Raw genomic sequence first — 43,882 nt, forward strand, 5'->3', positions numbered from 1 at the left:
GCAGTGGCATCGGCCAAGGGAGAGAAGGCATGAGCAAGTCCTTGAAACAGCCGAACCGTCTTCGTGAAGGCGGGCGTATCGATCGAGCCCGCACGTTGAGCTTTACCTTCAACGGCAAGCGCTACCAGGGCCATGCCGGTGACACCCTGGCCTCGGCACTGCTGGCCAACGGCGTGGATATCGTCAACCGCAGCTTCAAGTATTCGCGCCCCCGCGGCATCGTTGCCGCCGGCCCCGAGGAGCCCAATGCCCTGATCCAGCTGGGCAGCACCGAGGCAGCCCAGGTGCCCAATGTGCGGGCCACCCAGCAGGCGTTGTTCGATGGGCTTACGGCACAGAGCACCAACGGCTGGCCCAACGTCCAGCGCGATGTCATGGGTCTGGTGGGCAAGCTGGGCGGGAGCTTCATGCCGCCGGGCTTCTACTACAAGACCTTCATGGCCCCGGCTTCCATGTGGATGACCTATGAAAAATACATCCGCAAGGGCGCGGGCCTGGGCCGGAGCCCCATGGTGCCGGACCCCGATGTCTACGATCATCTGAACCAGCACTGCGACCTGTTGGTGGTTGGCGCCGGCCCTGCCGGCCTGGCCGCGGCACTGACCGCAGCCCGCAGCGGCGCCCGGGTGATCCTCTGCGACGAGCAGGAGGAGATGGGCGGCTCGCTGCTCGAAAGCCGTGAGCTGCTGGATAGCCAGCCCGCCGCTCAGTGGGCGGAGCAAGTGCTGGCCGAGCTTGCCGGGCGGGCTAACGTCACCCTCTTGCCACGTACCACCGCCAATGGCTACCACGATCACCATTTTGTGACGCTGCATGAGCGGCGCACCGAGCATCTCGGCGAGACCGCGCCGGTTGTCGACGGCGTCCGCTCCTCGCGCTCGCGGATGCATCGCGTGCGCGCCGGCCAGGTGCTGCTGGCCACCGGCGCCCACGAGCGCCCGCTGGTTTACGCCAACAATGACGTGCCGGGCAACCTGGTTGCCGGTGCCGTCTCTACCTACATTCGGCGCTATGGCGTGGTGCCGGGTACCAAGCTGGTGCTCTCCACCACTAACGACCACGCCTACCGCGCCGCCCTGGACTGGCATGACTTTGGAAAAGGGGCAGGCCGTGAGGTGGTGGCCATCGTCGATGCGCGCCCGGCGCCGGACGGCGAACTGGTGGAACAGGCCCGCGCTCGTGGTATTCGCGTCATCACGGGCTCGGCGGTACTGGAGGCCAAGGGTAGCACCCGGGTCAGCGGCGCGCGTGTTGCCGCCATCGACGCCGAGGCCTTCAAGGTCACCGGCCAGGCCGAGACCCTGGCCTGCGACACCATCGCCAGCTCCGGCGGCTACAGCCCGGTGATCCACCTGGCTTCCCACACCGGCGCGCGGCCGTCCTGGAGTGACGACGTACTGGGCTTCGTGCCCGGCCTGGTGAAGGGCGTACATGCCGCCGGCAGCGCCCGCGGGATCCACAACCTGGCGGGAGGGCTGGCCGACGGCGTCGCCATGGCTACGCAGGCCCTCGAGACGCTTGGCCACTCGGCCGGCAATATCGAGTTGCCCCAGGTCGATGTCATCCGCGAAGGCGCTGCCTGTGCGCTCTACCAGGTACCCCATGAGAAGCCGACCCTGCGTGCGCCCAAGCAGTTCGTCGACCTGCAGAACGATGTCACCGCGGGGGCCATCGAGATTGCCACCCGCGAGGGCTTCGAGTCCATCGAGCACGTCAAGCGCTACACCGCCATGGGCTTCGGCACCGATCAGGGTAAGCTTGGCAACATCAACGGCATGGCCATCGCGGCGCGTTGCCTGAACAAGACGATCCCCGAGGTCGGCACCACGGTCTTCCGGCCCAACTATACGCCGGTGACCTTTGGTGCCATCGCCGGGCGCCATTGCCGTGAGCTGTTCGATCCCGAGCGCTATACCGCCATGCACCAGTGGCATGTGGAAAATGGCGCTGAGTTCGAGGACGTCGGCCAGTGGAAGCGTCCCTGGTACTTTCCGCAAGTACGCCCTGACGCCGCCAACGGCGAACGCGAGAGCATGGCGGAAGCGGTGGCCCGCGAGTGCCTGGCGGTGCGTGAGAAGGTCGGCATACTCGACGCCTCGACCCTGGGCAAGATCGATATCCAGGGGCCGGACGCCCGCGAGTTCCTCAACCGCATCTACACCAACAAGTGGGCCAAGCTTGAGGTCGGACGTGCCCGCTACGGCCTGATGTGCCGGGACGACGGCATGCTGATGGACGATGGCACCACCAGTTGCCTGGGCGAGAATCACTTCCTGATGACTACCACCACCGGCGGTGCCGCCGGGGTCATGGAGTGGCTGGAGCTGTGGCACCAGACCGAGTGGCCGGAGCTGAACGTCACCTTCACTTCGGTGACCGACCACTGGGCGACCATGACCATCACCGGGCCGGAGGCGCGCCACCTGCTGGCCGAGATCACCGACATCGATCTCGACCGCGAGCGGTTCAAGTTCATGGACTGGCGTGAAGGCAAGGTGGCCGAGGTGCCGGCGCGGGTCTTCCGCATCTCCTTCACCGGGGAGCTCGCCTACGAGATCAACGTCCAGGCCAACTACGCTTTGCACGTCTGGCAGACCCTCTTCCAGCACGGCGAGAAGTACGGCCTGACGCCCTACGGTACCGAGACCATGCACGTCCTGCGGGCGGAGAAAGGCTTTATCATCGCCGGCCAGGACAGCGATGGTTCGGTGACCCCGGAGGACCTGGGCATGCAGTGGGCCGTCGGCTACGACAAGCCTTTCTCCTGGGTGGGCAAGCGGGCCCTGTCGCGCTCCGATACCCGCCGCACCGACCGCAAGCAGCTGGTGGGTCTGAAGCCGAAGGATCCGAAGGTGGTGCTGGAAGAGGGCGCGCAGATCGTCTTCGACCCGGATCATGCCATCCCCATGCCCATGGTAGGCCACGTGACCTCGAGCTACTACAGCCCGACCCTGAAGAGCGGCTTCGCCCTGGCGGTGGTCAAGGGTGGTCATCAACGAATGGGCGAAACCGTCTACCTGCCCATGGCCGATGGCAAGACCCACGCCGCGGAAATCGTCGGCCCCATCTTCTATGACCCCAAGGGAGAGCGCCAGCATGTCTGAACAAACCGCAAACTGGTTCAACCTCTACGACGCGCGGCCTTCGACCGAGGTCCCGGCGGAGTCTCCGTTGGCTTGGTCCTGTCACAATAGTGGCCGCCCGAAGGCCAGTGACAAAAGCCGTGCAGTGCTGCATGAGCGGGCCATGCTGGGCCATTTGATCCTGCGTGGCGGTGCCATCGTGCTGGACGAGGCGGTGCGCCAGGTACTCGGCTTCGGCCTGCCGGGGCGACCCAACACCTTGAGCCATGACGAGAGCGGAGAGCGTTCGGTCCAGTGGCTCTCGCCGGACGAGTGGCTCTTGATCGTGCCCGGCGGCGAGGAGTTCGCCCTGGAGGGCAAGCTGCGCGAGGCCCTGGGCGACGCCCACTACGCCATCGTCAACGTCAGCGGCGGCCAGACGCTGCTCGAACTGACGGGCGAGAAAGCTCTCGAGCTGCTGATGAAGTCGACGCCCTACGACGTCCACCCCGACGCCTTCCCGGTGGGCAAGGGCGTTACCACGGTGTTCGCCAAGAGCAGCCTGATCCTGCGCCGACCGACGGAGGATCGCTGGGAGCTGGTATTGCGCCGCAGCTTCGCCGACTACTGCTATCGCTGGCTGCTGGATGCTGGCGAGGAGTACGCTATCGGCGTCGAGGCTTGAGATGCTGGGGCCGGTGCGTCACCGGCCCCATTCGGAGAAACGGAAAATGCAAGACAAGAACAACCGCTGGATCCTGACCGCCCAGTGCCCGAGTCGGCTTGGTACGGTGGACGTGGTGACAAGGTTTCTCAAGGAGCAGCGCTGCTACATCACCGAGCAGCAATCCTTCGACGATCACCTGAGCGGCCACTTCTTTATCCGCACGGAGTTCAGACCGGAGGCGGAGGGGTTTGGTGCAGAGGCGTTCCAGGCTGGTTTTGCCGAACGTGCCGCCGAGTTCGAAATGACTTTCGAGCTGACCGCACCGGGCACGCGAATGCCGGTGGTAATCATGGTCTCCAAGGCCGATCATTGCCTCAACGACCTGCTCTATCGCTATCGCACCGGTCAGTTGCCGATCGATATTCGCTCCATAGTCTCGAACCACCCCGACCTGGCGTCTCTGGCGGAGTGGCACGGGATACCCTACCGCCACTTCCCGATCACGCCGGAAACCAAGCCCGAACAGGAGGCGCAGGTTCGGGAGGAGATCGAGGCGAGCGGTGCGGAACTGGTGATCCTGGCCCGCTACATGCAGGTGCTCTCCAGCGAGATGTGTACCAGGCTCTCGGGCCGGGCGATCAACATCCACCACTCCCTGCTGCCCGGCTTCAAGGGTGCCAAGCCCTACCACCAGGCGTATGAGAAGGGAGTAAAGCTGGTTGGCGCCACTGCCCACTACATCAACGACGACCTGGACGAGGGGCCGATCATCACCCAGGGGGTGGAGCCGGTCGGACACGCCGATTACCCGGAAGACCTTGTCGCCAAGGGGCGTGATATCGAGTGTCTGACCCTGGCTCGTGCGGTGGCCCTGCACGTGGAGCGTCGCGTATTCCTGCACGCCAGCCGTACCGTGGTCTTCGACCGGTAGCCGTCCGAGGCTTGGAACTTGGTGGGAGCCCTGTGGGTTGCACAACGTCACGGTGGCTCCTTGTTAGCCAGGATATTTTAATTATTAGAAGCGCGAAAAGACTTGAAATAAGTTCGAGACGTTACACATTAAAGATGGGTAAAATCTCTGCCGGTAATCAAAAAAACGATACCGCTCTGGGCAGGGGGAGCATGAACAGGACAACACACTGGTTGACCGCTTTCGCTGCGTCGCTGGTCATGATGAGCAGTGGTGCGGCACAGGCCAATTTCGATTTTTCCACGACACTCGACGATCGCATCGAGCCGGCCTTTTCCCAGGCCGGGTTCCTTCACGCGCTCGATGCCATGGCGATGCCGGCCGGCCTGACGCCGGATGAGATCTGGGTCAGCGTGGACCTGAAGAGCCGCCTGGTCATGGTCTATCGCGGTGAAAACGTGATGAAGCGGATCGAGCACCTGGCCTATGGGGCGGGAGGGGCGGCTCCGCTGCGAGCGAAGGGTAGCTCCATGACGCCGCTGGGCGAGTTCCGTGTGGATCGGATTAATCGAGCCTCGCGCTTCGGTCTCTTCTTCGGTATCGATTACCCCAATGCCCAGGTGGCCTCCGAAGCGCTTAGGGTCGGCAAGATCACTCCCGAGGAGTACCACTATATCGCCTCCTACCGGGCGCGCCATGGCAGGGCACCGCATACCACGGCCCTCGGGGGGCTGATCGGCCTGCATGGGTTGGGCAGAGGCGATCCCGATGTGCATCGAAGCTTCGACTGGACGGAAGGGTGTGTCGCCGTCGATAACTATCAGATCCGCGCGCTGGATCCCTGGCTCAACATCGGTACCCGGGTCGTGATCCGGGGTTAATCCGATTAAGGGAGGGTTGGCGCAGCATCGATGCAAAGGCGGTCACGGCCCTGATGCTTGGCTTCATAGAGGCTGGTGTCGGCACGCTGGATGATCTGCCACGGGTCACGGTCACTGTCGCGGAGCTCGCTGAGCCCCAGGCTCAGCGTGTAGCGGATCACGCCGGCCTCTGTCTGCACGGGATGCGCACGGTTGATCTCCAGGATGCGTTTTGCCACCAGGCAGGCCTCCTCCGGACTTGTTTCGGGCAGCACCACCACGAACTCCTCACCGCCATAGCGGGCAAGATGGTCCTGGATGCGAAGCATGCTGCGGGTCACCTGGACGATCTCCTTGAGCACCTGGTCGCCGACCAGGTGACCGTATTCATCGTTGATCCGCTTGAAGTTATCCACATCCATCAGGATGATGGACAGCGCATGGCGCGAGCGCCGTGAGCGCTGAAACTCCTGCTGGAGCTGCTGCTCGAAGAGTCGTCGATTCCCCGCCCCGGTCAGCCCATCCCGGTCGGCCAATTGCTGCAGGGCCGCCTCGGCCTCGCGACGCCGCTGGATCTCCTCCTTGAGGCGTCGGTTGGTGAACAACAGATACCCGGCAAGGCCTGCCGCCACGACAACTACGCTCATGAAGGGCAGTAACCAGCGCCAGAGGGTGAGCAGCAGGGTGGTGAGGGTCGGAGGAGCAGGCTGGAACAGGAAGCCCTCCAGCTCATAGCCGTCGATCATGCCCATGGCCAGGTACTGGTCACCGATACTCTGCCAGCGCTGTGGGTTGCTGTAACCGATCTCGATGAGACTCGGTTGCATCAGCTCGCGAACCTGTTCGGCCTCATGCAGCAGCAGGTCGCGATCGATATCACCATGGCGCCTGGGGTAGGCCTCCAGGATCAGGTCGACGGTCTCCTCGACATTTTCAAAGGCATACACCCAGCCTCTGATGGTGGCCTTGCGGAAGGCCGCGACGCGTTCTGGGTGCTGTTCCACCAGGGCCTGGCGCGTGAACAGCAGGTCCCCATAGAAATCGATCCCGTAGTCGGCAGGCCGGATGATCACCGGCACCTCGCCATGCCGTCTGACGGCATAGAGGCCATCGGTCGAGTAGGCCGGCACCAGCTGTGTCCGGCCCGCGTAAAGGTCCTGCAGGTTCCAGCTCGGTGCGGCGTTGTTCAGCGATTCGAGATTGACCCCGGCGGCGAGAAAGGTAGCCAGCGTTTCGGCACTGATTCGCTCATCCACTCCCGGCAGCGTGACGCTGATCGGACGATCACCGACCTCCTCAAGTCGAGAAAAACCGAAGCGCTCCAGGGTCAGGAACACCAGCGGCGAGCGCTGCATGATATTGGCCACCACCATGACCGGCTCACCGCGGGCACGATGCAGGAGCAGGTCCGAGCGGGACACGCCGAAGTCAGCCCGTCCGGTGACCACCTCCCGCACAGGATCCGCCGCCCGGCCAGCGGCATGGTACCCACCATCGCGAATTTCGACGTCCAGGCCGGCTTCCTGGAAGTACCCCTGCGCCTTGGCCGCGTAGTAGCCGGCATACTGGAACTGGTGATACCAAAGCAGCTGCAGGCTGACCGGTGTCAGAGGCGCTTCGTTGGCAAGCAGTGGCCGCGGTGAGGCGAGCAGGCCCAGTGCCAGCAGTAGCGTGATACACACAGTCAGGAGGCATCTGCCGGAACGGTTGGGCATAGTTGCCCCCAGTGGGATAGATGGCTCACCAAGTGTAACCAGAATGCAATAGGAAGACAGCTGTTTACGGCAGTGAAGCTGATGCGGGGATGGCGGGAGAAATGCCGTTTATTCCCCGTTTATTGGCTGATCGGGCGGCAGGTGCAGCGCGTAAGCTGGGCGTGATCAGGCTGGTACCGGCCAGCCACATTGCCATGCCGAGAGGCAAGGAGGAGTTGCAGCGCTCGCTGCGACAGCCTATGCGCCCTTCCCGTCTCGCACGCTGGACGGCCGGGTGATACACAATGAGCGCACGGCCGACCTGGCCCCCACCGGGCGGCAGCAGGATATCGAGCTGGGCTACCGTTTCCGATCGAGCCGGCACGGTCTCCTGCAGTTGAACCTGAGCCACACACTGGAGCCGGAACATGATCGTTCTGCCCGCTCTGACACGGCGGTGGTCGTCAACTATCAAGTCGCGTTTTGAGCCGTTGACAGGTTTTACAGGCTCTTGATTTCGATAAGGTGACCGATAATGGGGTAGCCGGCTTTCTTGGCGGCCTTTTCGGCTTCGAGCTGTGCCTCGAGCTTGGAAATGCTGGTGGAGTGGTGTTCGAAGACGCTGTCCTGCTCGAGAGACCGCGTGCGTACCGCTAGCCTGACAAGATGTCCCGTCTTGTAGGAGCTGGCCGATTGCCCTGGTGACCTGGCTTCCTTGTCGGGCGCTGGGCGGGGCTGTCGCTTGCTCTCCTGCTTGGGATTTTGAAAGGCGTTGATTTCACGCCGCATTGACTCTTCAAATTCCTGTAGCTCTGTCTTCATTGGCTCTCTTTAACGTCGGTAAGGTAATCAAGCTCAAGGTGGCGTTAGTGAGTATCAGTTTCACTAATCGAAGTTGGTAATCGTGTTGCATCACATATAGCGGTTGGGCCGCAGCGTCATCCAGTAATGTCCCGGCCAGACCAGGGCAAAGTGGCGAGGTAAGTCTCGAAGTGGCAGGGATCTGGCGAACCAAGGTCGACGTTGCGCTGCTATCTCTCGTCGCCCTTAGTGTGAGCCCTCTGTTGCCTGCTTGGGTGCTGCTGCAGTGAATCTTGCTTGATAGTCTGGCCTGTTCAATAACCCAGGTTATGAGTCGTTCGCCTGGACTCGAATAAACAGCGGCAGGGCACCACGCATTCGCAGTTGGAATCGCCGCAGTTCTGAAGAATATCCAAACCTCAGTTGCCGAACAACCTGAAAAAATAGCCCTCCTTATCGACACGTGACGAACGACAAGGTCTGGCTCGGTCGACCAGAGGGCGCCTGACTTCAACGGCGATGGCCTGCGGTCGATATGTGATGGCTGCCAAGACGCACTGAATGCGCCATGATGGTGTGAGTGTAACCGTGCAGGAGCCACCGATGCCATTTTCACCTGTCTTACTCAAGGGGCGCCTGACGCTTGTGTGTCTGGTTTGCGCACTCCTGTCGAACCCCATTGCCGTTCAGGCCGGCTCCTGTCCCGCGCCCGGGCAGTGGTTGCAACCCGAGGGGGCGGGCCTGGCAGCGAATGACCTCTTTGCCGAGCTGGCCGAGCGCGATGTGGTGCTGCTGGGTGAGCAGCACGACAACATGGATCATCATCGCTGGCAGCTGCATACCCTGGCGGGCTTGCATGGGCGTCGGCCCAATATGGTCATCGCCCTGGAGATGCTGCCGCGAGAGGCGCAGCCGGCGCTCGATGCCTGGGTAGCGGGCGAACTCAGTGAACAGGCGTTTATTGATGAGAGTCGCTGGAACACCGCCTGGGGCTTTGATCCGGCCCTCTACCTGCCCATCCTGCATTTTGCCCGTCTGCATCGGGTGCCACTCAAGGCGGTCAATGTGACCCCGGAGCTGCGTGGACGGCTGGTCGAGGAGGGCTGGGAGGCGGTGCCGGAAGCCGAGCGCTTCGGTATCACCGCACCGGCCGAGCCGCCGGCTGCCTATCGCGAGCGCCTGGCGGAGGTATATGCGCAGCATCCGTCTCGTGGCGACGAGGCGGGGCTCGAGCGCTTCATCAATGCACAGCTGGTTTGGGATCGGGCCATGGCTTACGGCCTGGCAGAAGCCGTAGAGGGTGCGGAGATGGTCGTCGGTCTGATTGGCCAGGGCCATCTGCAGTTCGAACATGGTGTGCCCCATCAGTTGACGGCCCTTGGCATTGAAAACCAAGCGACGCTATTGCCCTGGGCCGTGGGCGGGGAGGCGTGTGGACCACCGCCGGACGGCCTGGCCCGGGCTGTCTTCACTCTCGACGAGAGCCGCCATGAGGCAAGCCCTCCTATGCAGCTGGGCGTCTACACCACGCCCCATGAATCCGGTGTCGAAATTCATGCCATTCTCGAGGGCTCGGTTGCCGAACAGGCGGGCCTCGAGGCAGGTGACATCATTCTCCAGGCCGCCGGGGAGTCCCTGGCACGTCCCTCCGACCTGACCGGCCTGATACGCCAGCAGCGTCCGGGCACCCTGCTGCCGCTGTTCATACGTCGAGACGGCGATGAGCGGGAGGTGCTGGCTCGCTTTCCGCCGCGGTCAACGTGAGAGATCGAGGAATGTTGGGTTGTGCCTGGCGAGTGGTAACGGCGCTGCTGCTGGTCTTGTCGCTGGCGCTGCCGGCCCATGGCAGTGAGTCTGCCCAGAGTGAGGGCGCGAGTGAGAGTGAACGCGAGGTGCTGCTGAGCGTGTTGCTGGAACCCTCCTCGCAGCGGATCCAGGGTGAAATGATCGTGCGACCGCCCCCTCTCACGGGCACGTTCCGGCTCGATCCGGGGCTCGAAATCAGCGAGGCGCTGGTCGATGACAGGGCATTGTTCCTGCAGGAGAGTGCGGCAGGGCGCTATCGCCTGGCGATGCCACCGAAGGCCGAGTCCTTGACGCTGCGCTGGAGCGGCAGGCTCGAAGCCGAGGATGGCCGGATGGTGTCACCGGAAGGCAGCCTGTTGGCGGGTGACGGCGGCTGGTATCCACAGTTTGCCGAACTGGGGCCCTTTGCGCTGCACATCGAGGTTCAGGTGCCGGATGGCCAGCGGGCGGTTGCCACGGGATCGTTGGTGGAAGAGCCACTTGTTGATGACATGGGCTATCGGGTACGGCATTTCCACCCGCGGACCGAGTGGGCCGAGCTGGCCACGGGGCCGTGGCGGGAGCGCCAGCAGACGGTGGATGGCGTGCGCGTGCGCACCCTGTTCCCCGCCGAGCTGGATGACGCTCAAGCCGAGACCTATCTCGCTCACTCCGGCCGCTACCTCGCCCAGTTCAGTGAGCGTGTCGGGGGCTACCCTTACGACAGCTTCACTATCGCTGCGTCACCGGCGCCGCTGGGGCTGGCCTTTCCCGGCTTCACCCTGCTCGGTGAGCGGGTGATTCCGCTGCCGTTCATACCGCACACCTCGCTGGCGCATGAGCTGATGCATGCCTGGTGGGGTGCCGGTGTCCGGGTGGACTACCCCAGCGGCAACTGGTCGGAGGCCCTGACCACCTACCTGGCAGACTATCATCTGGATGAGTTGCGTGGTGAAGCCAGCGACACTCGTCGCCGCTGGCTCGTCGACCTGGCAGCGTTGCCCGACACCTTCGACCGGTCGCTGGTGGACTTCCGCGGTAGTCGCGACCCCGCCATGCGGCTGCTGGGCTATCAACACGGTGCGATGCTGTTTCACATGCTGCGACAACGCATCGGTGACGAGGCGTTCGATGTCGGCCTCAAGCGCTTCGCCGCACGGCATATGCATCAGACCGCAAGCTGGGATGACCTGGCGGTGGCGTTTTCCGAGGCGGCCGACGAGGAGCTGAGAGACTTCCTCGGCGCCTGGCGATACAAGCCGGGGCGACCGGCATTGAGCATGACGGCGGTTGAGCGCCGTGAAACCGAGACGGGCTGGCAGGTAGAGGGCGTGCTCGACCAGGCGGGTGACCACGCACCCTGGCCGCTTCTGGTGCCGGTGGTGGCTGAGACCCGCAGCGGCCCCGTGCGCCATGATGTCGCGCTCGCGACCCGGCAGGCCAAGTTTTCGCTATCGTACGACGCAGAGCCCCTTTCCCTTACCGTAGACCCTGACCATGACCTGCTGCGCCAGCTTGACCCGGCGCCGTTCATCCTGAGACACGTCGCCCTGCATCCCGAAAGCCGCCTGCTGGTGCTGCCGAAGGCGCTGGAGGCCCAGGGTAAGGAGTGGGTACAGCAGGCCCTGGGCCGGCCCCTGGCCCCGGTTGGTGAACCGGCTCTCGATGGCGAGGCGCCGCTACTGGTGCTCGGCAACGACGACGAGGTTGCCAACTGGCTGGCCGGGCAGGCGTTGCCCGAGCCGTCGGCGCTCCTGCCTGCCTTGGGTGAGGCGAGGATGTGGACGCTGCCGGAAAGCCGGGTAGCGGTCGTGAGTGCCGCTGAACCTGATCATCTGCGTCGGCTGGTGGCGTCACTGAGGCACCACCAGCATCGCAGCTATCTGGTCCAGGACGCTGAGGGGGCGACCCTCGAGGCCGGTGTATGGCCGCTGGACGAGGCGGGGCTGCGCGTCGAGTTCTCGTCCTCGCGCTGATGCGGAGCGGGGCGCAGGGGCGTATCGAATGCGTTATCGTACCGGGTGCGCCTTGCCCCTGGCTGGCGTCTGTTTCATTATCGGCATCGCCAACACGATGTCGCGAACCAGTTCTGGAGGAGTATCTTGGCCATTTCCCGTTTTGCCGATCTGCTGGAGGAGGCGAAGCAGCAGCCGGAGCCGCAGCGGCTGCTGTTCGTCTTCACCCGTGCCGAGCTGCCGGACAACCCCACCGTCGAGCAGCGCCAGCGCTTCGAGCAGGGCGAGGGTGGGGTGCTGACCCCGGCGCTATGCGTCGACAAGTCGCCCGAGGAGCTCAGTGACATGGAGGCGCTGGTGGCGGAGTCGCGCAACACCGGCATCGAGTGGGATATCGTGTTCGTGGCAGCCCTGTCCGGCAGCGGCCAGCAGCCACCCTCCGGCGAGGAAGCCGAACGTCATCTTCAGCGTATGGTCGAATCGCTCAAGATGGGGAACATAGGGAGCTTCCTGGCGCTGGATCGCCAGGGAGAGGTGGTGTCGTTTCAATAATTGTTTCAATAAGTTAAGCGCTCGTCATAGGCGTTGCTTATCACCACCATGTTATCATTCAATTTAGTCTATCGGGGCCCGGCGGTTATGATGGGCCTCGTATTCGGATCATCAACCACCGACAAGGAGCACTACTGAATGTCCCTGATCAACACCGAAGTCAAGCCGTTCAAAGCCACCGCTTTCCACAATGGCGAGTTCATCGACGTCACCGAGGAGAGCCTGAAGGGCAAGTGGAACATCTTCTTTTTCTATCCGGCCGACTTCACTTTCGTCTGCCCCACCGAGCTGGGTGACCTGGCGGACAACTACGAAGAGTTCAAGAAGCTGGGTGTCGAGGTCTACGGTGTTTCCACCGATACCCACTTCACCCACAAGGCGTGGCACGACAGCTCCGAGACGATCAACAAGATCCAGTACCCGATGCTGGCCGATCCGACACTGACCATCTCGCGCAACTTCGAGGTGCTGATCGAGGAAGCCGGTCTGGCCGAGCGTGGCACCTTCGTGATCGACCCGGAAGGCAAGATCCAGATCGTCGAGATCAATGCCGGCAACATCGGCCGTAACGCCGAAGAGCTGCTGCGCAAGGTGAAGGCTGCCCAGTACGTGGCCGCCAATCCGAACGAAGTCTGCCCCGCCAAGTGGAAGGAAGGCGAAGAGACCCTGTCTCCGTCCCTGGACCTGGTCGGCAAGATCTAAACGACGCTTGCCGAACCCGCGAGGCTATCCCCTGACCTCGTGAGTTCCACGCCCGGGCGTGCCCCGCCCGGGCGATTCAAGACCAAGACCCTGACCCGACGTGCGCTGGCCCCTGGCCTCGCAGGGCGTCGAGTCATGCCTGTTTCATGAGCGAGACATGAGGAAGCCGCTGTCATGTTGGACGACAATCTGAAGAGCCAGCTGCAGACGTATTTGCAAAAGGTCACCCAACCGTTCGAGATCGTCGCGTCCCTCGATGACGGCGACAAGTCTCGGGAAATGTTCAAGCTGCTGGAGCAGATCGCCGGCTTGAGCGACAAGATTACCCTGCGCAGCGATGGTCGCGATGTTCGCACGCCGTCGTTCGCCCTGAACCGCCCCGGGGAAGATACGGGCCTGGTGTTCGCCGGGATACCCATGGGCCACGAGTTCACCTCGCTGGTATTGGCCCTGCTGCAGGTCGGCGGCCACCCGCCCAAGGTCTCCGACGAGGTGATCGAGCAGATCAAGAGCCTGGACGATGAGCTGAGCTTCGAAACCTACTATTCGCTCTCCTGCCAGAACTGCCCCGATGTGGTTCAGGCGCTCAACCTGATGGCGGTGCTCAATCCCAAGGTGCGTCATGTGGCCATCGACGGGGCCCTGTTCCAGGACGAGGTGGAGCAGCGCGAGGTGATGTCGGTACCGAGCATCTACCTCAATGGCGAACCCTTCGACCAGGGCCGCATGAGCCTCGAGCAGATCCTGGCCAAGGTCGATACCGGCGCCGCCAGGCGCGAGGCGGCCAAGCTCAACGAGAAGCCGTCCTACGAGGTGCTGATGGTCGGCGGCGGCCCGGCCGGTGCCGCGGCGGCCATCTATGCCGCGCGCAAGGGCATCCGCACGGGGGTTGCCACCGAGCGCTTTGGCGGCCAGGTCCTCGACACCATGGCCATCGAGAACTTCATCTCTGTCTCGGAGACCAACGGCCCCAAGCTGGCAGCCGCGCTGGAGGAGCACGTCAAGCAGTACGATGTGGATATCATGCCGCTGCAGCGGGCCGTCAAGCTGGTGCCGGCCACACAGCCCGGCGGCGAGCATGAGGTGGTGTTCGAGTCGGGCGCGTCGCTCAAGAGCCGCTCGCTGATCCTCGCGACCGGTGCCCGCTGGCGTGAGATGGGCGTGCCCGGCGAGGACGAGTACCGCAACAAGGGTGTGGCCTACTGCCCTCACTGCGATGGGCCACTGTTCAAGGGCAAGCGCGTGGCGGTGATCGGGGGTGGCAACTCCGGCGTCGAGGCCGCCATCGACCTGGCCGGCCTGGTCGAGCATGTCACCTTGATCGAGTTCATGGACGAGCTGCGTGCCGATGCGGTGCTGCAGAAGAAGCTTGCCAGCCTGGCCAACGTGGAGGTGATCAAGGGAGCCAGGACCACCGAGGTCAACGGTGACGGCAAGCGGGTCAACGGCCTCACCTACGAGGAGCGGTCAAGCGGCGAGCTGCGTCGACTCGACCTGGAGGGCATCTTCGTGCAGATCGGCCTGGTGCCCAACACCGAGTGGCTGACCGATTCGTCGATCGAGCTTTCCCCGCGTGGCGAGATCGTCGTCGACGATCACGGCATGACCTCGGTGCCGGGTATCTTCGCCGCCGGCGACGTCACCACGGTGCCCTACAAGCAGATCGTCATCGCCATGGGCGAAGGTTCCAAGGCGGCACTGGGTGCCTTCGACTACCTGATTCGTCTCTGACGGCGAGCTTGCCGAGCCGTTCGGCGCAAGCTGTTCCGTATCGCCCCGCAGGCCCAGCCTGCGGGGCGATTGCGTTTAGGAGCCTGTCGGACTTAACGCTGATCTACTGCGAGATCCGGACTTTCGGCCAATTTCATTCGATCTGATTCGTTAAATAGCGGGCTATTCGCCTCATCAGATCGATAAACTTGTCTCGAAATCCAAATCTCTCGCGACGATCGGTCAAATCCGACAGGCTCCTTGGGGCAGGGAATTCGCGGGTTCGTCCAAATGAGCGAGTGAAAGTGGTGGGTATATGGGCTAATGGTAATACGGGAGGCATCTCCACCGGCCCCCGCATGACCCACCATGGCAAGGATGAACCGCATGAACGACAACAACACGATGGCTCGGCTGATGCCGATGATACTGGTGACCCTTGGCGCCACTGGATTGGCACAGGCCAGCACTCTGGAAGACGTGCGCGACCAGGGCCATGTGCGCTGTGGCGTCAACGCCGCCCAGCCGGGCTTCTCGGCGCTGGATGACGAGGATACCTATCGCGGGCTGGATACCGATGTCTGTCGCGCCATTGCCGCCGCGGTGCTGGGCGATGCCGAGAGCGTGCGCTTCGTGCCGCTGGATTCCGTGGAGCGCTTCACGGCAATCCAGTCGGGAGAGGTCGATGTACTGTCGCGCACCACGACCTGGACCTCGAGCCGGGACACCACGATGGGCGTCAACTTCACCGGGGTCAGCTACTACGACGGCCAGGCCTTCATGGTGGCAAGCGACCTGGGTATCAACAGCGCACTGGAGCTGGACGGAGCTGATATCTGCACCCAGAGCGGTACCACCAGCGAGCTCAACCTGGCGGACTTCTTCCGCGTCAATGACATGAGCTACAACCCCATCGTGTTCGACTCACCCGAACAGGCGATTGCCGGTTTCGAAGCGGGGCGCTGCGACGTGCTCAGCTCCGATGCCTCTCAGCTCTACTCCCAGCGCATGCAGTTGCCCGATCCCGACAGCGCCATGGTACTGGCGGACATCATCTCCAAGGAGCCACTGGGCCCGGCGGTCCGTCAGGGCGACGACCAGTGGTTCAATATCGTCAAGTGGTCGCTGTTCGCCATGATCAACGCCGAGGAGATGGGCATTACCCAGGCCAACGTCGAGGAGATGCTCGATTCCGAGGATCCCGATATCGCGCGTCTGCTGGGGCGCGATGGCAACTACGGCGAAGGCATGGGGCTCGAGGCCGACTGGGCTTATCAGATCATTAGCCAGGTGGGTAACTACGGTGAGATGTTCGACCGCACCGTCGGCGCTGGTTCCGAATTCAAGATCGCCCGCGGCCTCAATGCGCTGTGGACGGAAGGCGGTATCCAGTACGCACCGCCGGTGCGTTGAAGGCAACTGCACGATCTTTGTGCACTGGAGGGTGACCGGAGGGCTGGTTGCCCCTTGGTAGGTCAAGGCGTTGGTCGTATTCACTGCCTGGGGAGCGTTGAATAAACGGTATGCCTACAACGGTGCGTTTGTGGAATGATCCTTGCTATGGTCACTCCACATGCCTTGCGCATGGACCTTCTATCCCTAATACGAAGCGAGATATCGACATATGTTGAACAAGAAAAACAAACTGGTTCTGCTGGCCACAGCCGGCGCGATGGTGCTTGGTGCCAATTCCGTGGCACAGGCTTCTACCCTGGATGACACCAAAAACCGCGGTGCCGTTCAGTGCGGCGTGAGTGACGGCCTGCCGGGCTTCTCCGCGCCGGACGACCAGGGCGAGTGGCAGGGGCTCGACGTCGACGTCTGCCGTGCCGTGGCCGCCGCCGTCTTCGGCGACGCCGAGGCGGTGCGCTATATTTCACTGAATGCCGTCGAGCGCTTCACCGCGCTGCAGTCCGGCGAAGTGGATCTGCTCTCGCGCAACACCACCTGGACCACCACCCGCGACACCACTCTGGGCCTGAACTTCGCCGGCGTGAATTTCTACGACGGCATCGGCTTCATGGTCAATACCGACCTGGGCGTCTCCAGCTCCACTGAGCTCGACGGCGCGGCGGTCTGCGTGCAGTCCGGCACCACCACCGAGCTGAACGTAGCCGACTACTTCCGTGCCAACGGCATGACATTCGACCCCATCGTCTTCGATACCTCCGAGCAGACCGTGGGTGGCTACGAGGCCGGTCGTTGCGACGTGCTGACCTCCGATACCTCCCAGCTGGCGGCGCTGCGCATCCAGCTCTCCGACCCCGACGGCTCGGTGATCCTGCCGGAAGTCATTTCCAAGGAGCCGCTGGGCCCGGTCGTTCGCCAGGGTGACGACCAGTGGTTCAACATCGTCAAGTGGTCGCTGTTCGCCATGCTCAACGCCGAGGAAATGGGCATCACCAGCGACAACGTCGACGAAATGCTCGCCTCCGAGGATCCGGACATCGCTCGCCTGCTGGGTGAGGACGGCAACTATGGCCAGGGCATGGGCCTTGAAGCCAACTGGGCCTATAACATCATCAGCCAGGTGGGTAACTACGGCGAAAGCTACGAGCGCAATGTGGGCATGGACTCCCCGCTGCAGATCGAGCGCGGCATCAATGCCCTGTGGACCCAGGGTGGCATTCAGTACGCACCGCCGATCCGCTGATCGAACCGTCCGGGGCGTCGCTTGATGGCGCCTCGAGCCTTGTTATGCCCCGGCCCGGACATTCCGGGCCGGGGCTTGATACCTGCTTGACGGATCCAGGCGGAGAGTCTCTTCATGTCCGTTCGACCACAGGCCCATCCAGTGGGCCCAAAACCGCCTTTCTGGCGTGATCGCGCCAAGCGCGCACTGATCTTCCAGGTATTGCTGATTGCCGCAGTGGCAGCCTTCCTGCTCTATATCATCGGTAATACCCAGGCCAACCTGGCCGCTCGCGGCATCACGACCGGCTTCGGCTTTCTGTCCAATACGGCCGGCTTCGGCATCGTCCAGAGCCTGATCGACTACTCCTCCCAGAGCACCTACGGCCGTACCTTCGTGGTAGGACTGCTCAATACCCTGCTGGTATCGGCGCTGGGGGTAGTGGCGGCCACGATCATCGGCTTCACCGTGGGCATCGCCCGGCTTTCGCCCAACTGGCTGATTGCCCGCCTGGCCAACGCCTACATCGAGATATTCCGCAACATACCGCTGCTGCTGCAAATCTTCTTCTGGTACTTCGCCGTGCTGCGGACCATGCCGAGTGCCCGCGACAGCCTGTCGCTGGGCGAGGTGGTCTTCCTCAACGTGCGTGGTCTCTACCTTCCCGAGCCGCTGTTCGAATCCGGTTTCGGACTGATTCCCCTGACCCTGGGCATTGCCGTGGCGGCGAGCATCGCCCTGGTGGTGTGGAACAAGCGCCGCCACGAGACCACGGGCAAGCGCTTCCCGGCGGGCTGGATCTCGCTGGGGCTGATACTCGGCCTGCCGCTGCTGGTACTGGTCGCCACCGGCGTGCCGGTGACCTGGGATGTGCCGCAATTGACCGGCTTCAATTTCCGCGGTGGCATCACGATCATTCCCGAGTTCCTGGCCCTGTGGCTGGCCCTGTCGATCTATACCGCGTCTTTCATTGCCGAGATCGTGCGCTCGGGCATCCAGGCAATCTCCCATGGCCAGACCGAGGCCGCCCAGGCGCTCAGCCTGCCGCGCAACCTTGTGTTGCGCCTGGTAGTGGTGCCGCAGGCCATGCGGGTCATCATTCCACCGCTGACCAGCCAGTACCTCAACCTGATCAAGAACTCCTCGCTTGCCACTGCCATCGGCTATCCGGACCTGGTCTCGGTATTCGCCGGGACCACGCTCAATCAGACGGGGCAGGCGATCGAGGTCATCGCCATGACCATGGCGGTCTACCTGACCATCAGCCTGCTGGTGTCGATGTTCATGAACTGGTTCAACGCCCGCGTGGCGCTGGTGGAACGCTAGGAGAGCGCCATGACAATTCAAGAAAAGATGATCGAGGCGCGCCCCGCACCCAGGAGCACCGTTGGCCCGGTGGCCTGGCTACGTGCCAACCTCTTCAGCGGGCCGGTGAACACGGTCTTTACCCTGCTGGGGTTTTACCTGCTCTACATCCTGCTGACGCCGACGATCCAGTGGGCCTTCATCAACGCTGACTGGATCGGCACCAGCCGTGACGACTGCTCCCGGGAGGGCGCCTGCTGGGTCTTCGTCAACGCCCGTCTCGGCCAGTTCATCTACGGGCTCTATCCGGGCAGCGAGATCTGGCGGGTCAACCTGACCTTCGCCATCTTCGCCGGGCTGATTGCCTGGCTGGCGATACCGCGGCTGCCTTTCAAGCGCTGGGTGGCGGTGGCGACGCTGGTGGGCTTCCCGCTGCTGGCCTACTTCCTGCTCTACGGCGGCCACTTTGGCCTGCGCGTGGTGGAGACCCACCGCTGGGGTGGGCTGATGCTGACCCTGGTGCTGGCGGTGGTGGGCATGGTGGGCGCCCTGCCCATCGGCATCATGCTGGCACTGGGCAGGCGTTCGCAGATGCCCATCGTCAAGAGCTTCTGCGTGGTGTTCATCGAGTTCTGGCGCGGCGTACCACTGATCACGGTGCTGTTCATGGCCTCGGTGATGCTGCCGCTGTTCATGCCCACCGGGGTCAGTGTCGACCGTCTGATCCGTGCCTTCATCGGTATTACCCTGTTCCAGAGTGCCTACATGGCCGAGGTGATACGGGGTGGCCTGCAGGCGATCCCGCGGGGCCAGGAAGAGGCCGCGGCGGCCCTGGGCATGGGCTACTGGAAGCGCATGGGCCTGATCGTGCTGCCCCAGGCGCTGAAGATGATGATCCCGGGCATCGTCAATACCTTCATCTCGCTGTTCAAGGACACCACCCTGGTCATGATCATCGGGCTCTTCGACCTGCTGGGTATCGTTCAGGCGGCGCTGTCGGATTCCCGCTGGCTGGGCTTTGCCCTGGAAGGCTATGTGTTCGCCGCCTTCATGTTCTGGGTCTTCTGTTTCAGCATGTCGCGCTACAGCCAGTATCTCGAACGGAAGCTGCATACCGGACACCGACGCTGATGAGAGTCCGGTTCCTGCTGTGTAGCGCTTCCCAAGAGCACCTTATTGAGAGACAACAACGATGAGTGAACAGGCGACAACTCCCAAGGCCGGCACCGAGACACCCATGGTCGAGATGCGCGGCGTCAACAAGTGGTACGGCGACTTCCACGTGCTCCGCGATATCGACTTCGAGGTCAAGCGTGGCGAGCGTATCGTCATCTGCGGGCCCTCGGGCTCCGGCAAGTCGACGCTGATCCGCTGCATCAACCACCTGGAAGAGCATCAGCAGGGCGAGATCGTGGTCGGGGGTATCCCGCTGACCCAGGACATCAAGCGCATCGAGCAGATTCGTCGCAGCGTGGGCATGGTGTTCCAGCACTTCAATCTCTTCCCGCACCTGACGGTGCTGGAGAACTGCTGTCTCGCCCCCATGTGGGTGCAGAAGAAGCCGCGCCGCGAGGCCGAGGCGCTGGCCATGAAGTATCTGGAGCGGGTGCAGATCGCAGAGCAGGCGCGCAAGTATCCGGGGCAGCTCTCGGGTGGCCAGCAGCAGCGGGTCGCCATCGCCCGTTCGCTGTGCATGCACCCGGAGGTGATGCTGTTCGACGAGCCGACCTCCGCGCTGGATCCGGAAATGATCAAGGAGGTGCTCGATGTCATGGTCGAGCTGGCCAACGAGGGCATGACCATGCTCTGCGTGACCCACGAGATGGGTTTCGCCAAGACCGTGGCCGACCGGGTGATTTTCATGGATCAGGGACAGATCATCGAGGAAAATGCGCCAGAGCCCTTCTTCAACAACCCCCAGTCCGAACGTACCCAGCTGTTCCTCAGCCAGATACTGGGTCACTGAGGGAACCGGATCTGCCCGAAGCCGTCACGTCACGGGCTGGTGTCATGGGCTGGGCAGAAGGTCAGCCCATGCCCTGGGGGCGGAACGGCTCAGCGGGACGCGTGATCCGGGCGCTTCCCACCACGCTGGCTTCTGTCTCCAGGTGGCGTGCCTCGCTGGTCCAGGCGGCATCCTCGGCATGTACCGCAGGCCTGCGTTCGAAGGAGCGTGTCATCACATCGCCAGGTGCGAAGCCGGGCCGGCCTTTCAGGTGATGGGGCAGCAGGCACAGCTCGGCGAGCAGGCGCAGGGTCATGGCGCCGAGCAGCCAGAGACCGCCACCCAAGGCCAGGGCCGGCCAGGCGGTCGCCCAGTCGGTGGCCATCAGCCATGGCGTGCGCGGCAGCAGCCAGAGTGCGGCTGCGGTCAACAGGCCGAGCTGAAGCAGCAGATGACAGAATACCAGGGTACCGCGAGAGAGCGGATGGCGGGGAAACAGGAACTGTTGCATCGAGGGGTCCTCCCTTAGAGTGCACATCGCGGCACGATGAATCTCACCGGCCTCCATGCCGACAATGCAGAATCCTACCTCAGATGGTCCCCGGGCGCAGCCGTTGATGATGGCTATCGTGCCTGGCGGCTCATGACAGCACAGTCAGGCTGGCGGGAGCCAGTGGTTCCTGGTCACGGTGCTGGCTCAGCGGTCGCCCCTTGAGCGCCGTCAGCAGTATCTGAAGCGGGTCGCCGTGGCTGACCAGGAGCACCGTTTCCCCGGCCGTTGAATGCTCCAGTTCCTCGATTACCGCCTGCATACGTTCAGCCACGCTGACGACGCTCTCGACGCCGTGCTCCACGTGCTCGGCGCTTCGTGTATCCAGCGCCCAGACGCAGGGATACTGGTCGTCCGCCTGGCCCTCGAAATCACCGAAGTTTCGCTCCCGAAGGCGAGGCTCACGTTGCAGCGGGAGCGCGAAATGGGTCGCCACCCTGGCCGCGGTCTCGGTGGTACGCAGGAAGTCCGAATGCAGAATCCGGGTAGGCGTCGGCCAGCGCCAGTCGAGTAGCAGGGCGTCTAGCTGAGCGATACCCTGAGAGGAGAGGCCGAAGGCTTCGAGGCCCCGCTCAGGCGTGCTGATGATCAGTCCCTGGGCATTGGCCTGGCTATGGCCGTGCCGCATCAGAAGGTAGCGGTTGCGGCGCTGAGTCGAGGCGTTGAGGAATCCGTTTGACATAGTATTGTCATACTACCTAGATTGATCTTAGTTTCGATATTGATCATCACGTGCGCTCATATGTTCGATTTCGATCAATCATATGACCGCCCCATTGGCTCGTGCAATGGAAGCACTCTCAAACGCCCAATAACAACGCACGCAAAGTGAGTCACGCCATGAAAGCATACAGCACCACGAACAAGCACCCCCTGGCCACGCTGGCCATCTCTTCCCTGCTGCCCCTGGCCATGCTCATCTCGGCCCAGGCGCACGCCGACTGCCCGCGCGGTGACCTGGACGATCTCTACTGCGATGAAGACGGCAACATGGTGGCCGACCGGCCTGCCGATGAGTCGGAGTGGGTCAACCCCGACACGCTGATCTTCGCCTATACTCCGGTGGAGGACCCGGCGATCTACTCCGACATCTGGCAGCCATTCATCGATCATCTCGAAGAGGTGACCGAACGCAACGTGCGCTTCTTCGCCGTGCAGTCCAATTCGGCCCAGGTCGAGGCCATGCGCAGCGGGCGCTTGCATATTGCCGGTTTCTCCACCGGGCCGACGCCCTTTGCGGTGAACCTGGCCGGCGCGGTACCGTTCGCCCTGATGGGTTCCGACGACGGCCAGTTTGGCTATACCCTGCAGGTCTACACCCACGTCGATTCCGGCATAGACGACCTTGAAGACCTCAAGGGCAAGCGGGTGGCGCACACCTCGCCCACCTCCAACTCGGGCAATCTTGCGCCCCGCGCCCTGTTCCCCGATCTTGGCATCGTTCCCGACGAGGACTACGAGGTGGTCTACTCCGGCAGCCATGACCAGTCGATGCTCGGCGTGGTGGCCCGCGATTACGACGCCGCCCCGGTGGCCTCGGAGGTGGTCGAGCGCATGGCTGCCCGCGGCCTCTATGACGAAGAGGACGTCAAGATCATCTACGAGACCGATGCTTTCCCCACCACCTCCTATAATTATGCCCACAACCTGCATCCCGATCTGGTCGAGAAGATCGAGGAGGCCTTCTTCACCTTCGACTTCGCCGGCACTGCCCTGGGCGATGAGTTCGAAGGCGTCGACAAGTTCGTGCCCATCAACTACCAGGAGCATTGGGAGGTGATCCGTACTATCCAGGCAGCCAATGACGTGCGCTACACCCGCGAAGACCTGGACCAGGAGTAAGCCCTGACAGACCCGCGGGTCTCCTGTCCAAGATGGTGTGAGCCCCCGGCCGCTGGCCGGGGGTCGGTTTTCTGCATAGCGAGGTGGGTGAATGCTGGAGATCTCCAAGCTGGTCAAGCGCTACGGCCATGACAAGCCGGTACTGCAAGAATTGGATCTCGTGGTGGAGGGTAGCAGCGTGGTCTCCATCGTCGGCGCATCGGGGGCGGGCAAGAGCACCATGCTGCGCTGTATCAACCGACTGGTGGAGCCGACCTCGGGCTCGATCCGGCTAAACGGCAATGAGCTGGTCAAGCTGAGAGGGGCTGCTCTCCGTCGGGCCCGGCGTAAGATCGGCATGGTGTTCCAGGGTTTCAACCTGATTGATCGTCTGACCGTGATGGAGAATGTGCTGGCGGGCCGGCTCGGCTACGTCAGCCTCTACCAGGCCATCTCGAGGCGTTATCCCAAGGAGGATATCGAGCGGGCATTTACGCTCATGGAGCGGGTGGGTATCGCTCACTATGCCAACAAGCGTGCCGACGAGCTTTCCGGTGGTGAACGCCAGCGGGTCGGTGTCGTGCGTGCGCTGATGCAGGAGCCCGAGATCCTGCTGGCCGACGAGCCGACAGCATCGCTTGACCCCCGGACCTCTGAACAGATCATGAAGCTGCTGCAGAGCCTGGCAAGCGAATTGTCGCTGCCGGTGCTTATCAACATCCACAATGTTGCCCAGGCGAAGACCTATACCGAACGTATCGTCGGCCTGCGCCATGGCAAGATGATATTTGACGGGGCGCCGAGCGATTTCACCAAGGATGCGCTTGACGCTATCTATGGGGGCATCGAGGCACCGGAAGAGGAGCTCACCGCCGAGCCCGACAAGGCCCAATCGGGAGTGCCTCATGACCAGACCTGACGCCCCCGGCACGACGCCGGGGCCCAGAACCTGGCGCAAGCCTTCCTTCATCGCCAATCCGGTCCTGCGCTATGGCCTGTGGCTAGTGGTGCTGGTCTATCTGATCTGGGCCTTCGGCAGCCTGCCGTTCAACTGGACGCGCATCGCCGAGGGCTTGCCGAGGGCGGCAAGGATCTTCGGCAGCGGCTTCCCGCCCAGCTTCGAGCGTGGGGGCCTGCTGCTCACCGGGTTCAAGGAGAGCTTCCAGATCGCCATCCTGGCAACCCTGCTGGGGGTTGCGCTGTCGATTCCCTTCGCGGTGATGGCAGCACGAAACATTGCGCCGCTGCCGATCTATCTGTTCGGCCGTGCGGTAATCATCATCTCGCGCAGCTTTCATCCAGTGATCGTCGCCATCCTGTTCGTGGCGGCGGTGGGGTTCGGTCCCTTGGCGGGCGTGCTGACCCTGACTCTCTACTCCATCGGTTTCGTCGGCAAGCTGCTGGCGGAAGAGATAGAAGAGATCGACTGGGGGCAGGTCGAGGCGATGAAGGCGACCGGCGCGGGCTATTTCTCGATTCTGGTCTACGCCGTCTTCCCCCAGATCCTGCCGCGCCAGGTGGGGCTTTCCATGTACCAGCTCGACAGTAACCTGCGAGCCTCGGCCGTGGTGGGGATCGTTGGCGCCGGGGGAATCGGTGGCACCTTGATGAACGCCTTCGGACGATACGACTACGACTTCGCCTTCGCTATCCTGTTGATCATTATTGCGGTGATCCTGGTCAGTGAGGGCATCAGCGGCTGGGTGAGGAAAAAGATATGGTAGATCAAACCGACGCCCTCGCCGCTCGTATCTGGCATCGCTATGACCGCAAGGAGCGCCTGATCCGCTATGCCGTGCTGCTGGTGACCGTGATGGTGGTCTACTGGGCGGTTCGCGATATCGACATCTTCTGGCCGTGGGTGTGGGATGCGCCCAACCAGATCTCGAGCCTCGGTGCGCGGATGTGGCCGCCGGACCCGCGGCGGCTGGAGCAGATCATCGGCGCCATGATCGAGACGGTGCATATTGCCACGCTGGCGACGATGCTGACGATCTTCATCGCCCTGCCGGTCTCCTACATCGCCGCCCAGAACACCACGCCGAACCGCGCCTGCCTGTGGCTGGGGCGCTTCATTCTGGTCTCCAGCCGTTCGGTGAACACCATCATCTGGGCGCTGCTCTTCGTGGCGATCTTCGGCCCCGGTGTGCTGGCGGGGATCCTGGCGATCATGTTCCGCTCCATCGGTTTCATCGGCAAGCTGATGGGCGAGGCGATCGAGGAGATCGATCGTCGTCCGGTGGAGGCCATGGAGGCCACTGGTGCCTCCAAGCTCAAGGTGATTGCCTATGCCGTCGTGCCCCAGGTGATGCCCGCCTTCTTCGCCATCGTCATACTGCGCTGGGACATCAACATCCGTGAGTCCACGGTGCTGGGGCTGGTGGGCGCCGGTGGTATCGGGGTACTTCTGCAGGGTTCCATCGACACCTTCGCCTGGCCCACCGTGGCCACCATACTGATCGCCATTGTCATCCTGGTACTGATCGGTGAAGCCATTACCAGCATTCTGCGGCGCAAGGTCATCTAGACGTGGCTGGGTTTGACCCCGGGAAGTCACCTTGCCATGTTGAAGGGGAAGGCGGGGCATCGTCCCATGGCGTGCCCTTCCGTCAATCCGTATCAAGGAGAGGCTATGACAACGTATATCGTGGTGGCCGATGCAGCACGGGCGCGTGTCTTTACACGCGACGCCCTCAAGCTGCAGGAGAAGGAAAGTCTCGTGCATCCGGCAGGGAGGCTGCATGAGGGCGATCTGGTGACCGATGGCGGTGCCGACGTGCAGGAATCCAGAGGACCCGGGTCACGCTCCTCTTATCGGGAGGACATCGCCTCCGAGCACGAAGACCAGCTCTTTGCCAAGCAGGTAGCCGAGCGGATCTATCGCGCTCGTGTCGAGAATCTCATGGACAAGCTGATTCTCGTGGCGCCTCCCAAGTTTCTCGGCCTACTGCGTGAAGAGCTGGATGCCCCCACCCGCAAGCTGGTCATTCATACCCTTGCCAAAGACTTGAGCAAATCCGATTTGGAGAGCATTCAGCAAGCGGTCAGCGACATGCGCTGATCGCATACGCCCGTTACACCTCAAGAGTCGGGCGCTCTTGCCGATATCAAGGAAGGCACAGCCGCGGTTTGATGCCGCCGAGCTTATCCTTACTCAGCGAGAGCGCCCATGCACCTCAAATCGATCCGCCAGTATGTGGTTCTGCTGGCAGGCCCCTGCTTGCTGGCAGTGGTGGCGGCCCTGGTCGTCTATAGCCTGTTCTCCTCCTCCCGCACCCAGGTGATCGTCGAGAACCACACCCGAGGATTGCTCGAGGGGGCCATTGATGAGCGACTGGCGGTGCTGGCGGATGCCGAGGCGGGCCGCATTCAGCGAGAGCTCGAGCATGCCTTGACCCTGGCTACCCAGCTGGCAACTGCCAATGCAATGATGGGACAGCGCGACGATAGCGGACGCCTGGCCCTGTCCATGAGCCGTCGCGAGCTCTCCAACCTGGTGCGCCAGACCGTTGTCGAAAACCCCTCGCTACTGGACGCCTTCATCGGCTGGGAGCCCGACGCCTTCGGTCGAGACGACCTGCATGCCGACCTGGGCGAGGCGGAGGGATACGATGGCTCGGGGCGTTTCATGCCCTGGTGGTACCGCACCGACAGCGGAAGCGTGGAAGTACTCCCACTGGGCGACACCATGGAGAGTGACACTCTGCTGGGCAGCGGTGTTCGCGAAGGCGAGTACTACCTTTGCCCGCGGGAGACCCTGGCACCCTGCATCATCGACCCGGCGCCCTACGACTTCGGCGGTGAGATGCTGATGGTTACTTCCTTCAACGTGCCGATTCTGGTCGACGGTGAGTTTCGCGGCGTTGCCGGGGTCGATCTGGCGCTCGACTTCATCCAGGCGCTGTTGCTTGAGGCCAACCAGTCTCTCTATGACGGTGCCGGCGAGCTGGCGCTGATCGCCGGCCAGGGCGGTCTGGCCGCCTATACCGCCGATGCCGAGCGACTGGGTATGCCGGCCAGCGATGCACTGGGAGCGGACATCCTGGCCTCGGTGAACCAGGCCCGCGATGAGGAAGTCACGGCCAGCGTGTTTCGCAATGGCATGATCGAGCGCTATCAGCCCTTTACCATCGGCGCGAGCGAGACACCCTGGGTGCTGATGGTCCGACTGCCGGAGCAGGCAGTGATGGGTGACCTGACGGCCCTGCAGAATCTGCTCGACGATCAACGGCGTACCGACACCCTGGGCATGAGCCTGGTGGGTCTGTTGCTGGCGGCCCTGGGCATGGCGGCGCTGTGGATAGTCGGCGGTCGGGTCTCGCGGCCGCTGCGCCTGCTCGCCGATCGCATGCGCGGGATCGCCACCGGCAATGGCGACCTCACCCAGCGGCTGCCCGTTAAGGGACGTGACGAAGGTGCCGAGCTGGCAGCGCAGTTCAATGCCTTCGTCGACAAGGTGCATGATGTGCTGATCGATGTGCGTGACAGCAGCGAGTCGGTTCGCCTTGCGGCCAACGAGATCGCCATGGGTGGGGAGGACCTTTCGCGGCGCACCGAGCAGGCGGCCGCCAGCCTCCAGCAGACCTCCGCTTCCATGGAGGAGATCTCGAGTACCGTCGAACATACCTCTGCCTCGTCACGGGAAGCCAACGCCCTGTCGAAGTCGGCCGCTCAGGTAGCGCAGCAGTCGGGCGAGGCGGTGAGCCAGGTGGTCAGCACCATGGATGAGATCAGCGACGCGTCGCGGCAGATCGGCGATATCGTCAAGGTCATCGATGGCATCGCCTTCCAGACCAACCTGCTGGCGCTCAACGCTTCCGTCGAGGCGGCACGAGCCGGTGAGCATGGCCGCGGCTTTGCCGTGGTGGCCGGCGAGGTACGCCAGCTGGCGACCCGCAGCGCCGAGGCGTCGCGGGACATCAGGGGGCTGATCCAGGCCTCCGGCCAGCGGGTGGCCGCCGGTACGGAGCTGGTCGGACAGGCGGGGGCCACCATGGGCGAACTGGTCGCCAGCGTAAACCGTGTGGCCAGCATGCTGGGCGAGATCAGCGTGGCGGCCAGTGAGCAGAGCGACGGCATCAGCCAGGTCAGCGTGGCCGTGGCGGACCTGGACCGCATGACCCAGCAGAATGCCGCCATGGTCGAGGAGTCGACCACCGCCGCCGAGCGGCTGAGCGACGAGGCGGACCGGCTTGCCGGCGTGATCGGAGGCTTCAAGCTGCGCCAGTGACGGCGTGCCTGGCGGGAGGGGTCAGGGCACCGGCGGCAGGTCAATTTCGTCGCTGCGCTGAATCCCTTCGGTCATCTGTCGGCACAGCCGCAGGAATTCGCGCATGCCGGTGGCGAGGTACTTGTGGCGGTGCCAGATGAAGGCGAACTGGCGGCTCAGGTCCAGCTCCGGCGTGGGGATCGGCACCAGGCTGCCGCGGCGAAAGGCATCGCGCAGGGCCAGCTTCGATACACAGCCGATACCCAGACCCGACTCCACCGCTCGCTTGATCCCCTCGGTATGCTCCAGCTCCAGCAGGATGTTGAAGCGGCCGCGCCGATGGCGGGTGGCATGTTCCAGCGTCAGCCGCGTGCCGGAGCCCTGCTCGCGCATGATCCAGTCGGCGCGCAGCAGCTTTTCCATGTCCACCTCGCCGACATTGGCCAGCGGATGACGCGGTGAGCAGAAGACGGCCAGCTCGTCCTCCACCCAGGGCTGCATTACCACGTCCTCATGCTGGCAATCGCCCTCGATCAGACCCAGATCAAGTTCGTGATGCACGATCCGCTCGATAATGGCACTGGTATTGCGCACCTGCAGCCGTACCCGGCTGTCGGGATGGCGCTGCATGAAATCGCTGATCAGCAGCGTGGCCAGGTAGTTGCCGATCGTCAGCGTTGCCCCCACGTCCAGCGAGCCGACGCCGCGCTGGCCGCGCAGCAGTTCCTCGATTTCCTCGGCCCGGTCGAGCAAGGCCACGGCCTTGGGCAGCAGCTGGAAGCCCAGGGCATTGAGCTTCAGGCGCTTGCCGATACGGTCGAGCAGCTGGCAATCGAACTGCCGCTCCAGCTCCGAGAGCGCCGTGCTGGCCGCCGACTGAGATAGCGACAGTACCCTGGCTGCGTGGGAGACGCTCTCGTGCTGGGCGACGGCGACGAACACTTCCAGTTGGCGCAGGGTGTAGCGCATGGCATCTCTCCGGGCAGTGGTATATTCACATTATAGATATGCTTTATCCAAACTACCCATTTAACAGATATGCTGCCAGCGCTTAGAATTAGTATCAAAGTTGAAGTGGCGCTGTTATGCGTCAATGGAATATCAAGGAGCCGGTCGTGAGCAAGTTTGCCCTGGAAGAGGTTCTTAGCGTCCACCACTGGAATGATACGCTATTCAGTTTCCGCACCACCCGCGAGCGCAGCCTGCGCTTCAAGAACGGTCAGTTCGTCATGATTGGCCTGGAAGTGAACGGCAAGCCGCTGATGAGAGCCTATTCCATTGCCAGCCCGAACTATGAGGATCACCTGGAGTTCTTCAGCATCAAGGTCCCCGATGGTCCGCTGACATCGCGGCTGCAGCACCTCAAGGTGGGCGACCAGATCATGGTCAGCCGCAAGCCGACCGGTACCCTGGTGACTGACGACCTGCTGCCGGGCCGCAACCTCTACCTGCTCTCCACCGGCACCGGCCTGGCGCCGTTCATGAGCCTGATCCAGGATCCCGAGGCCTACGAGCGCTACGAGAAGATCGTGCTGGTTCACGGCGTGCGCAGCGTGAGCGAGCTCGCCTATGCCGACTTCATCCAGAATGAGCTGCCGGCCCACGAGTACCTGGGCGACGAGATCAGCGAGAAGCTGGTCTACTACCCCACTGTGACCCGTGAGGAGTTCCACACCATGGGGCGACTGACCGACCATATCCGCAGCGGCAAGCTGGCCGAGGATACCGGCCTGCCCCAGATGGACCCCAAGCAGGATCGCGCCATGATCTGCGGCAGCCCGGCGATGCTAGACGAGACCAGCGCCCTGCTCGACGACCTGGGGTTCAATATCTCGCCACGCATGGGCGAGCCCGGCGATTACGTGATCGAGCGGGCCTTCGTCGAGAAGTAAATCCCGCCACTGACGGAAAAACCACCTGTGCTGACAGGTGGTTTTTTCTCGTTCATCGCATTTTTGGCGTGAACTTGCTCTGCATAGGCTGCATTGCGGAAGGGGGCTCGACGACAGCGACGCAGGCGCTCCTTGTTGGAGCGCTGGTTCCCATCGCGACTGGCGCCGATAGGCGCCCGGCGGAGGCTGCCGCGCTGGCAATAACCGCGACCATCGGTAACGCCGCCGGGAGTCCTTCGGCCTCCAGTCGTGATCTGAAGATACTCCTACAGCGCGGCCATGACTTCCCTTGCCATTTCACGCCAAAGTGTGAAGATCCTTTTTGGTTGGCGCCGCCTATTTTCTCTTACTACACGGCATCCTTGCCGGTTTCGCCGGTGCGGATGCGAATCACCTGTTCCAGCGGCGTGATGAAGATCTTGCCGTCGCCGATCTTCCCCGTATTGGCGACCTGGGTGATGGCATCGATGACCTTCTCGGACATCTCGTCATCCACGGCGATCTCGACCTTCACCTTGGGCAGGAAGTCGACCACGTACTCGGCGCCCCGGTAGAGCTCGGTGTGACCTTTCTGGCGGCCGAAGCCCTTCACCTCGGTCACGGTGATGCCCTGAACGCCGATTTCGGAGAGCGATTCGCGAACGTCGTCGAGCTTGAATGGCTTGATGATGGCGGTCACCAGTTTCATGGTCTTTTCCTCGTAATTCAGGGAGGGCTCGCTGGGTGCAGCCCCTCGCAGTGTGGGGTTTCGTTGGGTTCAAGCATACACCGCGACGAGCGGGAATAAAAAAGCCCCCTCGGAAGGGGGCCAGGTGGAGCACGCCAGCTCACGGGGTCTGCGTCGTTACTTGTTGGCGACGCTGAACTCGGGGTAGGCCTCCATGCCGCACTCGGCAATGTCGACGCCCTCGTACTCTTCTTCCTCGCTGACCCGAATGCCCATGACGGCCTTGAGTATCAGCCAGACAGCCAGGCTGGCAAGGAAGACCCAGAGGAAGATGGACAGGCCGCCGATGATCTGCGGGCCGAAGCTCGCGTCGCCGTTGGTGAGCGGTACGGCCAGCAGGCCCCAGATTCCGACGACACCGTGAACCGAGATGGCACCGACAGGGTCATCGATCTTCAGCTTGTCGAGGCCGACGATGGCGGCCACGACGATGGCGCCGCCCACGGCACCGATCAGGGTGGCGCCCAGCGCCGTCGGCTCCAGTGGCTCGGCAGTGATGGCCACCAGGCCGGCCAGCGCGCCGTTGAGGGCCATGGTCAGGTCGGCCTTGCGGAACCACACCTTGGCGAGGATCAGGGCAGTGATCACCCCACCGGCAGCGGCGGCATTGGTGTTGACCAGAACCTGGGCCACGTTGTTGGCAGAGACCACGTCCGAGAGCTTCAGCTCCGAGCCGCCGTTGAAGCCGAACCAGCCCATCCACAGGATGAAGGTACCCAGTGTGGCCAGCGGAAGGTTGGCACCGGGGATGGCGTGGATGCTGCCGTCCTTGCCGTACTTGCCCTTGCGAGGACCGAGAACCAGCACCCCGGCCAGGGCTGCGGCGGCACCGGCCAGATGCACGATGCCGGAGCCGGCGAAGTCGGAGAAGCCCATGGCGTCCAGCCAGCCTTCGCCCCAGGTCCAGTAGCCCGATACCGGGTAGATGACGCCGGTCATCACCACGGCGAAGGCGAGGAAGGCCCACAGCTTCATGCGTTCGGCGACGGCGCCGGAGACGATGGACATGGCGGTTGCCACGAACACCACCTGGAAGAAGAAGTCGGCGCGCATCGAATAGTAGGGTGCATCGTCGCCACCGGCGGTGACGGCCGCCACGCTGTTCTCGCCGCCGATCAGGAAGCCGAGGTTGGGCAGGATGCCGCCTTCATTCCCCGAGTACATGATGCTATAGCCCACCAGCAGGTACATGGTGCAGGCGATGGCGAACAGCGCGATGTTCTTGGTCAGGATCTCGGCGGTGTTCTTGGAGCGCACCAGGCCGGCCTCGAGCATCGAGAAGCCCGCAGCCATCCACATCACGAGCACGCCACAGATCAGGAAGTAGAAGGTGTCGAGCGCGTAACTCAACTCTGCCAGTTCAGTCATTGGAATCTCTCCAGAGCCCTTGAAAACAGCTTGTCATTGCAAGCGGTGTCGTTATCAGACGGCGTCGGCGCCACGTTCGCCGGTACGGATGCGGATGACATCCTCCAGCGGCGTGACAAAGACCTTGCCGTCGCCGATCTTGCCGCTGTTGGCAGCGTTGCAGATGGCCTCCAGTACGCCTTCCAGGCGCGCATCATCCACGGCGACCTCGACCTTTACCTTGGGCAGGAAGTCGACCACGTACTCGGCACCGCGGTAGAGCTCGGTATGCCCCTTCTGGCGACCAAACCCCTTCACTTCGGTCACGGTGATGCCCTGGACGCCGTTGTCGGCCAGCGCCTCGCGGACGTCGTCCAGTTTGAATGGCTTGATGATGGCGGTAATGAGCTTCATCTCGAATCTCCCGGCTTGGATGGCACGACGGCGCTCTGCCGTCGGATGAGTTACGCTTGCCAAGCGATATGCGTGCCGGTTTGTTATAAAGTTGATTAATTTCATATTGTTACAATATGTTTTCCCGTTGCATTCCTCGCCGCTGACGGCCTATGCGAAGCGCCCTGCACCACAATGATGCCCGGCAATGGTGCAGGTGCTTCGCAATGGGGCGGCAAAGGAGAATGCGCGAGTCAAGGCCGTTGCGTATCCTGTAGACAAACTCAATGCGTTGGAGAGAGAACCATGGCGAGTCAAGATCCCATCAGCCGGCTGGCCCAGCAGCTGGGCGAGCGACTGCAGGGTGCCTCACAGGCACCGGAGGAGATCCACAAGGGGGTGCAGCAGGTCGTGCGCGGTGCCTTCGATCGCCTGGATCTGGTGTCCCGAGAGGACTTCGACATCCTCATGGACGTCATGCAGCGCACCCGCATTCGCGTGGAAGCGCTGGAGCAACAGGTAAGCGCACTCGAGGCGGCGCTGGCATCTCGCCAAGACGAGGTGACCTCATCAGGCGAGGCAACAGCAGCCGGCAAGGCACCGAAAGTCGACGACGGCCATCCCGAGGAAGACGCTGGCGGCGGCGAAGCGGGGCGTTGACGGGCCGCTCGGCGGTCTTTATGCAGCAGTGCTAATCTATAGCGATCAAGCACACTGACTGCGAGGGACCGCATGATGCTGGCAATCGTTGCCACCCGGGCCGGACTGGGGCTGGAGGCCCCCGAGGTTCTCGTCGAGGTACATCTGGCCAACGGCCTGCCGGGCATGACCCTGGTCGGCCTGCCGGAGACTGCGGTCAAGGAGAGTCGCGAACGGGTGCGCAGCGCCCTCACCAACGCCGGCTTCGACTTCCCCAATACTCGTCGTATCGTGCTCAACCTGGCGCCCGCCGACCTGCCCAAGGTCGGCGGGCGCTTCGACCTGCCCATCGCTCTGGGCATCCTGATGGCCTCCGGCCAACTGCCCGGCGATGCCCTCGATGGCATCGAAAGTGTCGGTGAACTGGCGCTGGACGGTCGGCTGCGCCCGATCAGCGGCGTGCTGCCGCTGGCCCTGGCTGCGCGCAGGGCGGGGCGGAAGCTGATCGTGCCGCGGGAGTGTGCCGATGAGGCCGCCCTGGCCGGGGACCTTCAGGTGCTCCCCGCCGACCACCTGCTGGAGGTGGTCGCCCACCTGCTGGGACAGACACCCATTGTGGCGCACCAATTGGAAGCGCCGCCGGGGTCATCGGTCATCGAGGGGGATCTAGCCGAGGTGAGGGGCCAGCACCAGGCGCGCCGGGCGCTGGAGATCGCCGCCGCGGGAGGCCACAACCTGCTTTTCTCGGGCCCGCCAGGCACCGGCAAGACCATGTTGGCGAGCCGCCTGCCGGGCATCCTGCCGCCATTGACCGAGGAGGAGGCCCTGGAAGTGGCCGCCGTCCGGTCGGTCTGTGGCCTGCCGCTGTCGGAGCAGTGGGGGCGTCGCCCCTTTCGTGCGCCCCACCATACCGCCAGCGCCGTGGCCCTGGTGGGCGGCGGCTCCTGGCCGCGTCCCGGTGAAATATCCCTGGCCCACCAGGGGGTGTTGTTTCTCGATGAGCTGCCCGAGTTCAGCCGCCATGTCCTCGAGGTGATGCGCGAGCCCATGGAGTCTGGACAGATCCATATCGCCCGGGCCAACCACGAAAGACGCTTTCCCGCTAGATTTCAGCTTGTCGCCGCCATGAACCCTTGCCCCTGCGGCCACCTGGGGGACCCCCGCCAGGCCTGCCAGTGTACCGCCGCTCAGATCCAGCGCTACCAGTCGCGACTCTCGGGGCCGCTGCTGGATCGAATCGACCTGCAGGTGGAGGTGCCGGCGCTGCCGCCGGAACAGCTGACCTCCCGCGAGACGGGGGAAAGCTCGGCGGAGGTGCGTGAGCGAGTCATGGCGGCCCGCGAGCGCCAGTATGCCCGGGGGGCGCTCAATGCCTATCTGGGGAGCCGGGAGCTGGAGGCGGCCTGCGCCCTGTCGACGGCGGATCGTGCCTGGCTGGCCGGGGTGCTCGAGCGGCTGCGGCTCTCCGCTCGGGCCTATCATCGAGTGCTGCGGGTGGCGCTGACCCTGGCCGACCTTACCGGCAAACCGCAGCCGGAGCGCGGCGAGCTGATGGAGGCGATCGGTTATCGGCAACTGGATCGTCAGCGCCAGGGCTAAGAGGCTGTTTACACGCTACTGCGCTGAGGCCTATAGCGCCGTGGCATCGAAGGCGCCCTCGATCTCGGTCTCCCACAGCGCGCTGTCGGCATCGGGGCGATAGAGCGACAGGGTAAGACGGTAGGGCAGCAGTTCGCGGTCGGAGAGCTGCAGGCGCGGCGCAGTGGCTTCCAGCCGGCTCTCCAGGCGCCACTGATGATCGCCGCTATCGCCGGCCATGGCGGGGCGCCAGTCCAGCACCTGCGGGCCATCCGAAATCCGCAGCATGGCCCGGGTGAGATTTTCCAGAAAGCGTTCGGAGGCGATGCTCAGACTGGTATCCACCGAAGGCGTATCGAGCAGCAGCACCTGCTCCTGGGGGGGCTGTATTTCGGCCACGTTCATCAGGCGAACGGCGGCACGGTCGCTCAGGTTCTGCAGGGCTCGGCGAATCGGGTCGGGCTCGGGAGGCTGGGTGGCGCAGCCCGCCAGTAACAGGGCCGTCACTAGCAGCGTGGTGTATTTCAGTATCGGACTGAATTTCGTCATCGGGGCAAAGGCTCGTCGGCAATCTGGGAGGGAAGCTCGAGATCGACGATGAAGTCGTCCAGGGCCGCGAACAGCGTATGGCGGATGGCCTCCGCTTCATTGACCAGATGATGACGCGCTTCCGGGTGGCGATGAATTTGCGCATTGGGAAACTTGCGCTCCAGCACCGAAAGATTCCACTCCCAATCCACGGTCAGGTCCTGCTCTCCCTGCAGGATCAGGGTTGGTAGCTGGCTGGGGGGAAGCGCCAGCATCTGCGGCATCCAGCGACGCATGGCGCTGACCCAGATCATCGACAGGTGCTCGGGCTGCAGTGGGTCCTGCTCACGCAGGAAGGCGGCGAACTCGCTATCGGTGGAGTTTTCCCGGAACCGCCGGGGCAGTGTGCGCACGAAGGGGCCGACCAGCAGATGCAGCCAGCTCGACTGGGACCAGCCCGAAGGGCGTACCAGTGGCGCCAGCAGAACCAAGCCGGACCAGTGCCCATCATCGGGTCGGCTGAGGGCATCGGTGGCGAGGATTGCCGCGCCGGTGCTCTGGCCCACCCCAAGCCACGGTTTTGGTGCAAGGCCACGGTCGCTCAATTGATCCTGCAGGGCGCGCAGGCACTCCCCATAGTGGTCGAAATCGTCGATGCAGGCGCGTCGCCCACTGGAGAGGCCGTGGCCCGGCAGGTCCCAGAGCACCACGCGCCAGCCGCGCTCCAGCAGGCGCTCCAGCAGGTGGCGATACAGGCCCAGATGATCGAAGTAACCGTGAACCACGAAGGCGGTGCCTATCGCCTGGCGAGGGCTCCAGACCTGGGTCCAGAGCTGATAGCGCTCCGTCTCCAGATACCCGACATAGAGACCCACGTGCTCGGTCAGCAAGGGTGACAGCCCATAATAGTCGAGGTAGTCGGCCAGCGGCTCTCCGGCATCCGAGCCGAAGGGGGCGATGGGCCCCAGGGCCTGCAGTGGGGTGAAGTCGGTCATCATGTCCTCCGACAGGTAAGCCGGTTGTCTTGCGAGTCGTTCATGGCTGCTGGCAGTCGAATGGCGCTGAAGCCGCAGTTTACACAGGAGTCGTCTAGCCTAGCGATAGGCATGGGGCAAAGTGGCTTGACCAAATGGTCAAAACTCTTCCCCTTAACCCTATGTCTAGTGCGCCTGACCTTTCACTTGGGTTTACATATGGAACGATTTTCCACAAAATTGGCGCCATAGAGTGGTTTCACCCCCACGGATTGCGGCTGCGGATTGTGTCTCGTCCGTCGCCATCACGAGGAGATTCCCATGTCAGAACGCATCACTCGCCACCGTCTTCAGGTGGCCGCCGAGCTGGACGCCTTCATTACCGAGCAGGCCCTGCCGGGCACCGGCATCGATGCAGAAACTTTCTGGGCGGGCGTCGACGCCATCTTTCATGATCTGACAGCAAAGAATCGGGATTTGCTCGCAGAGCGCGAGAGTCTGCAGCAGCGGCTCGACACCTGGCACCGGGAAAACCCCGGCCCGGTGAGTGATATGGCTGCCTACCGCGGCTTTCTGAAGGAGATCGGCTACCTGGCGGATGCTCCTGCGCAAGTCAAGGTCACCACCGGTAACGTCGATAGCGAAGTCGCCATTCAGGCCGGCCCGCAGCTGGTGGTGCCGGTGAGCAATGCCCGCTATGCGCTGAATGCGGCCAACGCACGCTGGGGTAGCCTCTACGATGCGCTGTACGGTACCGATGCCATCTCCGAAGAGGATGGTGCCGAGAAAGGCTCGAGCTTCAACCCCAAGCGCGGTGAGAAGGTCATCGCCTATGCCCGTGGTGTGCTGGACCGCGCCGCCCCGCTTGCCACCGGATCGCACCGCGAAGCCGTGAAGTATGTCCTGCGTGACGGCCACCTGGTGGTGACCCTTGAAGGCGGCCGCGAGACCGGCCTCAAGGATGCCGGCAAGCTGGTGGGCTACACCGGCGAGGCGGCAAGCCCCGATTCGGTGCTGCTCGCCAATCATGGCCTGCACCTGGAGATCCAGATCGATCCGACTCACCCGATCGGCAAGACCGACCCGGCCGGCGTCAAGGATCTCGTGGTGGAGGCGGCACTGACCGCCATCATGGACTGCGAGGACTCCGTGGCGGCGGTGGATGCCGAGGACAAGGTGGGTGTCTATCGCAACTGGCTGGGCCTGATGCGGGGCGACCTGGAAGAGCAGGTCGCCAAGGGTGACAAGACCATCACCCGCCGCCTGCATGGCGACCGGGACTACACCACCCCCGATGGCGGCCAGCTGACCCTGCCGGGCCGCTCACTGATGTTCGTGCGCAACGTCGGCCACCTGATGACCACGCCGGCGGTGCTCGATGCCGACGGCAATGAGCTGCCGGAGGGCATCCTCGATGCCATCGTCACCGGCCTGCTGGCGCTCCACGATCTCAACAAGGGAAGCGATGCGCCACGTAACTCGCGCGCCGGCTCCGTCTACATCGTCAAGCCCAAGATGCATGGCCCGAAGGAAGTGGCGTTCTCCAGCGAGCTGTTCGGCCGCGTGGAAGACCTGCTGGGCATGGCCCGCGATACCCTCAAGATGGGCATCATGGACGAGGAGCGTCGCACCACGGTCAACCTGAAGGCGTGTATCGCCGAGGCCACTTCCCGGGTGGTGTTCATCAATACCGGCTTCCTCGACCGCACCGGCGACGAGATGCACACCGCCATGGAAGCGGGTCCGATGATCCGCAAGGGCGACATGAAGAACGCCGCCTGGATCGCCGCCTACGAGAAGAACAACGTTCAGGTCGGCCTGGCCTGCGGCCTGCGCGGCCGCGCCCAGATCGGCAAGGGCATGTGGGCCATGCCGGACCTGATGGCGGCGATGCTCGAACAGAAGGTCGGCCACCCCAAGGCCGGGGCCAACACCGCCTGGGTACCGTCGCCCACCGCCGCCACACTGCATGCGCTGCACTATCATCAGGTCGATGTGACCGGCATACAGCGTGAGCTGGAAGCCCAGGGCGAACCGGACCTGCTCGATGACCTGCTCTCGGTGCCGGTGGCCGCCGAGGCGAACTGGTCCAGCGACGAGATCCAGCAGGAGCTCGACAACAACTGCCAGGGCATCCTCGGCTACGTGGTGCGCTGGGTCGAACACGGGGTGGGCTGTTCCAAGGTGCCGGATATCCACAATGTCGGCCTGATGGAAGACCGCGCCACCCTGCGCATCTCCAGCCAGCATATCGCCAACTGGCTGCACCATGGCGTGGTGGATAGTGCCCGGGTCCAGGAAACCCTGGAGCGCATGGCCAAGGTGGTCGACGAGCAGAACGCCGGGGACCCCACCTACACGCCGATGAGCGCCGACTTCAAGGGCTCCACGGCCTTCCAGGCCGCCTCCGACCTGATCTTCAAGGGTCGCGAGCAGCCCTCCGGCTACACCGAGCCGCTGCTGCACCACTGGCGCGCCGTACACAAGTCGAAGTAGGTCTGCGTTGGCCCCCGATGGGCCGCACGCCAGGCGTCACGCCCCCGCGACCCAGCCGCGGGGGCGTTTTCGTTGATGCTGGCGACGTTCGACGACTGGGCGGGGCGGGTCGCCTCGTTTATCGTGGTCCGATCGTCCCACGATTACCTCTTTCCCCAGGGAGCCATGCCATGACCGTGATGACCGCCGCCGCCATCGAAGACTTTCTCGACGAGATATTTCCCCAGCGCGCGGGGACCATCGAGGGCGTCGGCCCGATGCGGGCCACCATGAGCCTGGCCATCGAGGATGAGCACCTGCGGCCCGGGGCCAGCGTATCGGGTCCGACCCTGATGGGACTGGCCGACGTCTGCCTCTACGTGGCCATCCTTGCCCAGATCGGCCCGGAGCCCATGGCCGTGACCAGCGACCTGCACTGCCGCTTCCTGCGCCGGCCTCGGGGGGATCGCGATATTATCGCCAATGCCCGCATCATGAAGCTGGGCCGTCGTCTGGCGGTGGGCGAGGTGCAGCTGTTCTCCGCCGGCGACGAAGCGCCGGTAGCGCTGGTGACGGCAACCTATGTGCTGCCCGACAGCGACTAGGCACTGTCCGAGACTGGCTGCGTTCGGTGACTTTGCTGACCAGTGCCTAGGCACTTGTCAGGTTCGGCCTAGGCGCGGTCGCGCAGGGCACACACCGCCAGTGCCAGCCAGCCGCCGATCATCAGCAGGCCGCCGACGGGTGTAATCATGCCCAGCCCGCGCAGGCCGGTCAGCGCCATGACATAGAGTGAGCCGGAGAACAGCACGATTCCCGCTGTCCAAAGCCCCAGCACCACGCCCTGTCCCCGACGCGGGTGCGCAGCGCGCCAGGCCAGCACGGCCAGCATCGCCAGGGTGTGCCAGGCCTGATAGCGCACCCCCGTCTCGAAGGCGGCAGCCAGCCGCGGGGCCAACTGGCCCTCCAGGGCATGAGCGCCGAAGGCGCCTGCCATGACCACCAGGGCACCAGACACCGCTGCCATGCCCCACCAGGATCGGTCCTGCATCGATGTCACTCCCTGTCGGTTGGTATCGCTGCTCACCGTACCCCGAGGGGACGTAACCGGCTACAATATTGGCCCGTCAACGCAGAGAGGACGCCATGCAGATCCAGCTCAACGGTGAGGCCCATGATCTGGCCGCCGATCTCACGGTGGCGCAACTGATCGATACCCTGGGCCTGACAGGACGACGGATAGCCGTCGAGCTCAACGAGGAGATCGTGCCCCGGAGCGAGCACGACACGACCCGCCTGAGCCAGGGAGACCAGGTCGAAATCGTCCACGCTATCGGCGGTGGATAAGTGGATAGACGAACGCGTCCGATGAGCCGTTCTTTTCCAGATACCCTACGAAGGCATACTCGATGACAGACTTCTTTCAGGATCAACCGCTGCGAATTGCCGGCCACACCTTCGCGTCACGGCTGCTGGTGGGTACCGGCAAGTACAAGGATTTCGACGAGACGGCCGAAGCCATTGCCGCTTCCGGTGCCGAGGTGGTCACCTTCGCCGTGCGCCGCAGCAACCTGGGTCAGGAGGCCGGCGAGCCCAACCTGCTGGACGTGGTGCCGCCCGAGCGCTTCACCCTGCTGCCCAATACCGCGGGCTGCTACACGGCGAAGGATGCCGTGCGTACCTGCAAGCTGGCTCGGGAACTGCTTGATGGCCACAAGCTGGTCAAGCTGGAAGTGCTGGGCGACGACCACACCCTCTATCCCAACGTGGTCGAGACCCTCAAGGCGGCCGAGGTGCTGCTCAAGGATGGCTTCGACGTCATGGTCTACACCAGCGACGACCCGATCGTGGCCCGGGAGCTCGAGCAGATGGGCTGCTGCGCCATCATGCCGCTGGGCTCATTGATCGGCTCCGGCCACGGTATCCAGAACCCGCACAACGTCCGGCTGATCATCGAACAGTCCGGCGTGCCGGTGCTGGTGGACGCCGGCATCGGCACCGCCTCGGATGCGGCCATGGCCATGGAGCTGGGCTGCGACGGCGTGCTGATGAACTCCGCCATCGCCCATGCCCGTCAGCCGGTGCTGATGGCCAGTGCCATGAAAAAAGCTGTCGAAGCCGGCCGTGAAGCCTTCCTGGCCGGGCGCATGCCGCGCCGCCAGAGCGCCGATCCCTCGTCGCCCTTTGCCGGCCGCATCAACGGCTGAATTTCCTACCAGAGCCCAATCGATTCCATGAGCGACCAGCGCCACGACAACGTCACCTCGAGCACCGGCCCGGAAGGGCCGGATGCCCCCCTGCACCGCCGCGGCATCAAGAGCTATGTGCTGCGTGCCGGACGCATGACCCAGGCCCAGACGCGCGGGCTGGAGGAGGTCTGGCCTCGCCTGGGACTGACCCTGGCGGATGGGCGCCAGGACCTCGATGCCCTGTTCGGACGCCAGGCGCCCCGGGTGGTGGAGATCGGCTTCGGCATGGGCGGCTCGCTGATCGAGCAGGCTGAGAGCCACCCCGATACCGACTTCATCGGCATCGAGGTGCATGCCCCCGGCGTAGGCAAGCTGCTCGACGAGGCCGACAAGCGCGGCCTGGGCAACATCCGCGTCTATCGCGAGGATGCGCTGGCGGTGCTCGAGCAGTGTCTGCCGGAAGCCAGCCTGGATACGCTGCAGCTCTTCTTCCCCGACCCTTGGCCGAAGAAGAAGCACCACAAGCGGCGCATCGTTCAGCCCGCCTTCGTCGAGCTGATCCGCACGCGCCTGAAGATGGGCGGCACGCTGCACATGGCCACCGACTGGCAGGCCTACGCCGAGTGGATGGCCGAGGTCATGGAAGCCGCTCCCGGCTATGCCAATACCGCCTCGCCGGAGACCGCGCCCTACGTCCCCCGGCCGTCGTTTCGCCCGCTCACGAAGTTCGAGGTTCGTGGCGAGCGATTGGGGCACGGGGTCTGGGACCTGCTGTATCGACGCTGTGCATAGCCAGGCCCGCACCGGCGATGGCGATCGCCATGCCGGCGATGCCCTGGGCACTCGGCAGCTCGCCGAACATGGCCGCCGCCCAGAGCAGGGTCACCGCGGGGGTAAGATAGACCAGCGATGAGGTCATGGTCACGCCGAGCCGGCGCAGGCTCGCGACGAAGAAGCCGTACCCTCCCAGGCTGGAAAGCATCACCAGCCAGCCGATCGCGGAGATGCTGAGCCGATCGGTGGGCAGGGCCGGCGCGCCACCCGCCACGATCATTGCCGCCAGGGTAAATATCCCGGTGGCGGCGAACAGCTGTACCATCAGGGTCGCCGCCAGCGGCATGGCGGTCGCCCAGCGAACGGAGAGCAGGCTGCCGAGAGTCACGGCCACTACCGAACCCAGCGGCAGCGCATAGGCCCACAGCGGCGCACTGCCGCCGCCATGCTCGATATCATCCACCACATAGAGCAATACACCCAGCGTGGCGATGGCCATGCCTGCCCAGCCCCGGGCCGACAGGCGTTCACCGAGCCAGGGCCCTGCCAGCGCCGCGGCGAGCAGCGGCTGCAGCGCCGTGATCAGGGCGGTCACGCCGGTGCTGACGCCCTGCTCGAGCGCCAGTATCACCCCCAGCAGGTAGCCGCCCATGGTCAGGCTGCCGACGGCCATTTCCCGCACCACATCGCGCTGGGCCAGTCGAACACCGCCGACCAGTCGCCACCAGAGCGCGACCAGCAGGCTCGCCAGCAGAAAACGCCAGGCGAACAGCGACAGCACGGGCGTATCGGCCTCGGTCGCCAGCCTGCCTCCGACGAATCCGGAACTCCAGCACACCACGAAGCCCATGGCGATAAGCGGTGAAACCCATGACGCTCGCATTTCTCCTCCCTCCTGGGTGAACGGCCTTGAGCATGGGGGAGAAATGGATTTCAATGAATCGATAACTATTCGAGTGAGCATTCAATATGTCTGAAGTCTCGTCGGCGGCGCTGGACCTGGAGCTGTTGCGCAGCTTTCAGGCGGCCGCCCAGCTGGGGTCGCTGGCCGCCGCGGCACAGCAGCGCCATCGCACCGTCGGCGCCATCAGCATGCAGATCAAGCGTCTCGAGGAGGCGCTGGGGTCTCGACTGCTCGAGCGGGGCTCCCGGGGCGTGAAGCCCACGGCCATAGGCGAGGCCCTGCTGCTGGAGTCCCGCGAGCTTTTGCGGCTGCATGACGGCATGCTCTCGCGCTTCACTGGGCGCGGCCTGGGGGGCAAGCTGCGCCTGGGCTTGCCGGAAGACTATGCGCGGGAGCTGTTGGGCAGCGTGCTGCCGGAGTTCATGGCGCACCACCCCGATGTCCTGCTCGAGATCGTGACCGCCACCAGTGGCGAGCTGGCCCGACAGCTGAGCCGCTCCCAGCTGACGCTGTCGGTGCTGCTGGACCGCCCCAACCCGCTGCCGGGCGGTGAGGTGCTGTGGCATACCTCGCCGGTCTGGGCCGGCCCCCGGGTCGGCGACCTGAGCGACAGGCCACGCCTTCCCCTGGCCATGCACGAGGTGGACTGCCCCTATCGGGCCCTGGCCATCGAGGCGCTCGAGGCGATCGGCCGGCCCTGGCATGCGGTCTTTACCAGCACCAGCATCCACGCCGTCGAAAAGGCGGTGGAAATGGGCCTGGCGATCAGTGTCCTCGACCGCGAGCGACTGACCGGGGCCATGCGCGAGCTGGGCCCCGCGGAGAATATGCCACCGCTCAAGCGCTGTGAGGCGAGGCTCCATTTCGCCCCGCATATCCCCCCCGCCTCCCAGCCGGCGGCAGAAGCGATGGCCCACCTGCTACGCGATCGCCTGACCCATCGCGGGCCCTGGCGCGGTGCTGGCGCGTCCTGAGAGAAGCGGCAGCGCTGGTGGTTACCGCCAGCGCTGGCAACACCGCCGTCGCGAGCTAAAGCTACCTCCGACAAGAAGGAAATTGCCTGCCCATGGCAGGAAAATGCAGCTGTTGGAGCGCTGGTTCCCATCGCGACTGGCGCCGTCAGGCGCCTTGGCGGAAGCTGAAACGCCGGTGATGGCCGCGAACGTTGGCAACCCCGCCGGGAGGCTTTCGCCTCCAGTCGCGATCTAAAGATGCTCCAACAGCGGTGTGGCAGCGTCGGCGGAGAGAATCATTGATAGGGGTCGGGAAGGCTTAGCCTCCCCGCCCTCCGAACCGTGCATG

General features: G+C 63.8%; 43 protein-coding genes (1 of these 43 cut by a window edge). 31 read left to right on the forward strand and 12 right to left on the reverse strand.

The window, feature by feature from the left end; all coding sequences use genetic code 11:
• The 5 genes from KZO25_RS19300 to KZO25_RS19320 all read left to right on the forward strand — a co-directional run.
• Positions 1 to 33: the final stretch of a sarcosine oxidase subunit delta gene (locus tag KZO25_RS19300; RefSeq protein WP_223138161.1), read on the forward strand. The gene continues 360 nt to the left of window position 1, outside the view; 33 of the gene's 393 nt are visible here — the last part of the coding sequence; its start codon lies beyond the left edge, outside the window; its stop codon occupies positions 31 to 33.
• Positions 30 to 3,104, forward strand: a complete 3,075-nt coding sequence (locus tag KZO25_RS19305) for a sarcosine oxidase subunit alpha family protein (protein ID WP_223138162.1) — start codon at positions 30 to 32, stop codon at positions 3,102 to 3,104. Before KZO25_RS19300 ends, KZO25_RS19305 begins: the two co-directional genes overlap by 4 nt.
• Positions 3,097 to 3,747, forward strand: a complete 651-nt coding sequence (locus KZO25_RS19310; RefSeq protein WP_223138163.1) for a sarcosine oxidase subunit gamma — start codon at positions 3,097 to 3,099, stop codon at positions 3,745 to 3,747. Before KZO25_RS19305 ends, KZO25_RS19310 begins: the two co-directional genes overlap by 8 nt.
• A gap of 46 nt (positions 3,748 to 3,793) precedes the next feature.
• The gene (gene purU, locus KZO25_RS19315) at positions 3,794 to 4,660 is read left to right on the forward strand and encodes a formyltetrahydrofolate deformylase (protein WP_066452182.1); all 867 of its coding nucleotides are present in this window, start codon (positions 3,794 to 3,796) and stop codon (positions 4,658 to 4,660) included.
• 191 nt (positions 4,661 to 4,851) lie between these two features.
• On the forward strand, positions 4,852 to 5,520 hold the full coding sequence (locus tag KZO25_RS19320) for a L,D-transpeptidase (RefSeq protein ID WP_223138164.1): 669 nt from the start codon (positions 4,852 to 4,854) through the stop codon (positions 5,518 to 5,520).
• 5 nt (positions 5,521 to 5,525) lie between these two features.
• Here KZO25_RS19320 and KZO25_RS19325 read toward each other — a convergent pair whose 3' ends face one another.
• Positions 5,526 to 7,214, reverse strand: a complete 1,689-nt coding sequence (locus KZO25_RS19325) for a GGDEF domain-containing protein (RefSeq protein WP_223138165.1) — start codon at positions 7,212 to 7,214, stop codon at positions 5,526 to 5,528.
• A gap of 274 nt (positions 7,215 to 7,488) precedes the next feature.
• Here KZO25_RS19325 and KZO25_RS19330 point away from each other — a divergent pair, with 274 nt between their 5' ends.
• The gene (locus tag KZO25_RS19330; RefSeq protein ID WP_223138166.1) at positions 7,489 to 7,680 is read left to right on the forward strand and encodes a hypothetical protein; all 192 of its coding nucleotides are present in this window, start codon (positions 7,489 to 7,491) and stop codon (positions 7,678 to 7,680) included.
• A gap of 14 nt (positions 7,681 to 7,694) precedes the next feature.
• Here the strand turns inward: KZO25_RS19330 and KZO25_RS19335 are convergent, their stop codons facing one another.
• The gene (locus KZO25_RS19335) at positions 7,695 to 8,015 is read right to left on the reverse strand and encodes a hypothetical protein (RefSeq protein ID WP_066444718.1); all 321 of its coding nucleotides are present in this window, start codon (positions 8,013 to 8,015) and stop codon (positions 7,695 to 7,697) included.
• A gap of 582 nt (positions 8,016 to 8,597) precedes the next feature.
• On the opposite strand from KZO25_RS19335, the gene KZO25_RS19340 reads away from it, so the two are divergent.
• The 10 genes from KZO25_RS19340 to KZO25_RS19385 all read left to right on the forward strand — a co-directional run bounded on the left by KZO25_RS19340 (position 8,598) and on the right by KZO25_RS19385 (position 20,601).
• Complete coding sequence (locus KZO25_RS19340) at positions 8,598 to 9,758, forward strand: ChaN family lipoprotein (RefSeq protein WP_223138167.1); 1,161 nt, start codon at positions 8,598 to 8,600, stop codon at positions 9,756 to 9,758.
• Between the two features lie 11 nt (positions 9,759 to 9,769).
• The gene (locus tag KZO25_RS19345; protein WP_223138168.1) at positions 9,770 to 11,755 is read left to right on the forward strand and encodes a M1 family metallopeptidase; all 1,986 of its coding nucleotides are present in this window, start codon (positions 9,770 to 9,772) and stop codon (positions 11,753 to 11,755) included.
• A gap of 126 nt (positions 11,756 to 11,881) precedes the next feature.
• Positions 11,882 to 12,286, forward strand: a complete 405-nt coding sequence (locus tag KZO25_RS19350; RefSeq protein WP_066451973.1) for a ribonucleotide reductase subunit alpha — start codon at positions 11,882 to 11,884, stop codon at positions 12,284 to 12,286.
• Between the two features lie 138 nt (positions 12,287 to 12,424).
• Positions 12,425 to 12,988, forward strand: a complete 564-nt coding sequence (ahpC, locus tag KZO25_RS19355) for an alkyl hydroperoxide reductase subunit C (RefSeq protein WP_043515649.1) — start codon at positions 12,425 to 12,427, stop codon at positions 12,986 to 12,988.
• 174 nt (positions 12,989 to 13,162) lie between these two features.
• On the forward strand, positions 13,163 to 14,719 hold the full coding sequence (gene ahpF, locus KZO25_RS19360; protein ID WP_223138169.1) for an alkyl hydroperoxide reductase subunit F: 1,557 nt from the start codon (positions 13,163 to 13,165) through the stop codon (positions 14,717 to 14,719).
• Between the two features lie 384 nt (positions 14,720 to 15,103).
• Positions 15,104 to 16,111, forward strand: coding sequence for an amino acid ABC transporter substrate-binding protein (locus KZO25_RS19365; RefSeq protein WP_144439743.1), 1,008 nt, complete (start codon positions 15,104 to 15,106; stop codon positions 16,109 to 16,111).
• 211 nt (positions 16,112 to 16,322) lie between these two features.
• Positions 16,323 to 17,351 (forward strand): amino acid ABC transporter substrate-binding protein, encoded by a 1,029-nt coding sequence (locus tag KZO25_RS19370; protein WP_066451970.1) that lies wholly within the window; start codon positions 16,323 to 16,325, stop codon positions 17,349 to 17,351.
• A 114-nt stretch (positions 17,352 to 17,465) separates the two neighbouring features.
• Positions 17,466 to 18,656, forward strand: coding sequence for an amino acid ABC transporter permease (locus KZO25_RS19375; RefSeq protein ID WP_223138170.1), 1,191 nt, complete (start codon positions 17,466 to 17,468; stop codon positions 18,654 to 18,656).
• Between the two features lie 9 nt (positions 18,657 to 18,665).
• On the forward strand, positions 18,666 to 19,766 hold the full coding sequence (locus KZO25_RS19380; RefSeq protein ID WP_066451968.1) for an amino acid ABC transporter permease: 1,101 nt from the start codon (positions 18,666 to 18,668) through the stop codon (positions 19,764 to 19,766).
• Positions 19,767 to 19,872: 106 nt separating this feature from the next.
• Positions 19,873 to 20,601, forward strand: coding sequence for an amino acid ABC transporter ATP-binding protein (locus KZO25_RS19385; RefSeq protein WP_066452426.1), 729 nt, complete (start codon positions 19,873 to 19,875; stop codon positions 20,599 to 20,601).
• A 61-nt stretch (positions 20,602 to 20,662) separates the two neighbouring features.
• Here the strand turns inward: KZO25_RS19385 and KZO25_RS19390 are convergent, their stop codons facing one another.
• Both KZO25_RS19390 and KZO25_RS19395 read right to left on the reverse strand, forming a co-directional pair.
• Positions 20,663 to 21,091, reverse strand: coding sequence for a hypothetical protein (locus KZO25_RS19390; protein WP_223138171.1), 429 nt, complete (start codon positions 21,089 to 21,091; stop codon positions 20,663 to 20,665).
• Positions 21,092 to 21,221: 130 nt separating this feature from the next.
• The gene (locus KZO25_RS19395) at positions 21,222 to 21,812 is read right to left on the reverse strand and encodes a histidine phosphatase family protein (RefSeq protein WP_066451966.1); all 591 of its coding nucleotides are present in this window, start codon (positions 21,810 to 21,812) and stop codon (positions 21,222 to 21,224) included.
• A gap of 158 nt (positions 21,813 to 21,970) precedes the next feature.
• Between KZO25_RS19395 and phnD the strand changes: the two genes are divergently transcribed.
• The 6 genes from phnD (at position 21,971) to KZO25_RS19425 (ending at position 28,181) form a co-directional block, all read left to right on the forward strand.
• Positions 21,971 to 22,972 carry a phosphate/phosphite/phosphonate ABC transporter substrate-binding protein gene (phnD, locus tag KZO25_RS19400; protein ID WP_083517653.1) on the forward strand — a complete coding sequence of 334 codons (1,002 nt, stop codon included), beginning with the start codon at positions 21,971 to 21,973 and terminating at the stop codon, positions 22,970 to 22,972.
• 91 nt (positions 22,973 to 23,063) lie between these two features.
• Complete coding sequence (gene phnC, locus KZO25_RS19405) at positions 23,064 to 23,870, forward strand: phosphonate ABC transporter ATP-binding protein (protein WP_066451964.1); 807 nt, start codon at positions 23,064 to 23,066, stop codon at positions 23,868 to 23,870.
• Positions 23,857 to 24,675, forward strand: a complete 819-nt coding sequence (phnE, locus tag KZO25_RS19410; RefSeq protein ID WP_066451963.1) for a phosphonate ABC transporter, permease protein PhnE — start codon at positions 23,857 to 23,859, stop codon at positions 24,673 to 24,675. The genes phnC and phnE (KZO25_RS19410) overlap by 14 nt, the downstream gene beginning before the upstream one ends.
• Positions 24,669 to 25,478: a phosphonate ABC transporter, permease protein PhnE gene (phnE, locus tag KZO25_RS19415; RefSeq protein ID WP_066451962.1), complete on the forward strand. Its 810-nt coding sequence runs from the start codon at positions 24,669 to 24,671 to the stop codon at positions 25,476 to 25,478. Before phnE (KZO25_RS19410) ends, phnE (KZO25_RS19415) begins: the two co-directional genes overlap by 7 nt.
• Before the next feature lie 105 nt (positions 25,479 to 25,583).
• Positions 25,584 to 26,012, forward strand: coding sequence for a host attachment protein (locus tag KZO25_RS19420; RefSeq protein WP_066451961.1), 429 nt, complete (start codon positions 25,584 to 25,586; stop codon positions 26,010 to 26,012).
• 108 nt (positions 26,013 to 26,120) lie between these two features.
• On the forward strand, positions 26,121 to 28,181 hold the full coding sequence (locus KZO25_RS19425; protein ID WP_223138172.1) for a methyl-accepting chemotaxis protein: 2,061 nt from the start codon (positions 26,121 to 26,123) through the stop codon (positions 28,179 to 28,181).
• 21 nt (positions 28,182 to 28,202) lie between these two features.
• Here KZO25_RS19425 and KZO25_RS19430 read toward each other — a convergent pair whose 3' ends face one another.
• Positions 28,203 to 29,129 (reverse strand): LysR family transcriptional regulator, encoded by a 927-nt coding sequence (locus KZO25_RS19430; RefSeq protein ID WP_223138173.1) that lies wholly within the window; start codon positions 29,127 to 29,129, stop codon positions 28,203 to 28,205.
• Positions 29,130 to 29,275: 146 nt separating this feature from the next.
• Here KZO25_RS19430 and KZO25_RS19435 point away from each other — a divergent pair, with 146 nt between their 5' ends.
• The gene (locus KZO25_RS19435; RefSeq protein ID WP_066452425.1) at positions 29,276 to 30,052 is read left to right on the forward strand and encodes a ferredoxin--NADP reductase; all 777 of its coding nucleotides are present in this window, start codon (positions 29,276 to 29,278) and stop codon (positions 30,050 to 30,052) included.
• A gap of 349 nt (positions 30,053 to 30,401) precedes the next feature.
• Here the strand turns inward: KZO25_RS19435 and glnK are convergent, their stop codons facing one another.
• The 3 genes from glnK to KZO25_RS19450 all read right to left on the reverse strand — a co-directional run bounded on the left by glnK (position 30,402) and on the right by KZO25_RS19450 (position 32,540).
• Complete coding sequence (gene glnK / locus KZO25_RS19440; RefSeq protein ID WP_043518541.1) at positions 30,402 to 30,740, reverse strand: P-II family nitrogen regulator; 339 nt, start codon at positions 30,738 to 30,740, stop codon at positions 30,402 to 30,404.
• A gap of 156 nt (positions 30,741 to 30,896) precedes the next feature.
• Positions 30,897 to 32,147, reverse strand: coding sequence for an ammonium transporter (locus KZO25_RS19445; RefSeq protein ID WP_066451958.1), 1,251 nt, complete (start codon positions 32,145 to 32,147; stop codon positions 30,897 to 30,899).
• A 54-nt stretch (positions 32,148 to 32,201) separates the two neighbouring features.
• Positions 32,202 to 32,540: a P-II family nitrogen regulator gene (locus KZO25_RS19450; protein ID WP_066451957.1), complete on the reverse strand. Its 339-nt coding sequence runs from the start codon at positions 32,538 to 32,540 to the stop codon at positions 32,202 to 32,204.
• A 285-nt stretch (positions 32,541 to 32,825) separates the two neighbouring features.
• Between KZO25_RS19450 and KZO25_RS19455 the strand changes: the two genes are divergently transcribed.
• Both KZO25_RS19455 and KZO25_RS19460 read left to right on the forward strand, forming a co-directional pair.
• Entirely contained in the window at positions 32,826 to 33,179 is a 354-nt protein-coding gene (locus KZO25_RS19455; protein WP_223138174.1) for an accessory factor UbiK family protein, read from the forward strand.
• Between the two features lie 72 nt (positions 33,180 to 33,251).
• Positions 33,252 to 34,757 (forward strand): YifB family Mg chelatase-like AAA ATPase, encoded by a 1,506-nt coding sequence (locus KZO25_RS19460; protein WP_223138175.1) that lies wholly within the window; start codon positions 33,252 to 33,254, stop codon positions 34,755 to 34,757.
• A 30-nt stretch (positions 34,758 to 34,787) separates the two neighbouring features.
• On the opposite strand, the gene KZO25_RS19465 is transcribed toward KZO25_RS19460, so the two are convergent.
• Both KZO25_RS19465 and KZO25_RS19470 read right to left on the reverse strand, forming a co-directional pair.
• The gene (locus tag KZO25_RS19465; protein WP_066451954.1) at positions 34,788 to 35,285 is read right to left on the reverse strand and encodes a hypothetical protein; all 498 of its coding nucleotides are present in this window, start codon (positions 35,283 to 35,285) and stop codon (positions 34,788 to 34,790) included.
• The gene (locus KZO25_RS19470) at positions 35,282 to 36,259 is read right to left on the reverse strand and encodes an alpha/beta hydrolase (protein ID WP_066451953.1); all 978 of its coding nucleotides are present in this window, start codon (positions 36,257 to 36,259) and stop codon (positions 35,282 to 35,284) included. The genes KZO25_RS19465 and KZO25_RS19470 overlap by 4 nt, the downstream gene beginning before the upstream one ends.
• Positions 36,260 to 36,559: 300 nt before the next feature.
• On the opposite strand from KZO25_RS19470, the gene KZO25_RS19475 reads away from it, so the two are divergent.
• Together KZO25_RS19475 and KZO25_RS19480 are read left to right on the forward strand one after the other, a co-directional pair.
• Entirely contained in the window at positions 36,560 to 38,734 is a 2,175-nt protein-coding gene (locus tag KZO25_RS19475; RefSeq protein ID WP_223138176.1) for a malate synthase G, read from the forward strand.
• Positions 38,735 to 38,904: 170 nt separating this feature from the next.
• The gene (locus KZO25_RS19480; RefSeq protein ID WP_066451951.1) at positions 38,905 to 39,318 is read left to right on the forward strand and encodes a PaaI family thioesterase; all 414 of its coding nucleotides are present in this window, start codon (positions 38,905 to 38,907) and stop codon (positions 39,316 to 39,318) included.
• Between the two features lie 68 nt (positions 39,319 to 39,386).
• Here the strand turns inward: KZO25_RS19480 and KZO25_RS19485 are convergent, their stop codons facing one another.
• The gene (locus KZO25_RS19485; RefSeq protein WP_223138177.1) at positions 39,387 to 39,764 is read right to left on the reverse strand and encodes a DUF423 domain-containing protein; all 378 of its coding nucleotides are present in this window, start codon (positions 39,762 to 39,764) and stop codon (positions 39,387 to 39,389) included.
• A 95-nt stretch (positions 39,765 to 39,859) separates the two neighbouring features.
• Between KZO25_RS19485 and thiS the strand changes: the two genes are divergently transcribed.
• The 3 genes from thiS to trmB all read left to right on the forward strand — a co-directional run bounded on the left by thiS (position 39,860) and on the right by trmB (position 41,694).
• Complete coding sequence (gene thiS, locus KZO25_RS19490; protein WP_066451949.1) at positions 39,860 to 40,060, forward strand: sulfur carrier protein ThiS; 201 nt, start codon at positions 39,860 to 39,862, stop codon at positions 40,058 to 40,060.
• A gap of 62 nt (positions 40,061 to 40,122) precedes the next feature.
• Positions 40,123 to 40,920 carry a thiazole synthase gene (locus tag KZO25_RS19495; protein ID WP_066451948.1) on the forward strand — a complete coding sequence of 266 codons (798 nt, stop codon included), beginning with the start codon at positions 40,123 to 40,125 and terminating at the stop codon, positions 40,918 to 40,920.
• Between the two features lie 27 nt (positions 40,921 to 40,947).
• Positions 40,948 to 41,694 carry a tRNA (guanosine(46)-N7)-methyltransferase TrmB gene (gene trmB, locus KZO25_RS19500; protein WP_223138178.1) on the forward strand — a complete coding sequence of 249 codons (747 nt, stop codon included), beginning with the start codon at positions 40,948 to 40,950 and terminating at the stop codon, positions 41,692 to 41,694.
• Here the strand turns inward: trmB and KZO25_RS19505 are convergent.
• A complete protein-coding gene (locus KZO25_RS19505) occupies positions 41,621 to 42,559 on the reverse strand; it encodes a DMT family transporter (RefSeq protein WP_223138179.1) in 939 nt (312 codons plus the stop codon). The genes trmB and KZO25_RS19505 overlap by 74 nt on opposite strands.
• A gap of 86 nt (positions 42,560 to 42,645) precedes the next feature.
• On the opposite strand from KZO25_RS19505, the gene KZO25_RS19510 reads away from it, so the two are divergent.
• Positions 42,646 to 43,554, forward strand: coding sequence for a LysR family transcriptional regulator (locus KZO25_RS19510; protein WP_223138180.1), 909 nt, complete (start codon positions 42,646 to 42,648; stop codon positions 43,552 to 43,554).
• The last annotated feature ends 328 nt before the right edge of the window (positions 43,555 to 43,882 follow it).

The organism is Halomonas sp. ANAO-440 (genome assembly GCF_019915905.1).
GTDB classification, from domain to species: domain Bacteria; phylum Pseudomonadota; class Gammaproteobacteria; order Pseudomonadales; family Halomonadaceae; genus Halomonas; species Halomonas chromatireducens.

Excerpts from the sequence above, each read along its gene's own strand:
- KZO25_RS19340 (WP_223138167.1), top strand. The coding sequence starts at position 8,598 with ATGCCATTTTCACCTGTCTTACTCAAGGGGCGCCTGACGCTTGTGTGT.
- KZO25_RS19465 (WP_066451954.1), bottom strand. The coding sequence starts at position 35,285 with ATGACGAAATTCAGTCCGATACTGAAATACACCACGCTGCTAGTGACG.
- ahpF (WP_223138169.1), top strand. The coding sequence starts at position 13,163 with ATGTTGGACGACAATCTGAAGAGCCAGCTGCAGACGTATTTGCAAAAG.
- KZO25_RS19420 (WP_066451961.1), top strand. The coding sequence starts at position 25,584 with ATGACAACGTATATCGTGGTGGCCGATGCAGCACGGGCGCGTGTCTTT.
- KZO25_RS19310 (WP_223138163.1), top strand. The coding sequence starts at position 3,097 with ATGTCTGAACAAACCGCAAACTGGTTCAACCTCTACGACGCGCGGCCT.
- thiS (WP_066451949.1), top strand. The coding sequence starts at position 39,860 with ATGCAGATCCAGCTCAACGGTGAGGCCCATGATCTGGCCGCCGATCTC.
- KZO25_RS19505 (WP_223138179.1), bottom strand. The coding sequence starts at position 42,559 with ATGCGAGCGTCATGGGTTTCACCGCTTATCGCCATGGGCTTCGTGGTG.
- glnK (WP_043518541.1), bottom strand. The coding sequence starts at position 30,740 with ATGAAACTGGTGACCGCCATCATCAAGCCATTCAAGCTCGACGACGTT.
- KZO25_RS19370 (WP_066451970.1), top strand. The coding sequence starts at position 16,323 with ATGTTGAACAAGAAAAACAAACTGGTTCTGCTGGCCACAGCCGGCGCG.
- KZO25_RS19425 (WP_223138172.1), top strand. The coding sequence starts at position 26,121 with ATGCACCTCAAATCGATCCGCCAGTATGTGGTTCTGCTGGCAGGCCCC.
- KZO25_RS19430 (WP_223138173.1), bottom strand. The coding sequence starts at position 29,129 with ATGCGCTACACCCTGCGCCAACTGGAAGTGTTCGTCGCCGTCGCCCAG.
- phnC (WP_066451964.1), top strand. The coding sequence starts at position 23,064 with ATGCTGGAGATCTCCAAGCTGGTCAAGCGCTACGGCCATGACAAGCCG.
- trmB (WP_223138178.1), top strand. The coding sequence starts at position 40,948 with ATGAGCGACCAGCGCCACGACAACGTCACCTCGAGCACCGGCCCGGAA.
- KZO25_RS19365 (WP_144439743.1), top strand. The coding sequence starts at position 15,104 with ATGGCTCGGCTGATGCCGATGATACTGGTGACCCTTGGCGCCACTGGA.
- KZO25_RS19385 (WP_066452426.1), top strand. The coding sequence starts at position 19,873 with ATGGTCGAGATGCGCGGCGTCAACAAGTGGTACGGCGACTTCCACGTG.
- KZO25_RS19460 (WP_223138175.1), top strand. The coding sequence starts at position 33,252 with ATGATGCTGGCAATCGTTGCCACCCGGGCCGGACTGGGGCTGGAGGCC.
- KZO25_RS19320 (WP_223138164.1), top strand. The coding sequence starts at position 4,852 with ATGAACAGGACAACACACTGGTTGACCGCTTTCGCTGCGTCGCTGGTC.
- KZO25_RS19480 (WP_066451951.1), top strand. The coding sequence starts at position 38,905 with ATGACCGTGATGACCGCCGCCGCCATCGAAGACTTTCTCGACGAGATA.
- KZO25_RS19455 (WP_223138174.1), top strand. The coding sequence starts at position 32,826 with ATGGCGAGTCAAGATCCCATCAGCCGGCTGGCCCAGCAGCTGGGCGAG.
- KZO25_RS19345 (WP_223138168.1), top strand. The coding sequence starts at position 9,770 with ATGTTGGGTTGTGCCTGGCGAGTGGTAACGGCGCTGCTGCTGGTCTTG.
- phnE (WP_066451962.1), top strand. The coding sequence starts at position 24,669 with ATGGTAGATCAAACCGACGCCCTCGCCGCTCGTATCTGGCATCGCTAT.
- KZO25_RS19325 (WP_223138165.1), bottom strand. The coding sequence starts at position 7,214 with ATGCCCAACCGTTCCGGCAGATGCCTCCTGACTGTGTGTATCACGCTA.
- KZO25_RS19470 (WP_066451953.1), bottom strand. The coding sequence starts at position 36,259 with ATGACCGACTTCACCCCACTGCAGGCCCTGGGGCCCATCGCCCCCTTC.
- phnD (WP_083517653.1), top strand. The coding sequence starts at position 21,971 with ATGAAAGCATACAGCACCACGAACAAGCACCCCCTGGCCACGCTGGCC.
- KZO25_RS19485 (WP_223138177.1), bottom strand. The coding sequence starts at position 39,764 with ATGCAGGACCGATCCTGGTGGGGCATGGCAGCGGTGTCTGGTGCCCTG.
- phnE (WP_066451963.1), top strand. The coding sequence starts at position 23,857 with ATGACCAGACCTGACGCCCCCGGCACGACGCCGGGGCCCAGAACCTGG.
- KZO25_RS19390 (WP_223138171.1), bottom strand. The coding sequence starts at position 21,091 with ATGCAACAGTTCCTGTTTCCCCGCCATCCGCTCTCTCGCGGTACCCTG.
- KZO25_RS19375 (WP_223138170.1), top strand. The coding sequence starts at position 17,466 with ATGTCCGTTCGACCACAGGCCCATCCAGTGGGCCCAAAACCGCCTTTC.
- KZO25_RS19510 (WP_223138180.1), top strand. The coding sequence starts at position 42,646 with ATGTCTGAAGTCTCGTCGGCGGCGCTGGACCTGGAGCTGTTGCGCAGC.
- KZO25_RS19495 (WP_066451948.1), top strand. The coding sequence starts at position 40,123 with ATGACAGACTTCTTTCAGGATCAACCGCTGCGAATTGCCGGCCACACC.
- purU (WP_066452182.1), top strand. The coding sequence starts at position 3,794 with ATGCAAGACAAGAACAACCGCTGGATCCTGACCGCCCAGTGCCCGAGT.
- ahpC (WP_043515649.1), top strand. The coding sequence starts at position 12,425 with ATGTCCCTGATCAACACCGAAGTCAAGCCGTTCAAAGCCACCGCTTTC.
- KZO25_RS19305 (WP_223138162.1), top strand. The coding sequence starts at position 30 with ATGAGCAAGTCCTTGAAACAGCCGAACCGTCTTCGTGAAGGCGGGCGT.
- KZO25_RS19380 (WP_066451968.1), top strand. The coding sequence starts at position 18,666 with ATGACAATTCAAGAAAAGATGATCGAGGCGCGCCCCGCACCCAGGAGC.
- KZO25_RS19450 (WP_066451957.1), bottom strand. The coding sequence starts at position 32,540 with ATGAAGCTCATTACCGCCATCATCAAGCCATTCAAACTGGACGACGTC.
- KZO25_RS19475 (WP_223138176.1), top strand. The coding sequence starts at position 36,560 with ATGTCAGAACGCATCACTCGCCACCGTCTTCAGGTGGCCGCCGAGCTG.
- KZO25_RS19445 (WP_066451958.1), bottom strand. The coding sequence starts at position 32,147 with ATGACTGAACTGGCAGAGTTGAGTTACGCGCTCGACACCTTCTACTTC.
- KZO25_RS19335 (WP_066444718.1), bottom strand. The coding sequence starts at position 8,015 with ATGAAGACAGAGCTACAGGAATTTGAAGAGTCAATGCGGCGTGAAATC.
- KZO25_RS19395 (WP_066451966.1), bottom strand. The coding sequence starts at position 21,812 with ATGTCAAACGGATTCCTCAACGCCTCGACTCAGCGCCGCAACCGCTAC.